The sequence below is a fragment of the Stenotrophomonas sp. AS012628 genome (genome assembly GCF_010608305.1).
GTDB classification, from domain to species: Bacteria; Pseudomonadota; Gammaproteobacteria; order Xanthomonadales; family Xanthomonadaceae; genus Stenotrophomonas; species Stenotrophomonas geniculata.
On the sequence record NZ_VMBJ01000036.1, the window covers coordinates 1 to 50360 of the forward strand.

General features: G+C 64.6%; 41 protein-coding genes. 22 read left to right on the forward strand and 19 right to left on the reverse strand.

All coding sequences use genetic code 11. From position 1 onward, the window contains the following. The first annotated feature begins 223 nt into the window (after positions 1–223). Both G5A07_RS15300 and maiA read left to right on the forward strand, forming a co-directional pair. Positions 224–1213 carry a fumarylacetoacetate hydrolase family protein gene (locus G5A07_RS15300; protein WP_043398812.1) on the forward strand — a complete coding sequence of 330 codons (990 nt, stop codon included), beginning with the start codon at positions 224–226 and terminating at the stop codon, positions 1211–1213. Positions 1214–1227: 14 nt separating this feature from the next. After that, complete coding sequence (gene maiA, locus G5A07_RS15305; RefSeq protein WP_191863548.1) at positions 1228–1911, forward strand: maleylacetoacetate isomerase; 684 nt, start codon at positions 1228–1230, stop codon at positions 1909–1911. Between the two features lie 33 nt (positions 1912–1944). Here the strand turns inward: maiA and G5A07_RS15310 are convergent, their stop codons facing one another. From G5A07_RS15310 to G5A07_RS15320, 3 genes are read right to left on the reverse strand one after another with little or no spacing between them, the layout of a single operon-like run. Beyond that, positions 1945–3441, reverse strand: coding sequence for a UdgX family uracil-DNA binding protein (locus tag G5A07_RS15310; protein WP_191863549.1), 1497 nt, complete (start codon positions 3439–3441; stop codon positions 1945–1947). Further along, positions 3422–4705, reverse strand: coding sequence for a putative DNA modification/repair radical SAM protein (locus G5A07_RS15315; RefSeq protein ID WP_191863550.1), 1284 nt, complete (start codon positions 4703–4705; stop codon positions 3422–3424). The genes G5A07_RS15310 and G5A07_RS15315 overlap by 20 nt, the downstream gene beginning before the upstream one ends. Positions 4706–4763: 58 nt before the next feature. Beyond that, positions 4764–5891 carry a PilT/PilU family type 4a pilus ATPase gene (locus G5A07_RS15320; protein WP_043398800.1) on the reverse strand — a complete coding sequence of 376 codons (1128 nt, stop codon included), beginning with the start codon at positions 5889–5891 and terminating at the stop codon, positions 4764–4766. A gap of 121 nt (positions 5892–6012) precedes the next feature. Between G5A07_RS15320 and G5A07_RS15325 the strand changes: the two genes are divergently transcribed. The 12 genes from G5A07_RS15325 to G5A07_RS15380 all read left to right on the forward strand — a co-directional run bounded on the left by G5A07_RS15325 (position 6013) and on the right by G5A07_RS15380 (position 21215). After that, a complete protein-coding gene (locus tag G5A07_RS15325; RefSeq protein ID WP_010480631.1) occupies positions 6013–6378 on the forward strand; it encodes a DUF4398 domain-containing protein in 366 nt (121 codons plus the stop codon). Next, the gene (locus G5A07_RS15330; RefSeq protein ID WP_191863551.1) at positions 6375–7259 is read left to right on the forward strand and encodes a hypothetical protein; all 885 of its coding nucleotides are present in this window, start codon (positions 6375–6377) and stop codon (positions 7257–7259) included. The genes G5A07_RS15325 and G5A07_RS15330 overlap by 4 nt, the downstream gene beginning before the upstream one ends. Before the next feature lie 324 nt (positions 7260–7583). After that, a complete protein-coding gene (locus G5A07_RS15335) occupies positions 7584–7820 on the forward strand; it encodes a YdcH family protein (RefSeq protein ID WP_005407964.1) in 237 nt (78 codons plus the stop codon). A 300-nt stretch (positions 7821–8120) separates the two neighbouring features. Further along, positions 8121–9491: a pyridoxal-phosphate dependent enzyme gene (locus tag G5A07_RS15340; protein ID WP_019338009.1), complete on the forward strand. Its 1371-nt coding sequence runs from the start codon at positions 8121–8123 to the stop codon at positions 9489–9491. A 123-nt stretch (positions 9492–9614) separates the two neighbouring features. Further along, positions 9615–10787 carry a cystathionine gamma-synthase gene (locus tag G5A07_RS15345; protein ID WP_191863552.1) on the forward strand — a complete coding sequence of 391 codons (1173 nt, stop codon included), beginning with the start codon at positions 9615–9617 and terminating at the stop codon, positions 10785–10787. A gap of 28 nt (positions 10788–10815) precedes the next feature. Then, entirely contained in the window at positions 10816–11598 is a 783-nt protein-coding gene (locus G5A07_RS15350; protein WP_191863553.1) for an ABC transporter permease, read from the forward strand. A gap of 15 nt (positions 11599–11613) precedes the next feature. Further along, positions 11614–12219, forward strand: a complete 606-nt coding sequence (locus G5A07_RS15355) for an acyltransferase (RefSeq protein WP_191863554.1) — start codon at positions 11614–11616, stop codon at positions 12217–12219. Next, positions 12203–13450 (forward strand): glycosyltransferase, encoded by a 1248-nt coding sequence (locus G5A07_RS15360; protein WP_191863555.1) that lies wholly within the window; start codon positions 12203–12205, stop codon positions 13448–13450. The genes G5A07_RS15355 and G5A07_RS15360 overlap by 17 nt, the downstream gene beginning before the upstream one ends. Beyond that, complete coding sequence (locus tag G5A07_RS15365) at positions 13450–14742, forward strand: ABC transporter ATP-binding protein (RefSeq protein WP_191863556.1); 1293 nt, start codon at positions 13450–13452, stop codon at positions 14740–14742. Before G5A07_RS15360 ends, G5A07_RS15365 begins: the two co-directional genes overlap by 1 nt. Continuing rightward, the gene (locus G5A07_RS15370; protein WP_191863557.1) at positions 14742–18230 is read left to right on the forward strand and encodes a polysaccharide pyruvyl transferase family protein; all 3489 of its coding nucleotides are present in this window, start codon (positions 14742–14744) and stop codon (positions 18228–18230) included. The genes G5A07_RS15365 and G5A07_RS15370 overlap by 1 nt, the downstream gene beginning before the upstream one ends. 17 nt (positions 18231–18247) lie before the next feature. Continuing rightward, entirely contained in the window at positions 18248–19492 is a 1245-nt protein-coding gene (locus tag G5A07_RS15375; protein WP_191863558.1) for a glycosyltransferase, read from the forward strand. Positions 19493–19724: 232 nt separating this feature from the next. Next, positions 19725–21215 carry a glucosyltransferase domain-containing protein gene (locus G5A07_RS15380; protein ID WP_191863559.1) on the forward strand — a complete coding sequence of 497 codons (1491 nt, stop codon included), beginning with the start codon at positions 19725–19727 and terminating at the stop codon, positions 21213–21215. A 210-nt stretch (positions 21216–21425) separates the two neighbouring features. On the opposite strand, the gene G5A07_RS15385 is transcribed toward G5A07_RS15380, so the two are convergent. The 6 genes from G5A07_RS15385 to G5A07_RS15410 form a co-directional block, all read right to left on the reverse strand. Next, positions 21426–22397: an NAD(P)-dependent oxidoreductase gene (locus tag G5A07_RS15385; protein WP_191863560.1), complete on the reverse strand. Its 972-nt coding sequence runs from the start codon at positions 22395–22397 to the stop codon at positions 21426–21428. A 3-nt stretch (positions 22398–22400) separates the two neighbouring features. Next, on the reverse strand, positions 22401–22778 hold the full coding sequence (locus tag G5A07_RS15390; RefSeq protein WP_014035892.1) for an SMR family transporter: 378 nt from the start codon (positions 22776–22778) through the stop codon (positions 22401–22403). A gap of 29 nt (positions 22779–22807) precedes the next feature. Then, on the reverse strand, positions 22808–24214 hold the full coding sequence (locus tag G5A07_RS15395; protein WP_191863574.1) for a UbiA family prenyltransferase: 1407 nt from the start codon (positions 24212–24214) through the stop codon (positions 22808–22810). Positions 24215–24320: 106 nt separating this feature from the next. Beyond that, positions 24321–26993: a sulfatase-like hydrolase/transferase gene (locus tag G5A07_RS15400; protein WP_191863561.1), complete on the reverse strand. Its 2673-nt coding sequence runs from the start codon at positions 26991–26993 to the stop codon at positions 24321–24323. A gap of 147 nt (positions 26994–27140) precedes the next feature. Then, positions 27141–28079, reverse strand: a complete 939-nt coding sequence (locus tag G5A07_RS15405) for an electron transfer flavoprotein subunit alpha/FixB family protein (protein ID WP_191863562.1) — start codon at positions 28077–28079, stop codon at positions 27141–27143. Next, the gene (locus G5A07_RS15410) at positions 28079–28825 is read right to left on the reverse strand and encodes an electron transfer flavoprotein subunit beta/FixA family protein (RefSeq protein ID WP_032127985.1); all 747 of its coding nucleotides are present in this window, start codon (positions 28823–28825) and stop codon (positions 28079–28081) included. The genes G5A07_RS15405 and G5A07_RS15410 overlap by 1 nt, the downstream gene beginning before the upstream one ends. Before the next feature lie 259 nt (positions 28826–29084). On the opposite strand from G5A07_RS15410, the gene rfbB reads away from it, so the two are divergent. From rfbB to rfbD, 4 genes are read left to right on the forward strand one after another with little or no spacing between them, the layout of a single operon-like run. Continuing rightward, on the forward strand, positions 29085–30140 hold the full coding sequence (gene rfbB / locus G5A07_RS15415; protein WP_191863563.1) for a dTDP-glucose 4,6-dehydratase: 1056 nt from the start codon (positions 29085–29087) through the stop codon (positions 30138–30140). A 14-nt stretch (positions 30141–30154) separates the two neighbouring features. Next, positions 30155–31042 carry a glucose-1-phosphate thymidylyltransferase RfbA gene (gene rfbA / locus G5A07_RS15420; RefSeq protein WP_191863564.1) on the forward strand — a complete coding sequence of 296 codons (888 nt, stop codon included), beginning with the start codon at positions 30155–30157 and terminating at the stop codon, positions 31040–31042. Next, positions 31039–31596, forward strand: a complete 558-nt coding sequence (rfbC, locus tag G5A07_RS15425; RefSeq protein ID WP_191863565.1) for a dTDP-4-dehydrorhamnose 3,5-epimerase — start codon at positions 31039–31041, stop codon at positions 31594–31596. The genes rfbA and rfbC overlap by 4 nt, the downstream gene beginning before the upstream one ends. Then, positions 31593–32486, forward strand: coding sequence for a dTDP-4-dehydrorhamnose reductase (gene rfbD, locus G5A07_RS15430; RefSeq protein WP_191863566.1), 894 nt, complete (start codon positions 31593–31595; stop codon positions 32484–32486). The genes rfbC and rfbD overlap by 4 nt, the downstream gene beginning before the upstream one ends. 81 nt (positions 32487–32567) lie before the next feature. On the opposite strand, the gene G5A07_RS15435 is transcribed toward rfbD, so the two are convergent. From G5A07_RS15435 to G5A07_RS15445, 3 genes are all read right to left on the reverse strand, one after another. Continuing rightward, the gene (locus tag G5A07_RS15435; RefSeq protein WP_191863567.1) at positions 32568–33971 is read right to left on the reverse strand and encodes a mannose-1-phosphate guanylyltransferase/mannose-6-phosphate isomerase; all 1404 of its coding nucleotides are present in this window, start codon (positions 33969–33971) and stop codon (positions 32568–32570) included. 12 nt (positions 33972–33983) lie between these two features. Continuing rightward, positions 33984–35330 carry a phosphomannomutase gene (locus tag G5A07_RS15440; RefSeq protein WP_191863568.1) on the reverse strand — a complete coding sequence of 449 codons (1347 nt, stop codon included), beginning with the start codon at positions 35328–35330 and terminating at the stop codon, positions 33984–33986. Positions 35331–35427: 97 nt separating this feature from the next. Then, positions 35428–38745 carry a DEAD/DEAH box helicase gene (locus G5A07_RS15445; RefSeq protein WP_191863575.1) on the reverse strand — a complete coding sequence of 1106 codons (3318 nt, stop codon included), beginning with the start codon at positions 38743–38745 and terminating at the stop codon, positions 35428–35430. 158 nt (positions 38746–38903) lie between these two features. On the opposite strand from G5A07_RS15445, the gene G5A07_RS15450 reads away from it, so the two are divergent. Together G5A07_RS15450 and G5A07_RS15455 are read left to right on the forward strand one after the other, a co-directional pair. Beyond that, positions 38904–39635, forward strand: a complete 732-nt coding sequence (locus tag G5A07_RS15450; RefSeq protein WP_191863569.1) for a CoA transferase subunit A — start codon at positions 38904–38906, stop codon at positions 39633–39635. A gap of 1 nt (position 39636) precedes the next feature. Beyond that, positions 39637–40266, forward strand: a complete 630-nt coding sequence (locus G5A07_RS15455; protein WP_191863570.1) for a CoA transferase subunit B — start codon at positions 39637–39639, stop codon at positions 40264–40266. Between the two features lie 30 nt (positions 40267–40296). Here the strand turns inward: G5A07_RS15455 and G5A07_RS15460 are convergent, their stop codons facing one another. Next, the gene (locus tag G5A07_RS15460) at positions 40297–42189 is read right to left on the reverse strand and encodes a glycoside hydrolase family 99-like domain-containing protein (protein WP_191863571.1); all 1893 of its coding nucleotides are present in this window, start codon (positions 42187–42189) and stop codon (positions 40297–40299) included. Positions 42190–42307: 118 nt separating this feature from the next. On the opposite strand from G5A07_RS15460, the gene G5A07_RS15465 reads away from it, so the two are divergent. Then, positions 42308–42895, forward strand: coding sequence for an alpha-ketoglutarate-dependent dioxygenase AlkB (locus G5A07_RS15465; RefSeq protein ID WP_191863572.1), 588 nt, complete (start codon positions 42308–42310; stop codon positions 42893–42895). 3 nt (positions 42896–42898) lie between these two features. On the opposite strand, the gene G5A07_RS15470 is transcribed toward G5A07_RS15465, so the two are convergent. The 4 genes from G5A07_RS15470 to G5A07_RS15485 are packed head-to-tail and all read right to left on the reverse strand — an operon-like array spanning position 42899 to position 46417. Further along, positions 42899–43540: an ABC-type transport auxiliary lipoprotein family protein gene (locus G5A07_RS15470; protein ID WP_049455356.1), complete on the reverse strand. Its 642-nt coding sequence runs from the start codon at positions 43538–43540 to the stop codon at positions 42899–42901. Next, a complete protein-coding gene (locus G5A07_RS15475) occupies positions 43537–44463 on the reverse strand; it encodes an MlaD family protein (protein ID WP_010480691.1) in 927 nt (308 codons plus the stop codon). The genes G5A07_RS15470 and G5A07_RS15475 overlap by 4 nt, the downstream gene beginning before the upstream one ends. 3 nt (positions 44464–44466) lie before the next feature. Beyond that, positions 44467–45294 carry an ABC transporter ATP-binding protein gene (locus G5A07_RS15480; protein ID WP_010480693.1) on the reverse strand — a complete coding sequence of 276 codons (828 nt, stop codon included), beginning with the start codon at positions 45292–45294 and terminating at the stop codon, positions 44467–44469. Between the two features lies 1 nt (position 45295). Beyond that, on the reverse strand, positions 45296–46417 hold the full coding sequence (locus G5A07_RS15485) for an ABC transporter permease (RefSeq protein WP_191863573.1): 1122 nt from the start codon (positions 46415–46417) through the stop codon (positions 45296–45298). A 92-nt stretch (positions 46418–46509) separates the two neighbouring features. On the opposite strand from G5A07_RS15485, the gene G5A07_RS15490 reads away from it, so the two are divergent. Beyond that, positions 46510–47769 (forward strand): threonine/serine exporter family protein, encoded by a 1260-nt coding sequence (locus G5A07_RS15490; protein ID WP_010480697.1) that lies wholly within the window; start codon positions 46510–46512, stop codon positions 47767–47769. Positions 47770–47849: 80 nt separating this feature from the next. Here the strand turns inward: G5A07_RS15490 and G5A07_RS15495 are convergent, their stop codons facing one another. Both G5A07_RS15495 and G5A07_RS15500 read right to left on the reverse strand, forming a co-directional pair. After that, positions 47850–48233 (reverse strand): H-NS histone family protein, encoded by a 384-nt coding sequence (locus tag G5A07_RS15495; protein ID WP_049398421.1) that lies wholly within the window; start codon positions 48231–48233, stop codon positions 47850–47852. Positions 48234–48455: 222 nt separating this feature from the next. Then, positions 48456–50159, reverse strand: a complete 1704-nt coding sequence (locus tag G5A07_RS15500; RefSeq protein WP_099560170.1) for a proline--tRNA ligase — start codon at positions 50157–50159, stop codon at positions 48456–48458. Between the last annotated feature and the right edge of the window lie 201 nt (positions 50160–50360).

A 50360-nucleotide genomic window follows, 5' to 3' on the forward strand; every position in this document is an offset into this window, starting at 1 on the left:
GGTTTACGGCGTGTCCTGCCCACCCACACCGCCCCACCCAACTCACAGGAAACCAGAGCCGCTTTGGCATTTGACGTAGCCCTGGCTTGACGCAGGTGCAGGGCTGCAAGCCCTGCCGACCCCCCACTACGGTAGGGTGGACCGATGCCGCGCTGCAGCTTGGCGCCGCCGCAGATTTGATTACACTTGAAACTTGTTTGCCCACGACTCCGGACACCCACCCATGAAGCTTGGTTCTTTGAAGGAAGGCGGCCGCGACGGCACCCTGATCGTCGTCTCGCGCGACCTGCGCCACGGCGTGCGCGCCACCGGCATTGCCGCCACCCTGCAGCAGGCCCTGGAAGACTGGAGCCACATCGCACCGCGCCTGAACGCCCTGTATGAATCGCTCAACGCCGGCGACGCCGATGGCGTGTTCGACCTTGACCCGCAGGCACTGGCCGCGCCGATGCCGCGCGCCTATGAGTTCGTCGATGGCAGCGCGTACCTGCCGCACGTCGAACGCGTGCGCCGTGCCCGTGGCGCCGAGGTGCCGGAGAGCTTCTACACCGATCCGCTGATGTACCAGGCCACCAGTGCCGGCTTCCACGGCCCGCGCGATGCGGTCAAGGTGGTCAGCGAGGACTACGGCATCGACCTGGAAGCGGAGATCGTGGTGATCACCGACGACGTGCCGATGGCCGCCACCCCGGAGCAGGCGGCGGGCCATATCCAGCTGGTCGGCCTGGTCAACGATGTCTCGCTGCGCAACCTGATCCCGGGCGAGCTGGCCAAGGGCTTCGGCTTCCTGCAGTCCAAGCCGCGTTCGGCGCTGTCGCCGGTGTTCGTCACCCCGGATGAGCTGGGTGCGGCCTGGCAGGACAGCAAGGTGCACCTGCCGCTGCTGACCCACATCAACGGTAAGTGGTTCGGTGCGCCGGAAGCGGGCGTGGACATGCAGTTCAACTTCGCCGAGCTGGTCGCGCATGCGGCCAAGACCCGTCCGCTGGGCGCCGGCACCATCGTCGGCTCGGGCACCATCGCCAACGAAGACACCAGCAAGGGTGCATCGTGCTTCGCCGAGCAGCGCGTGGTGGAAACCCTGCGCGACGGCAAGCCGAGCACACCGTTCATGTCCTTCGGCGACGTGGTCCGCATCGAGATGCTTGATGCCGCGGGCAACAGCATCTTCGGCGCGATCGAGCAGCGCATCGAACAGGCGGCCAAGCCCTGAGCATGGAGGCGGCGATGGAGATCCTGGTTGACGACGGCCCGGTCGACGACGGCATCGTGCTGTACACCTACTGGCGATCCAGCGCCGCCTACCGCGTGCGCATCGGCCTGGAGCTGAAGGGCCTGGCCTGGGAGGCGCGGCCGGTGCACCTGGTGCGCGAGGGTGGCGAGCAGCACCTGGACGCCTATCGCACGCTCAATCCGCAGCAGCTGGTGCCGACGCTGCTGCAAGACGGTCAAGTGCTGACCCAGTCACTGGCGATCGTGGAATATCTGGATGAGCGCTTCCCGCAGGTACCGCTGCTGCCGGCCGACGCCGCCGGCCGCGCGCGGGTGCGGGCGCTGGCCCAGCTGGTGGCCTGCGATATCCATCCGATCAACAACCTGCGGGTGATGCAGTACCTGGAGCGCGACCTGCAGCTGCCGGCCGACGCCCGCGCGCAGTGGACCCTGCACTGGATGGCCGAAGGCTTCCAGGCCATGGAAACGCTGCTGGCCAACAGCGGTGACACAGGCACGTTCTGCCACGGCGATCGTCCGGGCCTGGCCGACCTCTGCCTGATGCCGCAGCTCTACAACGCACACCGCTTCGGCTTGGACCTGACGCCGTACCCGACCCTGCGCCGCATCGAAGCGGCCTGCCAGGCGCTGGACGCCTTCGACCGCGCCCGCCCGGAAAACCAGCCCGACGCCGCCTGACGGGCCGCTTCGCTCGCCGGGCGCGGCCCGGCGCTACCGGTCCCCGGCCCGTGGTAGCGCCGGGCCATGCCCGGCGGATGCCCCATCCCCTCGCAACATCTGCCGAAGGTCTTCCCGGAACAGCCGATAGCCGGCCTCGCGGCGTGCATCGTCGGTCTGCCGCAACACCCACGCCGGGTGCACCGTGGCGTAGCCGCGCGTGCCATCTTCGAGGGTGTGCCAGCGTCCGCGGTCGCGTGAGAGGTCGAAGTCACGACCGAATACCGAGGCTGCCGCGGTTGCGCCGAGGCAGACGATGACCTGCGGCCGCACCCGCGCGATCTCGCCCATCAGCCATGGCCGGCAGGCCTGGATGTGGCGGCTTTCCGGACGCTTGTGCAGCCGGATCTTGCCGCGGCGCTCATGGTGGAAGTGCTTCACCGCATTGGTCAGGTACAGCGTGGCGCGATCGATTCCCAGCTCGGCCAGGGCACGATCCAGCAGCTGGCCGGCCGGGCCGGCGAATGGCTGGCCGCGCAGATCCTCGACGTCGCCCGGCTGCTCGCCGACCACCATGATCGGGGCATCGGCCGGGCCTTCACCGAACACCCCCTGCGTGGCCGCTTCCCACAGCGGGCACTGGCGGCAGGCCAGCGCCTGTTGGCGCAGTGTCTGCAATCCCTTGGCGTCGGCGGCGGGCATTGGCGCCAGCGCCCGCGCAGGTATCTTCCGTTGCGGTGCCTGCGCGGGCCGGTCATGCATTTCCTGCACGCGATCGCCCGCATCGCGCACCAGGCGCGGCAGCAGCTGCGCCTCGGGCAGGTGGCGCCAGTACTTGGCCGGCATCTCCTGCATCATCATCCGGGTATTGAGCCGCGCCGGATTGAAGATGCTGGCGTAATAGGTCTGCCACAGCGCCTCCCGTGCATCCTCTGCCGGGGCGTCCTCGCGCCGTGCGCCGGGGCCGAAGGCCAGCGCTTGTCCATCCCATGCCACGCTGCGTGACGGCGTCAGGATGGCCCAGTGCATGCCGGTGAAGCGGCGCGCGAAAAACGGCGCCACCCGATCGACGATGTGGTGCTGTGGCTCGAACCACGCGATGAACGCCTCGGGCTGGCCGGGCACCTCGCGGAAGCGCACGAACGCCTTCATCTTGTGGGTATCGCGGCGAACGGCCTGGGCGAGCGCGGTTGCGCGCAGCACGTCGGCATCGGCGGGATTCGACAGCACCGAGCGCTCGCCATGGGTGATGCGCCACAGCAGCCGGTACAACAGGGCCATGCGCTGCATATCGCGATGACACAGGCAGGTGGCCGCCAGTTCAAGGAAGTCGCGCGGTACGTTCGGCACGCCGGCGTCGGCCAGCACGGGCGCGGAGCTGACCGACGGCGCATCCAGCAGTGATGCGTCGCTGCCCTCCAGCCAGTCCAGCTGTTCCGGTGCGATGCCGCGCAACAGGGCATCGCGGGCACCGTTGCGCCAGGCCTCCAGCGACCACGGCGGCTCCACCCGCAGCGACCAGCGCTGTGCGTCAGGCTGGCGGTGGGGCATCGAACAGCGATCCCTGACGGGGCGGTGGGGCCAATTGGGCGCGCAGCGCCGCCGGATCGTCCAGCGCCCTGCGCGGGTGGTGGTCGGCCAGCAGCACGAATGGCAGCAGTTTGCTCATCGGCGCCTTCAGGCGTGCCACATCGGCAACCCGCAGGCGACCGTGGCGGCGCGCCATCAGCACCCGCTTCACATTGCGCACGCCCAGCCCGGGTACGCGCAGCAGCATTTCCTTCGGCGCTCGGTTGAGATCCACGGGGAAGCGTTCTGGGTGGCGGATCGCCCAGGCCATCTTCGGGTCGATGTCCAGATCGAGCATGCCGGCCTGGGTGGTATCGGTGATTTCATCCACGCCATAGCCGTAGAAGCGCAGCATCCAGTCGGCCTGGTACAGGCGGTGCTCGCGCTGCAGGGGTGGCGGCTGCAGCGGCAGCTGGCGGCTGGCATCCGGAATCGGGCTGAAGGCGGAGTAGTACACCCGGCGCATCCGGTAGTTGCCGTACAGGCTGTCGGCGCTTGCCAGGATCTGCTGGTCGTTGGCGCCGTCCGCGCCGACGATCATCTGCGTGCTCTGCCCGGCCGGTGCGAAGCGGGGAGGGCGCGGACGCGCGCTGCGGGTGGACACCGGCGCGACCACCGCTGGCGCCTTGCGCGCTTCCTTGGCTTCCTCGATGCGCCAGCGCAGCTCGCCCATCGCACCGCGGATGGACTGTACGGTCTTCTCCGGTGCCAGCGCGCTCAGCCCGGCTTCGGTGGGCAGCTCCACGTTGATCGACAGCCGGTCGGCGTAACGCCCGGCGCTGGCCAGCAGTTCCGGCGACGCTTCGGGAATGGTCTTGAGGTGGATGTAACCGGCGTAGCGGTGTTCCTCGCGCAGTTGCCGCGCTACTTCCACCATCTGCTCCATGGTGTAGTCCGCATTGCGGATGATGCCGCTGGAAAGGAACAGGCCCTCGATGTAGTTGCGCTTGTAGAAGTCCAGCGTCAGCGCGACCACCTCGTCCACGCTGAAGCGCGCGCGGGGCACATTGCTGGACACGCGGTTCACGCAGTACGCGCAGTCGTAGACGCAGAAGTTGGTCAGCAGGATCTTCAGCAACGAAACGCAACGGCCATCCGGCGTATAGCTGTGGCAGATGCCCATGCCTTCGGTGCTGCCGATGCCGCCGCTGGCGCGTGAGTCGCGCTTGCCCGAGCCGCTGGAGGCGCAGGAGGCATCGTATTTGGCGGCGTCAGCCAGGATGGCAAGCTTGCGGATGGTTTCCATTGCGGAAACCTACGGATCGGCGGTCTCATTGGATGAGACCGCCCCTGAACCCTTCAGGTCAGAACCCGTGGGTGATGCTCGGCGCGCCGGCCGAGAAATCCGCGTACGGGTCGTGTTCGCCGCTGCTGCCTTCGGACAGGCGGAACTTCAGCGCCAGGCCATCGCGCGAGTCGGCCGCGCGCAGGGCCTCCTCCTGCTCGATGGTGCCAGCCTTGGCCAACCGGAACAGGCACTGGTCGAAACTCTCCATGCCTTCCTCCAGCGAGCCTTCCATCGCAGCCTTGATCTCGTGCACCTGGCCGCGGCGCAGCAGGTCGCGGATCATCGGCGTGTTGATCAGCACCTCGGTGGCCGGCAGGCGACGGCCTTCCTTGTTCTTCACCAGGCGCTGGCTGATCACCGCACGCAGGTTCAGCGCCAGGTTCATCAGCACGTTCTTGTGCGCGCTTTCCGGGAAGAAGTTGAGGATGCGCTCGATGGTCTGGTCGGCGTTGTTGGAATGCAGGGTGGCCAGGCACAGGTGGCCGGTCTCGGCGAAGGCGATGGCCGCCTCCATCGTCTCCGCGTCCAGGATCTCGCCGATCAGGATCACGTCCGGCGCTTCACGCATCGCGTTCTTCAGCGCGTTGTGGAAGGCATGGGTATCCAGCCCGACCTCGCGCTGGTTGACGATCGACATCTTGTGCTTGTGCAGGTACTCGATCGGGTCCTCGATGGTGAGGATGTGACCGGTGGTGGTGCTGTTGCGGTGGTCGATCATCGACGCCAGCGAGGTGGACTTGCCGGAGCCGGTGGACCCCACCACCAGCACCAGCCCGCGCGGGGTCATGATGACGTCCTTCAGCACCTGCGGCAGGTTCAGCTCCTCGATGCTCGGGATGCGGCTGCGGATGGCGCGGATGACCATGCCGACCTCGCCCCGCTGCTTGAACACGTTGACGCGGAAGCGCCCGGCATCGGGCAGGGCGATGGCCATGTTGAGCTCCAGCTCGCGCTCGAACTGCGGCACCTGGCCTTCGTCCATCAGCGAGTAGGCGATCTTCTTGACCATGCCCGGCGGCAGGCCGGTGTTGCCCAGCGGATAAAGCTTCCCCTCGATCTTGATGTAGACCGGTGCTCCGGTGGTCAGGAACATGTCCGAAGCGTTCTTTTCGGTCATCAGCTTCAGGAAGTAGCCGATATCCATTGCGAATTTTCCCCAACGAAACGGCCGACGCCCGTTGCCAGCACGGTGTCGGCTTGACGACAATGGCCGTGAACCGACAACCGGTACGGCCTCCCCAATGAAACGACTTAGCTTCGCACGAATGCGCCATGGCCTGTATGTGATGGCGTTTGCATTCGCACTGTCTGCCCCCGCCTGGGCGCAGGATGGCGCACTGGAACTGGCCCAGGCCCGGCAGGCGGTCGACAAGGCCACCCAGGCTGACGCCGACCAGTACGCCCCGGACCTGATCGGGCTGGCCCGGCAGGGGCTGGAGCAGGCCCAGCGTGCTGCCGGCGACCGCCGCGAGCGCAAGAACGCCCCGGCGATCGCCCTGCGCGCCGCCGCCGATGCCGACCTGGCCCGCGTCCGCAGCGAGGAAGCCACCGTGACCGCCCAGCTGCAGCTGCGCCGCAACGAGGTCAACCAGCTGCAACGCCAGCTGTCGACCGGGGAGGACCGCCGGTGAAGCCGATGACTGCCGCAACCCTGGCCGCGCTGCTGGCGCTGCCGCCCCTGGCCGTGGCCGCCGACAACCCGATGGTGGCGCAGCTGAGCCAGCGTCTGATGGCCATCCAGGCCAATCCCGACACCGCTGAGCTGGGCGCCTTCGAGCGCATGCAGGCTCAGCAGGCCATTGCCACCCTGGACAAGGCCAAGCGCCGCGACCAGGAGCTGGCCACCTACCTGGCCGAGCGCCGGGTGGAGATTGCCGAGACCGCCGTGCGTACCGCACTGGCCGCGCGCGAGGTCGACCGTCTGGAGCGGACCCGCAGCGACCTGCTGATCGAGGCCAGCCGCCGCGACGCCGCCCGCGCCCGCCAGGAAGCCGAGCAGCTGCGCATGCAGGCGCAGATGCAGGCGGAGGAGGCCGAGCGCCTGCGCCAGGCCGCCGAGGCCGAAACCCTGGCCCGCCAGGACGCCGAGAACGCCCTGACCAGCGTGGCCGGCAAGCAGCAGCAGCGCCTCAGCGCCGCCCAGCAGAACGCCGCCAAGCTGGCCCGCGAGGAAGCCGAGCTGGTGTCCGGTCAGAAACTGCCGGGCTCGAAGTTCGATGGCCGCGGCGAGGTCTTCACCTTCCGTGGCGATGCGTTTGCCGCCGGCGCCTCCAGCCTGTCCGGCGGGGCCCGCAACCAGGCCAAGGCGTTGGCCGAATACCTGAACATCGGCAAGAAGGGCCGCCTGCGCATCGAGGCCTATGACAACGCGAATGGCGTAGGCCAGAAGCGTGCCGAAGCGCTGCGCGATGCCCTGGTCGCGGCCGGTGTCGCCAGCAACCGGATCCAGCTCGCCGGCAAGAAGGCGGCCTCCACCCAGGCGCGCTCGGCCGAGGTCATCATCGCCCCGTAATTGCTTGATATCGTTTGTTTTTCGTTGTGATGAGCATTCAGCCTGAACCCCGCCCCGGCGGGGTTCGGTCTTTTTGCCGCAGGGGTCTTGTACCCCGCCTTGAGCAGGCGTAGGGTCAATCGTCCGGGACGCAATGCCGCGGACCGGACGATGGGAGGGCCGGGCCGATGCAAACAGGGCGCGAACCGCAGCGAATCGACGTGCGCAGGCCAGTGCCGCAGGTCGTTGCAGGCGTCCAGGTGGCCATCGACCGGCGCTCCTCCATGAACAACGCCCCGTGCCTTGCGGCCGGGGCGTTCGTGTATCTGTCGAAGGAGGTCCATCATGTTTGAAGATCAGCCCCAGAGCGAGATCGACGCCCGTCGCGCGCGTGATCCGGAGTTCAGGGCACTCCATGACCAGCACCGCAAGTTGAACAAGAAGTGCATGGACGCGGAGTTGGGTGTACTCCCGATCGATGATGTCACCCTGGGTCGCATGAAGCGCGAAAAGCTGCTGGCCAAGCAACGACTTCTGCGAATGTACGAAACACCGCTCCCAACGACGTCCCCCACGCTTTGACGCACCCCGTCACGCCCGGAACGGCGTGACCCGGCCATCGATGGCCCCGCCGGGCGCTTCTGCCCCGGCATCGCGGCACCGCCGATGAGGCGGCCGCGCCAAGGCACCACAAGCGGTGGTGCCTTGGCCGGCAGGCACAACTCACCGATGCGGGCGGTACCGGTCTCCTCGTCGATCCGGGGCCGTCCGCATCTCTTTTTTACGGCGGGCACGCCGCTGCCGCAGCGACCTGACTTTCATCGCCATCCGTCGGATAATCACCGGTCCGGCCCTGCGTGGCGCGAACCGAAAGTCCTCCGAATGCCCATCCATTCTTCCGTCCTCGAACTCATCGGCCAGACCCCGATCGTCAAGGCCCAGCGCCTGGACACCGGCGTCTGCGAGCTCTACCTGAAGCTGGAGAGCGCCAACCCGGGCGGATCGATCAAGGATCGCATCGGCCTGTCGATGATCGAAGCGGCGGAGAAGCGCGGCGACCTGAAGCCTGGCGCGACCCTGGTCGAGGGCACCGCTGGCAACACCGGCCTGGGCTTGGCCCTGGTGGCCCAGCAGAAGGGCTATAAGCTCATTCTGGTCGTTCCCGACAAGATGAGTCGGGAAAAGATCTTCAACCTGAAGGCGATGGGCGCTGAAGTGCGTCTGACCCGCTCGGACGTGGCCAAGGGCCACCCTGAGTACTATCAGGATCTGGCCAAGACCATTGCCGAGCAGACCCCGGGCGCGTACTTCATCAACCAGTTCGGCAACCCGGACAATCCGGCCGCGCATGAATTCGGTACCGGCCCGGAGATCCTCGAGCAGATGGGCGGCGACCTCGATGCCATCGTGTTCGGCTGTGGCAGCTCCGGCACCATGACCGGCCTGTCGCGCGCCTTCGCCAAGCTGTCGCCGAAGACCGAGCTGGTGCTGGCCGACCCGGTTGGCTCGATCCTGGCCGAGTACATCAACGACGGCAATCTGAATGACAAGTCGGGCAGCTGGCTGGTGGAGGGCATCGGCGAGGACTTCCTGCCGTCGATCTCCGACTTCAGCCGCGTCAAGAAGGCCTATGCCATCAGCGACGCCGAGAGCTTCCACACCGCGCGCGAACTACTGGGCAAGGAAGGCATCCTGGGTGGCTCATCCACCGGCACCCTGCTGGCCGCGGCACTGAAGTACTGCAAGGAGCAGACCACGCCGAAGAGGGTGCTGGTACTGGTCTGCGATACCGGCAACAAGTACCTGTCGAAGATGTACAACGACTACTGGATGCTGGACAACGGCTTCCTGCAGCGCCCGCAGCATGGCGACCTGCGCGACCTGATCCTGCGCCCGTACGGCCAGCGCGACACTGTCGTGATCGGACCGAACGACCTGCTGACCACCGCCTACCAGCGCATGAAGCTGTACGACGTGTCGCAGCTGCCGGTGATGGACGGCGACCAGCTGGTCGGCATCGTCGACGAAAGCGACGTGCTGCTGCATGTGTATGGCGATGAGGCACGTTTCCGCGACACCGTCGCCACCGCCATGGTCAGCAAGCTGGACCGGCTGGACGTGAAGTCGCCGATCGAGGCGCTGTTGCCGGTGTTCGACCGCGGCCAGGTGGCGATCGTGATGGACGGCGACACTTTCCTGGGCCTGATCACCCGTATCGACCTGCTGAACTATCTGCGCCGCCGCGTGCAGTAAGCCGCTGATCGCTGCAGATCACCACTGAATTCCGGTTTATTTGCGTCAAAGCTCGTTAAGGCTGCGCTGATAGACTCCCGATCCTTTGACGGCGCCGCACGTCGGCGCCATTCAGGAAACGACATGTCCAACTCCTCTTCGCCCGACCGCGCGCTGGCCCTGGCTACCCTGGCCATTCACGGCGGTCAGTCGCCCGACCCCAGCACCGGCGCGGTGATGCCACCGATCTACGCCACCTCGACCTATGCGCAGTCCAGCCCGGGCGAGCACCAGGGCTTCGAGTACTCGCGTACCCACAACCCGACCCGCTTCGCCTATGAGCGGTGCGTGGCGTCGCTGGAAGGCGGTACCCGTGGTTTCGCCTTCGCTTCGGGCATGGCGGCCAGCTCGACCGTGATCGAACTGCTGGACGCCGGCAGCCACGTGGTGGCGATGGACGACATCTACGGCGGCAGCTTCCGCCTGTTCGAGCGTGTGCGTCGCCGCACCGCCGGGCTGGACTTCAGCTTCGTCGACCTGACCGATCTGGCGGCGTTTGAAGCCTCCATCACGCCGAAGACGAAGATGGTCTGGATCGAGACCCCGACCAACCCGATGCTGAAGATCGTCGACATCGCCGCGGTTGCCGCCATCGCCAAGCGCCATGGCCTGATCGTGGTGGTCGACAACACCTTCGCCTCGCCGATGCTGCAGCGTCCGCTGGAGCTGGGCGCGGACCTGGTGCTGCATTCGGCCACCAAGTACCTCAACGGCCACTCGGACATGGTCGGCGGCATGGTGGTGGTCGGCGACAACGCCGAACTGGCCGAGCAGATGGCCTTCCTGCAGAACTCGGTGGGGGGCGTGCAGGGCCCGTTCGACAGCTTCCTGGCCCTGCGTGGCCTGAAGACCCTGCCGCTGCGCATGAAGGCGCACTGCGCCAACGCGCTGGCCCTGGCCCAGTGGCTGGAAAAGCATCCGACGGTGGAAAAGGTGATCTACCCGGGCCTGCCGTCGCACCCGCAGCATGAGCTGGCGACCCGCCAGATGGGCGGCTACGGCGGCATCGTCTCGATCGTGCTCAAGGGCGGTTTCGAGGCGGCCAAGCGCTTCTGCGAGAAGACCGAGCTGTTCACCCTGGCCGAGTCGCTGGGTGGCGTGGAAAGCCTGGTCAACCACCCGGCGGTGATGACGCACGCTTCGATTCCCGTGGCACGCCGCGAACAGCTGGGCATCAGTGATGCGCTGGTAAGGCTGAGCGTGGGCGTGGAGGATCTGGGGGATCTGCAGGTGGATCTGGGAAGGGCGCTTCAGTGACCGACGGATTGTCCATGGTGCCTGCCGCATGAGTGCCTCGAATCTGGCTGGTCTCATCTTTCAGCTCACCCGGCGTGAAGTCAGCGGGCGCTACAAGGGCTCGGTACTCGGCTTGTTCTGGTCCTTCGTCAATCCGTTGTTGATGCTCAGCGTGTACACGCTGTTCTTTTCGGTGATCCTGAAAGTGCGCTGGGGAGATCAGCCGCAGCGGCAATCGGATTTTGCAATCCTGCTGTTCGTCGGCCTCATCCTCCACGGTTTCATCGCCGAATGCATCAACCGTGCGCCCGGTTTGATCACGGGAAACGTCAATTACGTCAAGAAGGTCGTGTTCCCGATCGGCATTCTGCCGATCGTTTCCTGCTCATCGGCGCTGTTCCATTGGTTCATCAGCCTAAGCGTACTGGCACTTGCCCTGGTGTTCGTTGGGAACGGCGTTCCAGCCACTTTTCCGCTGATTCTCGTAGTGATGGTGCCCTTGGTGCTGTACGCATTGGGCATCAGCTGGATATTGGCGTCTGTTGGTGTCTACCTGAGGGACGTTAACCAGGTGGTGGGTGTGTTTTCGCAGATTCTGCTGTTCATTTCGCCTGTGTTTTTCCCCGTCACCAAGATTCCTGAGTACATTCGTCCGCTTTTCCTGGCCAATCCGCTCACGACCATAATTGAACAGGCGCGGGCTGTCGCCGTATTTGGGCAATTGCCGGACTGGTGGCAACTGGCAGGGCAGTTCGCAGTGTCTGCAGTCGTCTGCGTGCTGGGAATGGTCTGGTTCCGCCGTACCAAGTGCGGGTTCGCTGATGTCCTTTGAGAAGGAGGCTGCACGATGAATCGCCTGAAGCAATGGCTTCTTCGCCAGCGTTTCTTCTATGTGCTGATGGGGTTGAAGTACTACCTCGGCAACAATGTCATTGCCCGCTTTCCGATCGAATGTGTCCGCCGGTTCTATCTGACCCGCGTGCTCAAGGTGGCAATCGGCAAGGACACGCACGTCAGCATGCGCTGGTTCGTCACCGGCTATCCGGTGCGCGCGCACGTCAGCATCGGTGACAACTGCGTGATCAACCGGGAGGTGTATCTGGATGGTCGGGTAGGCGTGGTTATTGGAAACAATGTCAATGTTTCTTTCCAGACCTGCATCCTCAGCTTGCACCATGATCACAATGCACCGACCTTTCCCGCGATTGGCGGTGTGGTCACCATCCAGGACCATGCCTGGATCGGTGCCCGCGCCACATTGCTGCCGGGCGTGACCATCGGCGAAGGTGCGGTGGTCGCCGCTGGCGCGGTCGTCGCGCGTGACGTGGCGCCTTATGAGGTGGTGGGGGGCGTACCCGCCAGAAAGATCGGTGAACGCAACCCGGATATCCAGTACCTCACCAGGTTCTCACCGTATTTTGATTCGGACATCTTCGATGAAACCGCAGGTTAAGAAACAAGTTCTCGTGTTCATGCTGGCGCCTTCGCTGCCAGCGGTGACAGGAGGCGACATCTATGCGGTGAACGCCGTACTGCCGTTCGCCGAAGAGATCGACTACCACCTGTTCTGCTACGTGGGCGGCGAGGCGGACCGGCGCAAGGTCGAGCAGCATCGCGCGCTCTACGACAAAGTGTTCCGCTCGGTCCACCTCGAGCCTCGTCCGAAGATGCCGTTCGAGCTGCCCAAGGTGCAGCGTGCCCTGTCGATGGCGCGGCAGGCATTGCAGGGTCTGCCTTTCATCGATGCCAGCTATTACAGCCGCAGCGCCGTTGCGGCTGCACGTCGCATTGTCCGCGAGCAGGGCATCGATGCGATCGAGGTCAACTCGACCCATCTGGCGTTCTTCCGCCGGTTCCTGCCGCAGGTGCCGGGTATCCTGCTAAGCCACAACATCGAAGCTGACATTTTCCCGTTCTGGATGCCGGCAGGCCTGAGCGGATGGAAGCTGCGTTTCATGGAATGGGTTGCCGGCCGAAGCCGGCAAGCCGCGAAGGCTGTCGAGATCGAGAATGCCTTCGGGTTCTCGGCGATGACCTTCATCTCTCGCCATGACATGTCACGGGTTACCGACAAGGTCCCACGCTACCTCATGCCGCTGCACTTTCCGTTGGGTACAACGCGTTTTGAAGACAAGCCGGATGATGTCTTCCACGTATTGTGGATGGGCGGCTTTGGCTGGTACCCGAATGCGGAGGCGGTGACGTGGTTTGCCGAGAAGATCCATCCGCTGCTGGCAGACCAGTTGCAGGAGCGGAAGATTGTTCTGCATTTCTGCGGCGGCAATCCTCCGGAGGCGCTGCAGGCATTGCATGATGGCCGCAACGTTCTCGTGCATGGCTTCGTCGACGACCTGCAATCGCTGCTGGACAAAGCGCATCTGCTGATGGTGCCACTGCTGTCCGGCGGCGGCATCCGCGTCAAGATCGTCGAGGCGATGTCTGCCGGTATTCCCGTACTCAGCACCAGCAAGGGGTGCGAGGGCATCGGCGCGACCGACGGCGTGAATATCCTGGTGCGTGATGATGCCGAAGGGTTTGCCCTTACATTGCTGGAATGCGCGCAGGATCGAACGCGACTGGCGGCTCTGTCGGCGGCCGGGCAGGATCTCATGGCGCGCGAGTATTCACAGCAAGCGAGCCTGGACGCCAAGCGAGCCGCCTATCGGCATGCGGGGGTGATGTGATGCAGGCAGCAGATACGCCGTTGGCCGTTGCGCCGGTGGTTTCGGTGCGCGGTGTCGGCAAGGTCTTCCGTATTTTCGACCGTCCGGCGCAGCGTCTGTTGCAGCCGGCGGCAAACCGGCTCCGGCGTCTGGTGGGCATGCAGCCGCAGCCGGTGCGCGTGTTTCATGCGTTGGACGACGTCAACTTCGACATCGCTCCGGGCGAAACTGTTGGGATCATCGGTCGCAATGGCAGTGGCAAGTCGACGCTGCTGCAGATTCTCGTCGGCACGCTGCAGGCAAATACCGGTAGCGTGACCGTCAATGGGCGCGTCTCGGCGCTGCTGGAACTGGGCGCTGGCTTCAACCCCGAATTCAGCGGGCGCGACAACGTCTACCTGGCAGGCGCCATCATCGGCCTGGGCTCGGCGGACATGACCCGCCTCATGCCTGAAATCGAGAATTTCGCCGATATTGGTGAGTTCATCGACCAGCCTGTCAAAACCTACTCCTCGGGCATGTTCGTACGGCTTGCGTTTGCCGTGGCAATCCACGTGTCGCCTGATATCCTGGTCGTGGATGAAGCGTTGGCAGTGGGCGATACCGCCTTCCAGACCAAGTGCCTCACCCGCATCCGCAGGATGCAGTCCGAGGGCGTCAGCATCATCCTGGTAACCCATTCCACCAATACCCTGCTGGAATACTGCGACCGGGGCATCTACCTGCGCCGCGGACGGGTCGTGCTGGATGGACCGTGCCGCGAGGTTGTCAAGAAGTATGCCGACGACCTGGTGGACGAAGAAGGCGGAGCCGTGATCTATGCGGACGAGGCCCTTGCCAGCTTGCAGAATGATGGTCTGCCTGCAGACGCTGCGGCATTGCCGGCAAGTGAAATCACCGGCGTGGAGATTCTCGACCTGGAGGGGCAGCCAAGGACGACGTTCGGCCATGGCGAACAAGTGCTGGTGAAGGTCGCCATCCATGTGCGCCGGCGTATCGAGCAGCCCTGCTATGGGATTCAGTTGAAGAGCGTGGATGATATCGCCCTGTGGGCTGGCACCACCCAGAACATGAGCCTTTCGCCGCTGCCAACGGAACCGGGCGATTATGTTTTCGATTGGCAGTTGACGTTGAATGTCACCGGCAACCGCTATGTACTGGCACTGGGTATCGGTGACCTCGACACGGGCGAGTATCACCGTCATTCCCGCGTGCCCTACGCGGGCCACGTGGATGTGCTGCCTCAGCCCCATTCCGGCCATGGCTGGCTTGCTCCCGCCCCTCGCTTCACCGCACCAGTGAGAACTGCATGATGACGCACTCCAAGCCAGTATTCAGGGCCCTGGTCGTGGGTTTCTATGGGGCACCCAACGTGGGCGACGAGGTGTTGCTGGACCTGCTGGTCCGCCGCATCCGCGAACTGGGCGGCGAGCCGGTGGTTGCCAGCATCGATCCCTCGTTGACCCGCCGCATGCATGGTGTGGATGCCGTGCAGTTTGCCAATGTCGGGGATGTCGCCCGTGCACTGATGCATTGCGACGTACTGGTGATGGGGGGTGGCGGCATCTTCCAGGACCATCATCCCTTCAACCTCGATGCCGTGTATCTCCCTTATGCGAACGACATTTCCGGCTATGCGCGGCCGATGCTGCTCGCGCGGCAACTGGGAGTGCCGACGATCGTGTGGGGGCAGGGGGTTGGGCCGCTGAGTTCAGAGGGCGCACGCACCCTGGTGCGAGAGTTGTTCCAGCATGCAGACGCCGTATCCGTGCGGGATGAATCGTCCAAGGCACTGCTGCGCCAGATCGGCGTGGATCGGGATATCCTCGTTGCCGCCGATCCGGGATGGTTGTTCCGCCGCTATCATCCATTGCCGGCGCAACAGGCCGCGCATGGCGCAGGACAGTCGCAGAACAAGGTACTGGCGGTGGTGGTGCGTGAATGGGACAGGGGGCAGTGGAAAACGTCCCTGGCGGAGGCATTGCGCACCGCAGTTCCTGCAGGGTGGCGCATTCAATGGGTGGCGTTCCAGGCCCATACCGAAGGCAGTGGCGCTACGTCCGACCTGCCCTTGATCGAATCGCTGCGTCAGCAGCTACCGGGACGCAGCAATGATGAACTGATCGCACCGGCAACAACGGAGGCGACCTGGCAGGCAATCACCAGCGCTGACGCGGTGCTGTCCATGCGCCTGCATGCCAGTATCCTTGCCCTGCTGGCGGGCAAACCTACTGCGGGCCTTGAGTACGACGACAAGCTGTCGCATGCCCATGTGATGGCTGGAATGCCGGCGATTCTGAGGCTCTCGACCGACGATGGCCCGGAGCGCTTCGTGCAGGCGATCCAGTCGCTGGTCGCCGAAGCCTGGCGGCCGGATCCGCAGGTGGTGGACAGCCTGGAAGCGTCCGCCAGCGCGCACCTGCGGCTGCTCGACGACTGCTCCTCCCTGCCGCCGGCGCCCCTTCGCTTCGACGCAACCTCCACAGATTGGTTGTCACTGTGGCTGCAACAGGCACTGATCGAGCTTGGACAGACCCGGCAGCAGAGCCAACGTGCCCACGATCTACTACTGTTCCGGGACCATCAGCTTGCCGAACAGGTGACGGAGAACGCAAACCTGACGCAGCAACTTGTCGAGAAGCAAACGAAGATGAATGAAGACATGGTCCGCTTGGATGCGGCTCAAGGCCAGCTGCAGGAAGGTGCGCAGGCATTGCAGCAGATGAAGCAGGAAAGTGCGCAGCTGCTGCAGCAGTTCCAGCAGCAGTTGGCAGGCAAGCAGGCCTATATCGATGACAAGGAGGTCTACATTGCGATCCTGCAGCAGCAAATCGAGCAGATACAGGCCGAGCTGGCGCGCAGCCGTCAGGAAACCGCAGATGCGCTGAATCTGTGGCGTCGCCTGCGCAGGTTCCTGCAGTTGCTTCGTCGTGACCTGGTGCGCTTGCTGGCCGCCCCCTTCAAGTTGGCTTCGGTCTGGAGGCGGCATGGGTTGAAGGTTGCACTGCAACAGATCCCGCGGCGCATGAAGACGCTGGGTGTTCCTCAGGCCGTTGCCACGCAACAGATGGTGGAGCCTCCGCCGTCGATGGTGCGAGCGGTTCGCCGCGAGCGCCTGCTGGTGATTGCCGGCACATTGACTACCGACGGTTGGCCCAACCGGGCGATGCAGTTCGCGAAGGCGGGTGATCGTGCCGGCTTCTTCGCGCGCATCACCGCAGTGGATGGAAGTGCCTGGCCGGACGATGGCAGCGGCCTGCCTGTGCGTCTTGGGGTGGATGCCCACACATGGTTGCAGGAAGTGCGTGCCGTGGACACCCGTGTGCTGGTCGCTGACGCCTCGGCGGCGACGTTGGCCCTGGTCCGTTCGGCACGCGAGCGCGGCGCCGAAGTGATCGTCGATCTTGATGCGCTTGGCACGGATTCTCTTTCCGCCGAACTGCGGGCCCTCACTGATCGCGTTGTCATCGGGACCCCGGAGCAGAAGGTCGATGGCGTGCCATCGCTCCTGCTGGACGTGGCCGGGGACAACGAGATCTTCGATTCCTATCGCAGCCATGTGCTGCCGCAGGCCTATGAGCCTGGCCGGCAACATGTCCTGTTCGTTGTTCTCGGTGGCGATGGTGACGCCTGGCTGCGTGCCGCGCTGAAGGCTTCCCCCAGCCTTGTGTTCCATGTCACCGGCATGAAGGTGGAAGGCCACGACGCGCGGCGGGTACATGCCCTCGACTGGTCATGGCAACCGCAGCAGATGGCCCCGCTGATCGCCGGTGCGCATGCGGTGGTCATCGTCGGTGGTGCCGAAGACAGCCAGCGGCTTGCCGACCTGTCTATGGCAGCGCTGCTGCTGGAGAAACCGGTGTTTGTCGATGCGTTGCCGTCCTTCGCGATGTCGCCCAACCTACGCCGGGTGGAGATCGGGCAGCTCACTGCGCAGTTGGCCGAAGCCGCTGCCGTGGAGGACTATGCGTTCATCGCCCGCCACACCTGGCTGGGCCACGTCGAGCAATTGATGCAGCCGGAGTATCCGGCTTCGGTAAGCGTGGTAGTGCTGATCTACAACAACCGTCGCATCATCGAGCGTTGCGTCAGTACGTTGCTTGAGCATGCGGGTGAGTGGCTGCAGGAGATTGTGGTTGTCGACAACCAGTCCAGCGACGGTGGCGCCGAACTGGTCGAATCGCTATATGCAGGGCACGCCAAGGTGAAGCTTGTGCGCAACAGCGAGAATGGGTGCTCCTCGGGCCGCAACCTGGGCGTCAAGCATTCCACCGGTACCTACATTGCGTTCTTCGACTCGGACCAGTGGCTGACCTCTCCTTCCTGCTTCAGCGAAGCCGTGAATATCCTGGCGGCCAACCCCGGGGTCGGTACCCTTGGCTGGAATGCAGGCTGGTTCGATGCCACGCGGGATGATCTTGGCGGGCCCATCTCCGACTATCTGCCCAATCGCGGCATGAACAATGAGGCCCGCATCAGGGGATACCGCGATGACGTGGGCTTCCTTGGAACCAGCTGCATGTTCATCGCCCGCGAACTGTTCGAGCGTCTGGAGGGGTTTGACGTGTTCTACGATCCCACATGCTTCGAGGACACCGACATCTGCTTCCAGGTGAAGAAGGCCGGTTATTCGGTGGCTTTCCGTGACCTGGCCGGTGTCCGCCACCAGCCGCACCAGACCACCGGTGCCAGCGAAGGCAGCGAGCGCTACAGGAAGCTGTTCAACCGCAATGCAGCCTACTTCCGCGACAAGTGGAAGGGGTATCCGGAGTTCTTCGTGGACCTCAAGTCCTGGCATTGAGCGAGGCAGAGGCGGCAATGGCATGGGGCAAGGTCAAGCGACGGCTGCTGGAAGCCATGCTGATGTTCGGCCCTGGTTTGTACAGTCACTGGTCGAGATCACGGTCCACAGGAGCAATTGCGGGGGTTCCGTCGACAGAGCGCCCGCGTGTGCTCCTCGTGGACCATGATTTTCCCGAGATTGACCGTGATGCAGGATCACGCGCGATCTCATGCTTCGCTGACCTCTTGGTCGACGCCGGTATGGAGGTCGTCTTCTGGGCGGCAACGATTGAGCCCTCCGCGGTTGGTAGAGCTGCCCTTGAAGGGAGAGGCATCACCGCATTGAGTCGACGGGAAACCGGGGCACTGGATGGATGGCTGGCGAAGTTCGGAGGAAGTTTCATCGGGTCGGTGTCAAGCCGGCCACTGATCGCGGCTATGTATCTTCCGGTCATGCGCGCGGCGATTGTCGGTACTCATCTCTATTACGGGCACGACATCCATTATCTGCGGTTGCAGTTGATGCGTACTACATCCAGGGCCACCCTTGCCGATCATTGGCAGTGTTTGTTGATGAGAGTGGTGGAACAGAGGGCGTGGAGAAGTGCCGACGTAGTTCTGTATCCCTCCAAAGATGAGGCTGAAACAGTGAACCGTTATCTTGCTGGTCGCGGCTTGGCCGGGAACGGCGAGATGTTCCCGCTGTGGACCGTGGATGCGGGATCCATGCAGTACACACCCGGCCTGGGTAAAAGATCGGGATTGCTGTTCGTTGGTAGCATGGCGCATGCACCAAACGCAGATGGTCTGGACTGGTTTCTGCACAAGGTGTTTCCCTTGCTTCAACGAGGAGGACAGGCGCCGGTCCTCACCGTGGTGGGCTCCGGTATGGAGAACTACCATGTGCCCAAGCATGCCTCTGGTGCGGTGCGTATTCTCGGTCGCATCGACGATGCTGCATTGGAGCGCTGTTACGCGTCTACGCGCCTGGTCATCGCGCCGTTGCGTTTCGGCGGTGGGGTCAAGGGGAAGGTGATCGAGGCAATAGGGCAGGGTGTTCCAATCATCCTGACAGGTGCGGCCGCGCAGGGCCTAGCTGGAGTCGAGGATATACTGCCGACTACCGATGACCCGTCAAGGTATGCTGCTGCCATCCAGGAGCTGGATCAGGACGACCAGGCTTGGTCAGCCGCGTCTACCAAAGCACGCCTGTTCTTAGCGGAACAATATGACCATCGTCAGTTCGTGCAAAAGCTCAGGCGTCTGCTGCTGCATTCCTGATTCGGAGCGAAGTGCTGTGGTGCAAGGGACTATTCATAGGGCAATGTGCCCTGCCGCTCCCTGGATCGGCAGCAGGTAGCCGCGCGGGTCTGTCCACCCACGCCATTTGCTCACAAAGGATTGGCTTCGCCATCATCCAGTCGAGTAGCATTCCGCACGGGACGTCTTCAGGGCAGTCAAAGAGCCGGTTTGGCCCGTTCGCGGCCATCGGTACCTTTGCCTGAATGATGTAATGCCGGTCAAATTCAGTTGGGCGAATCTGGAGTTAGAGGAAGAGATGGATTGGAATAATTTGGCTGGGCGGGTGCGGTCGCAGCTGCACTCGATGTGCACTGATGCCCCGATCCATGGCGGATTCAAGATGGTGGCTGCGCTTCTGTCCATGCTGCTCGTGGCATCCGCTTATAGCCAAGTATCGAATCTGCACGTGTTCGGTCACGATGAAGTTCACTACAACCACTATTTCCAACTGAAGCTGTTGCAGGATGGCCGGTGGCTGAACTATATCTTCAGGAGTGTACTTGTCAGTATTGACGCTTCAGCTTGGTTCGTCGCGTATATCGCCGCACATCTTTTGCTGGTCTATCGCATTGCGCGCCGCGCAGGCCTGTCAGTCCCACTGGCACTGATCATCTCGGCCGTCGTTTCTATCTCTCCGCCAGTAGTGGAACAAAGCATGTGGCCGGCCACTGCGTTCTCGGCAGTTGCAGTCCTGATCCTGGCCGAGGTGGTCACGCGGCGGGTAGAGATAGCACCGGCTATTGTCTATGCGACGCTCGGAATCCTTCTATTCGGGACGATGCAGAGCTACTACTTCATGGTTCCGCTCCTGTTCATCGGCGAGTTCGCGTCCGAACAGCGGAGTGCTCGGGATCGATGGAGGTTGTGGTTGCAACACACGCTCAGCTGGGTGGGGGGGGCAGTACTCGGCGCTTTGGTCATGTCGATGATGCTGCTGGTGCTGGCAGGACATTTCGGCCCGCAGGTGGATGACTGGCGAGCGCCGCATCCGGCCAAGGATCTTCCCTCTCTATGGCAGAACGTGAACTACGTCATTGGATCATTCCAGGCATGTGTATCTGCCCTTGGCAAGGCCTCGAACCTGGATGGTTGGTTGCTGTTGGCAACCGTGCTGCTGCTCATTCCATTCGCCGTTCGCCGGAAGGGTTCAGCCCAGATCCTGTTGACGCTCGCATTGGTCGCTGCGGCCTTCCACGCATTCTCGATTCCGTTGGCGCCAGTGATAACCACGCGCAGCCTGATCGCGCTGGTGCTCGGACTGACGCTGTTCTTCGGTCTTCTTGGAGCTGGTCACTGTGTCTCACGGGCGGTGGTCTTCCTCCTCCTGCTGGCGGGCGGTATTGGATTCCAGGCACAGGCCCGTACGTTCCTCCAGAGCCAAGTGGAAACCACGTCCTTCCTGTTTGAGAAGATCGACACGCTACTGCCATTGCCGGCGGAACGGTATTCAGTACTGGCTGTTTCCGGTCGCATGCCGGTTGGCAAAGAGCCAGGTACCACTTTCAACAACGAATACCTGATGAATTCGGTGGTGGTGGCTACCGGGGCCAGGAGTTTTGTTGATTGCCGGACGCACAAGGCAGAATTGTGCGAGATGGCGGTGGAAGGTGACGCAGTAAATGAAATCGGGCTCGGTGAAGGGCGGCTGAGGCTCTTCCAGGATGCGAAGGGTGGCGCGTTGATCGTCTACAGCGATGGCTGATGGCGCCGCCAGTGATTTCGGCCCGACGTTGATCGCAGCGGCTTCGGTGCGAGGAAGTCATCGCCTTTTCCGTGCTGGGGCAGCATCGTGGTGGATTGCCGCGCCGATCTCTATCCTGCCTCGCCGGACATTTCTCCGGCGAGGCAACTGCGACAGGCATCCGTCTGCGGATACGGAGGCGATCCCAGCCAGGTCCCTCCATGCGATCACTCAGATCTGCTTCCGGTAATGTGCGTACGCTGCAACGAGCATGTCCTCGTCATTGCGTGTGGGATGCCAGTCCAGAAGTTCCTGCGTAGGTGCAATGTCAACCACGTAATTGATGTCGGCGATCTGATACTGCTCCCGATGCAACAATGGCTTGCCGAGCTTTTCCAGCAACGACAGGACCATCTTCAACGGCTTGGCGGGTACTGGCACTACAATCGAGCGCGAGCCAATGCGCTTGATCGTATTGCGCAGCAACTGGCGAACTGGTGGTGCATCGCCTGATCCCAGGCTCAGCGCGACGGCGGGGAATCCCTTCTCGACCGCAGCAAGAATTGCGCTGACGACATCCTCCACTGCGATCATCTGATAACGGTTCCGGCCGCTGCCAATGGTTGGCACGGGAAGGCCAAGGTCCATCAACCGGAACAGCTTGATCAGGATGCCAAAGCGTCCGGGGCCCACAATCATGCGTGGACGGAGGACGGTAATCAGGTAGCCCTCGGTTCTTGCTTGCTCGCACAGCTGTTCTGAAGCCGCCTTGCTGCGCCCATACGGACCCAACGGGTTGCGTCGGTGCGTTGGAGGTACAGGCAGCGATTCCGGTAGCCCGTACACCATGTCCGTGCTGGTATAGATCAAGCGCGGCTGGCGCAGTTTGCGCATCCACTTCAATACATTGGCTGTACCGGTAACGTTGACCTCGGCGAACCAGGCGTCCTGCTCTTTTGCCGGCACGGCGTTATGGAACTGCCTTGCCGCAAGGTGGTGGACGACGTCACCTTCATCCAATGCCACGCGCGACAGCGCCGCAGTATCCAGAATATCCAGTTGGTGATGGACGACCCTCCCTGAGAATTCTGCAGGGAGAGGCAGCAGGTCAACGGTCTGAACCTGCTGGCCCTGTGCAAGGAGGGTCCGGACGAGATGCGATCCGGTGAAGCCCGAGCCACCAATGACAATATGCTTGCTCACGGCTCAACCTCCACGCGCGACGAGCACGACACCAGCACAGATCAGCGCGATCCCAGCCAGCTTCATTACGCTGACCGGTTCACGGAAGAACAGATATGCAGCGCCAACGACAATTACATATCCCACGCTGAGGAAGGGATACGCGAAGCTCACCTGGACTTTGGAGAGGACGTACATCCAGAGCACGATGCTGATCGCATAGCACGACAGTCCGCTGAACACCCACGGATTGAAGACAATGCGGATGGCGCCCTGTGCGAGCTCAAGCACGCCCTGGTTGGTCACCAGCGAAACATTCGGCATGCCTTTGCGAAGGAAAAGCTGCGCACTCGCATTGAGGGCTACGGAGAACAGGATGAGTGGGATGAATTTGAGATACATGCGATCAACTTTGGAATGATGGGGAGGCATTACCAGTGGCGTGTCGCCGCCATTACGATGATCAGCCCGGCGAGGCCGACGGCCTGACTGACGCGGTCGCGCGCTGCGAACACGATGGGATCATCATGCATGTCGCCCCGGTGGGCGACAAACCAGGCACGGCTGATCCAGTACAGCAGCACAGGACAGAGCAGCCAGAGCACTTGGGGCGTGGCGTACAGTCTGAGGCTGTCCGGGCTGTTGATGTAGAGGGCGAAGACCAGAACGCCGATGTAGCCCGCAGCTGTCCCGAATGACTGCACCAGCGGCAGATCGGCTACGGAGTATCCGCGACCGGAGGCTTTCTGCTTTCCCTGCGTTGCAGCCGCGGTTAGTTCGGTATAGCGCTTGAGGAGGGCAAGACTGAGGAAAATGAACATCGAGAACGCCAGCAGCCAGAATGACCGTGGCGAATCGATTGCAAAAGCGCCGCCGATGATCCGCACGGTGTAAAGCGCCGCCAACACCACGACATCGATCATCACGATGCGCTTGAGCGTGAACGAATAGGCCAGGGTCGTGATGAAGTAGATCAGCAGGACCAGCGCGAACGCAGGACTTGTCCACAGCGCCAGGGCGAAACCGGCCAGTGTCAACAGGGGGGTGGCGACCAGGCCATGAAACAGGGGCAAGGTCCCGGCCGCGAATGGTCGCTTCCGCTTCCGTGGGTGCTGCCGGTCTGGTGCCAGATCCAGCAGGTCGTTCAGTAGGTAGACGCCGGATGCGCACAGACCGAATGCAAGGAAGGCGAGCGCCGCGTTTACCACGGCTTCTGGTTCGAACAGGCGGTGCGCGGTAAGCAGTGGAACCAGTACCAGAAGGTTCTTCAGCCACTGGTACAGCCGCAGGGCCTTGATCCAGGGGCGGAGTCCTCCGGGCTGTCCCGGCAGGTGATCGATCAACCGGGTTTGCGCGCTGGCTTGGTTTGCCAGCGATTCGGAGGCGTTGACGACGATGGCACCTGCGGCGTGCTTCCAGACCGGCAGGTCAACGCGGTGGTTGCCAAGGTAGTCGAAACCCCGTTCCCCATAGCGCTCGACGAGGGCTTCAGCCTTGGTGTGCCCGGCAAGATTGCGGGCACCATCGCTGGCGATGACCTCGTCAAAAACGCCGAGATGATCGGCGATCGGCTGGACCAGCAGCCGGTCCGAAGCGGTGCACAGGACGCGCGGACGCTGCTGTGTCGCGCGCAGCATGGCCACCACCCGTTCATCGTATGGCAGCGTTTCAACCGACAAGGTCACTCGGGAAGCGAGCTGGCGCTTCACATAGGCCTTGCCGCGCAGCAGCCAGAACGGTACCAGCAAAGCAAACAGCGGGTTGTGCGCCAGCAGGGCCAACAGTGATTCGTACAGCAGGTCGCTACGCAGCAGCGTCCCATCCAGATCGACGCACAGGGCCGCTCCCGGCGTCAACTCACCGGATCCGGCCGGTCCGTCATTGTGATGCGACATGTGCCGCAGTTCCCCTCAGCCAATAGTGCGGGGAGTATACGAGGGGGCGTTACATTGCGACAGATTCGGGTACCGCCCCGGGGGCGTGAAGGCAGTGCGCCCCTGGACAGGCTGGAGCGGCCGGTTGAGCCGTCGCAGCAGGGGCCAAGTGCAGACGGTGCAGGGTAATCAGCTCGCAGCCCGCAGCAGCGCAGGTCGTTTGCCCTGGCACCAGCGTCAAGGTGAGCTGCCCGCCTGCGGCGCTGGACAGGCGTGCCAGGTCGATGGCGTATTCACGCGTCCCTGCCTCGATCTGAAGCAAGCCGAGCGGGGCGTCATTGCCCATAACCGTGATCTGGCGAGGTGACTGCGCTGACAGTGAAAGGACTGCTTGCAGTCGGGCGGGCTCGGACGGCAGGCGCAGGCGGAGCGAGGCGGCTGCGTCGCGAATGCTCCGGCCTTGGGGCGATTGCCCATGCCAGCCACAGGAAATGAACCGATTGCCGGCATCGGCGCTGAAATCCACCGACGATCCCACGGGCAGTGCCTCGTAGGCGGGCAACAGGGTATAGCCATCCAGTCGCACCGCAGCGTCGGGTGATACGCCGACACGGACTTCGGCCAGAGGCAGGTCGTCAGGGAATACATACCTGGCTTCCAGCATCGTCCCGTCAAGTTCGTCGGCCGTGTCCAGAAGCGCATGGCGATCGTAGGTCTGTGCCCCGTAACTGGCAACGATGTCCACCCAGGCACCGTTGGCGGGGTGGGCCACGCCCTGCAGGCTGAGGGTGTAGTTGCCTGCGCACAGATCCTGGTAGGCGCCATAGGCCAAGGCCCCTTCGGCACCCTGCGAGAACAGCTTGCCATCCATCGCCTCTCCGACGATCGTATTGCTCGCATCGAAGTGGTTGCGGATGATGAAATCGTTGCGTAGCTGGGATGCCGGGGGCGCTTCGCGTGCAGCCCGCAGCAGTTCCGGCACCCGCGCGCCTGCCTTGAGCGATTGTTGTGACACTACGCGAGCCGTTCCGTCAGCGCTCCCCCAGAGGCACCACTCATCGGCGGGCTGTCGCTCATCGAACGCAAAGCAGCGATCAATGTAGAGGACCTGCTGGGAATCCCCTCCGGCCAGAAGGTGGCCAGAGCGGATGCCGTTCGTGCCCAGCTGGGCAATTCGGCCGCGGTCGTCGGCAGCGATGGCCAAGGGCGGAGTCAGGGTCTGCTTACCCAACTGGATGACGCCATCCACCAACTGCAGATGATCGTCGATCCGGCCCAGTTCCCATAGCGTGCTGGAATAGGCCATGAAACCAGGCAGACGGTCCTCGCTGGCATCTGGTTCCCGGACACTCAATGAAGTGCCTGCGCCTTTCACGGAAAGCTGTGAGCGGCCAAATCCGAGTGCCACTCCCCCCTGCAGGGCATCAAGCAGTGAGGCGCCCGTATCGAGGGTGGTTGCGGGTCGATCAACCCGCCTCGCGCGCAGGTCGCTGCCGAACATGAGAAGAAGGTTGCTGCGATCAGCATCGCGCAGCAGGTCGGCAATGTCGTTGGGCAGAGCCAGATGGTCCGATGCAACAACAACGATTGTATTGCGAGCGTAGGGACTGGTACGGATGCGGCGCACGAAATCAGCAACCAGTCGGTCCGAGCAATGGATTGCGTCGAGCATCGGCCTGCGCTGGCCAAGTCCCTCATAGGCGACATCGAGGCAGGCATGGGGAATGTGCCCGCTTGGATGATGTGTATCCAGAGTCAGGCCGACGAGTGCAAAAGGCGTGGTCCGTTGCGAGAGCGCAGCGAAGCGGTCCCAGAGCGCGTCCAACAGGACATCATCGTGGACGCCCCATGGCGAGAAGTGGTTGTCGCCCAGCTTCAGGCTCTTGAAATAAGAGCGATCGCGTACCGTGCCGAAGCCGTGGCTGGCGAGGAACTGTCCCTTTCCAGCGAAATCAGAAGCAGCGCCTCCGATGAACTCCACGTCGTATCCCCGCTCGCGCAGGTGGTCGGTCAGGCAGTACGCACCAGGCAGGAAGCGGCCGATGCTTGCATAGCCGTTGGCATCCTGACTGAGGGAAAGGGGGACGCCGCACAGAGAACTGACCATGCCGGCGATCGTCCACGTGCCGCCTTCGCGCGAGTCCACGTGCAGGAAATCCACGGCCTCGCTGCGCAGCTTGTTCAACTCTGGCGTCAGTCCGGGGAATCGCGACTCATCGAGGTAGGTGCGCTCGAGGCTTTCGGCGTAGAGAATCACCACGTTGCGATGATTCCCGAGGGGGCCGTCGGGACGTACGTACTGGTCCCCTTGTGCCGGCGCAAGACGTGCCTGCCGATCCTGGCGTACCAGTGTCGCGACGTCGTAGACGATCGGATTGAAAATCAGCGTCGCCAGCAGAGAAGCCGCGAACAGAGGACCGGCGGGTGCCCACCTTCGTGCCGAATGCAGGCGGGGCATGAAAGCGAGGACCAGGCATGCCACCAGTGCTGCCGAAAGCAGGACGATGGGCAAGCTGAAATCAGTGACTCCTGCGCCGCGCATGCCTGCGCGCAGATGATAGATCACGGCGTAATCGATGCCATTGCCACTGAGTGCATCAATGAAAAGCCAGACCGCCAGCAGCGCTCCGCAGAGTGCAGTGACCAGCAGTTTCCACCGCCGTCCATGTGTGCAATGTCGCGCAAGCAACGCGAGCATTCCGATCCATGCCGCAAAAAGCAGGCATTTCATCGCCATCTGCATTCTCTCCCTCCGGTTGGAGCGATGGGAGGGGAAATGCTACAGAATCAAGACAGCACAAAAGGCGTGTTGCCATACGCCGACATATTTTGACGAATGACAGGGTGGGCAATGTTCGCCCACCCTGCGGGTTGTTACGCGGATTTCGACTTACAGCGCCTTTTCCAGCTCTGGCAGGATCGCAAACAGATCCCCCACCAGTCCGATATCCGCAATCTCGAAGATCGGCGCATCGCCGTCCTTGTTGATCGCGACAATCGTGCCGGCATCCTTGATGCCGGTCAGATGCTGGATGGCACCACTGATGCCCACCGCCACATACAGTTCCGGCGCGATGATCTTGCCGGTCTGGCCGACCTGCAGGTCGCTGGGCACGTAGCCGGCGTCAACGGCGGCGCGCGAGGCACCGACGGCGGCACCGAGCTTGTCGGCCAGCTGGAAGATGACCTTGAAGTTCTCTTCCGAACCGACGCCGCGGCCACCGGAGACCACGCGCTTGGCGCTCTGCAGGTCCGGACGGTCGCTGGCACCGGCGGCCAGGCCGACGAAGCGGGTGTGGGTCGGCAGGGCAGCGTCAACGCTGGCCGCTTCGATGGCGGCGCTGCCGCCCTGGGCGGCTTCCGGCCACGAGGCGGCACGCACGGTGGCGACCACGATCTGGTCGGCCGGTGCTTCCACGGTGATGATCGCGTTGCCGGCGTAGATCGGGCGCTTGAAGGTGTGGCTGCCTTCGACGCTCATCAGGTCGGAGACCTGGTTGACGCCGAGCAGGGCCGCCACGCACGGCATCAGGTCCTTGCCGAAGGTGGTCGACGGGCCGAACACATGGGTGTAGCCCTTGGCCAGCTGTGCGATCTGCGGCGCCAGCACCTGGGCGATGGCCTGAGCGTTGGCAGCATTGGCCACGGTCAGTACCTTGGCGACGCCGGCGATCTTCGCGGCTTCAGCGGCAACGGCGCCCGGGTCGGCGGCCAGCACCAGCACGTCGATGCTGGCACCGCTGATGGCGGCGGCGGCACTGACGGTCTTGGCGGTAGCGGCGTTGAGCTTGCCGTCGTGGTGCTCGGCGATGACGAGAATCTTGCTCATTACAGCAGCCCCTTCTGCTTGAGTGCGGCAACCAGTTCGGCCGCGTCCTTGACCATCACACCCTTGCTGCGCTTGGACGGCGCGGCGTACTGGGTGGTCTTGAAGGTATCGGCGGCTTCAACGCCGAGGTCGGCCAGCTGCAGGGTCTCCAGCGGCTTGGCCTTGGCCTTCATGATGTCCGGCAGCTTGATGAAGCGCGGTTCGTTCAGGCGCAGGTCGGTGGTGACCACGGCCGGCAGATCGACTTCCAGCGTTTCCAGGCCGGCGTCGACTTCGCGCGTCACCGTGGCCTTGCCGTCGGCAATGTCCAGCTTGCTGGCGAAGGTCGCCTGCGGGCGGCCCCACAGCGTGGCCAGCATCTGGCCGGTCTGGTTGGCGTCGTCGTCAATGGCCTGCTTGCCGAGGATCACCAGGTCCGGCTGTTCCTTCTCGATCAGCTTGAGCAGGGTGCGCGAAGCGGTCAGCGGCTGGATGGCCTGGTCGGTGACGACGTGGATGGCACGGTTTGCGCCCATGGCCAGGCCATTGCGCAGGTGTGCCTGGGCGTCGGCCGGAGCAATGGTGGCGACCACGACTTCGCTGGCGATGCCCTTGTCGCGCAAGCGCAGGGCTTCTTCCAGGGCGATTTCATCGAAGGGGTTGGGGGACAGCTTGACGCCGTCGGTGACCACGCCGGAACCGTCCGGCTTGACCTGAATGCGGACGTTGTAGTCCACCACGCGCTTGTACGCGACGAGGATTTTCATCTGGTACGGGGTCCTTCACTAAACAGAGAGAACATCCGGTCCTGCAACAGCAACCGGTTCGGGGGTGGGAACCCGATTCTAGCTGGCTTGGGGTAACCATGCGAATGCGTATGGTTACGCTGCAGTGCAGCAATAATGCACCTCCGCGAGCGCGTGTTCACGTCACGCAGGCGGTCGTGAAGGCCATCGGGATGTATCCTGTCCAGCTGAATCAGGTTGCTGCTGCGACCCACATGATTGATCAACAGGAAATCAGGTAGTGCCCACATGGCTTGTCACCGGCGGCGCCGGATTCATTGGCGGTAACTTTGTTCTCGAGGCCGTCGCGCGCGGCGTCAAGGTCATCAACCTCGATGTGCTGACCTACGCCGGCAACCTGAAGACCCTGTCCAGCCTGGACGGCAACCCCAACCACCTGTTCGTGCAGGGCGATATCGGCGACCAGGCCCTGGTCGCGAACCTGCTGGCCGAACACCGGCCGGATGCCGTGGTGAACTTCGCCGCCGAGAGCCACGTCGACCGCTCCATCGACGGCCCCGGCGCCTTCATCCAGACCAACGTGGTGGGCACCCTGGGCCTGCTGGAAGCGGTCCGTGACTACTGGAAGGCGCTGCCGGCCGAACAGGGCGCGGCCTTCCGCTTCCTGCACGTGTCCACCGACGAGGTGTACGGCACCCTGGGCGAGACCGGCAAGTTCAGCGAAACCACCCCGTACGCCCCGAATTCGCCGTACTCGGCGTCGAAGGCCGCTTCGGACCACCTGGTCCGTGCCTTCCACCACACCTACGGGCTGCCGGTGCTGACCACCAACTGCTCCAACAACTACGGCCCGTACCACTTCCCCGAGAAGCTGATCCCGCTGGTGATCGCCAAGGCGCTGGCTGGCGAGCCGCTGCCGGTGTACGGCGATGGCAAGCAGGTGCGCGACTGGCTGTTCGTGTCCGACCACTGCGAAGCGATCCGCACCGTGCTGGCCAAGGGCCAGGTCGGCGAGACCTACAACGTCGGCGGCAACTCGGAAAAGCAGAACATCGAAGTGGTGCAGGCGATCTGCGCACTGCTGGACCAGCGCCGCCCGCGTGCGGATGGCCAGCCGCGCAGCAGCCAGATCACCTATGTCAACGATCGCCCCGGCCATGACCGTCGCTATGCGATCGATGCGTCCAAGCTGAAGAACGACCTGGGCTGGGAACCGGCCTACACCTTTGAGCAGGGCATCACCTTTACCGTCGACTGGTACCTGGACAACCAGGAATGGGTCAACGGCGTGCTGGATGGTAGTTACCGCCTGCAGCGCATTGGCACTGCCGCCTGAGGCCGGGAGAGAACATGACGCAACGCAAGGGCATCATCCTGGCCGGTGGCTCCGGCACCCGGCTGTATCCGATCACCAAGGGCGTCAGCAAGCAGCTGCTGCCGGTGTACGACAAGCCGATGATCTACTACCCGCTCAGCGTGCTGATGCTGGCGGGTATCCGCGAAGTGTTGATCATCAATACCCCGCACGAACAGGCGCTGTTCCAGCAGCTGCTGGGCGACGGTTCGCAATGGGGCATGGACATCCAGTACGCGGTGCAGCCGAGTCCGGATGGCCTGGCCCAGGCCTACCTGATCGGCCGCGACTTCGTCGCCGGCAAGCCGAGCTGCCTGGTGCTGGGTGACAACATCTTCCACGGCCACGGCCTGCGCGAGGTGCTCAAGCGTGCAGACGAACGCGTGCACGGCTCGACCGTGTTCGGCTACTGGGTGAATGATCCGGAACGGTATGGCGTGGCCGAGTTCGACCAGAGCGGCAAGGTCATCGATCTGGTGGAGAAACCGGAAAAGCCGCGCTCCAACTATGCGGTGACCGGCCTGTATTTCTATGACGGCAAGGCCAGCGATTACGCGGCCGAACTGAAGCCGTCGCCGCGTGGTGAGCTGGAGATCACGGATCTCAACAAGCGCTATCTGGCCGAGGGCAACCTGCACTTGGAAGCGCTCGGCCGTGGCTATGCGTGGCTGGATACCGGTACCCACCAGTCGCTGTTGGAAGCCTCCAATTTCATCGAGACCATCCAGACCCGTCAGGGCCTGCAGGTCTGCTGTCCCGAGGAAATCGCGTTCGGCAAGGGCTGGATCAACGCTGGACAATTGGAAGCACTGGCCGCGCCGTTGATCAAGAACAGCTACGGTGAATACCTGCATAAACTCGCCGTGCGTGGAGTCGTTCCATGAAAGTGATTGAAACCAGGTTGCCCGGCTGCGTGGTGATCGAGCCGGCGGTGTTCGGCGATGCCCGCGGTTATTTCTTTGAAACCTGGAATGCCGAGCGTTTCGCCGCGCTGGGCCTGCCGGATCGCTTCGTGCAGAGCAACGTGTCCACCTCGGCGCAGGGCGTGCTGCGTGGCCTGCACTATCAGTGGCCGCGCCCGCAGGGCAAGCTGGTCAGCGTGCTCGAGGGCGAGGTCTACGACGTGGCCGTAGACATTCGTCGCGGTTCGCCGACGTTTGGCCAGTGGGAAGCGGTGGTGCTGAGCGCGGAAAACAAGAAGCAGTTCTGGATTCCGGAAGGCTTCGCCCACGGCTTTGCCGTACTGTCCGAGCGCGCGGTGTTCAGCTATCTGTGCACCGAGGTCTACCTGAAGGACTTCGACGCCGGCGTGCGCTGGAACGATGCCGACATTGCGGTGGACTGGCCGGTCAGCGCACCGACTTTGTCGGCCAAGGACGAGAACGCACCGTTCCTGAAGGACATTGCTGAAGATCGCCTGCCGATGTGCGTGCCATGACCGTTCTGGTCTTCGGCGGCAACGGCCAGGTCGGCCGGGAGCTGCTGCGCGCGCTGGCGCCACTGGGCAAGGTAGTCGCGACTACCCGCAGCGGGCAACTACCCGACGGAAGCGCCTGCGAGGTGGCTGATTTCGGTCAGGCCGACAGCCTGCCGGCATTGCTGGATCGCCTGCAGCCATCGGTGGTGGTCAACGCGGCCGCGTACACGGCAGTCGATCGCGCCGAGCAGGAGGTCGAGGCGGCCTTCGCCGCCAACGCGCAGGCGCCGGGCGTGATCGCGCGCTGGTGTGCGGCGCATGGCGTGCCGTTCGTGCATTACTCCACCGACTACGTGTTCGACGGCCAAGGCAGTGCGCCCTACCGCGAAGACGAGCCGACCGCGCCGCTGGGCGTCTATGGCACCAGCAAGCGCGATGGTGAGGATGCAGTGCGTTTGGCCGGTGGCCGCCACCTGGTCTTCCGCACGGCCTGGGTGTATGCCTCGCATGGCGCCAATTTCCTGCGCACCATGCTGCGCGTGGGAGCAGAACGCGATGCGTTGCGGGTGGTGGCCGACCAGATCGGCACGCCGACGCCGGCAGCGCTGATTGCCGATGTCACTGCGCAGGTGCTGCAGCATCCGGGCCACTTGTCCGGAACCTGGCATCTGACGGCCAGTGGCCAGACCAGCTGGCATGGGTTTGCCGAGGCGATCTTCGCCGAAGCGCTGGCTGCCGGCGTGCTGGCGAAGGTGCCGGCCGTCGAGGCGATTCCCAGTTCCGAGTATCCGACGCCGGCCAAGCGCCCGGCCTGGTCGGTGCTGGACAACCGCAAGCTGCAGCAGGATTTCCGCATCGTACTGCCGAGCTGGCAGGACGGCCTGAAGCGGGTGATGGCGGAGATTGCCTGACCGGGTAGGCGACCACCGTTGGTGGTCGCCTGCATCCACAGTGTGCCGACCAACGGTCGGCACTCGCTGCAGGGCGTCGGCTCAACTGCGCCCGTACGTGTCCTCGAAGCGCACGATGTCATCCTCGCCCAGGTAGCTGCCCGACTGTACTTCGATCAGTTCCAGCGGCAGTTTTCCGGGGTTGCGCAGGCGGTGGGTCACGCCCAGCGGGATGTAGGTGCTCTGGTTCTCGCTGAGCAGGATCACTTCGTCGCCGCGGGTCACTTCTGCGGTGCCGCTGACCACGATCCAGTGCTCGGCGCGATGGTGATGCATCTGCAGGCTGAGCGTGCCGCCGGGCTTGACCGTGATGCGCTTGACCTGGAAACGCTCGCCGTTATCGATTGAATCGTAGGCGCCCCACGGGCGGTAGACCTTGCGATGCCAGCTGGCCTCGCTGCGGCCTTCGGCTTTCAGCTGCGCCACCACGGTCTTGACCTCCTGCATGCGGTCGGCCTTGCCGACCAGCACTGCATCGTCCGTCTCGACCACGATCACATCGTCCAGGCCGACCAGTGCCACCAGGCGCTGTGCATAGGCATAGGTGTTGCGGCAGTCGATGGCGATCACATCGCCCTGGTGGGCGTTGCCATCGCCGTCCTGCTGCGAGACATCGCGCAGGGCTGTCCACGAGCCGACATCGTTCCAGCCTGCGTCCAGCGGAATCACGACTGCATCGGCGGTTTTTTCCATCACGGCATAGTCGATGGAATCGGAGGGAACGGTGGCGAACGCCTCCTTGTCGAGACGGGTGAAATCCGAATCGCGACGGGCCTGCTGCAAGGCCTGGCGGCTGCCGGCCAGCATGTCGGGCTGGAAGCGTTCCAGTTCCTGCAGGTAGCGCGAGGCCTTGAACAGGAACATGCCGCTGTTCCAGTAGTACTGGCCGCTGCTGACGTAACCGGTGGCGGTTTCAAGGTCGGGCTTTTCGACAAAACGCTCCACCGCACGCAGGCCCTGCCCATTGGCGGCCTTGATATAGCCGTAGCCGGTTTCCGGACCGGTCGGCACGATGCCGAAGGTCACCAGCTTGCCGGCCTCGGCAGCGCTGGCTGCAGCCTGCACGACTGCGCGGAACGCGGCCTCATCGGTGATTACATGGTCCGAGGGCAGCACCAGCAGCAGCGCATCGGCGCCGTCGCGGGTGGCCTCCAGCGCTGCGACCGCGATGGCCGGTGCGGTGTTGCGGCCAACCGGTTCCAGGATGATGGCAGCCGGCTCGGCGCCGACCTGCTGCAGCTGCTCGGCAGCGACGAAGCGGTGCTCCTCGTTGGCGATCACCAGCGGGCCATACGCGGCGATGGGAGCGACGCGCTGCCAGGTGGCCTGCAGCATCGTCAGCTCGCTGGCCAAAGGCAGGAACTGCTTGGGGTAGGACTCGCGCGACAGCGGCCACAGGCGGGTGCCGGAGCCACCGGACAGAATGACGGGCTGGATGATACTCATGGTCGTCCTTGGTTATTGCTGAAGGAGATGGGAAATTTCATCAGTACGGGCCTGCATCAGCGCTGCGTCGCCGCGGGCTTCAACGTTCAGGCGCAGCAGCGGTTCGGTGTTGGAACTGCGCAGGTTGAAGCGCCAGGCGCCGAAGTCGGCACTGATGCCGTCAGTGTGATCCAGTACCGGCGCTTGCGCCGCGAAGTGCGCCATGACGCGGGCCACAGCGGCCTTGGCATCGGCCACCTTGAAATTGATCTCGCCACTGCATGGGTAGGCCGCCATGCGGTCTTCGACCCAGTCGGCCAGCGAGCGGCCACTCTCGGAGATAAGCTGTGCGATCAGCAGCCACGGAATCATGCCGGAGTCGGCATAGGCGAATTCACGGAAGTAGTGGTGGGCGCTCATCTCGCCGCCGTACACCGCATCCTCGGCACGCATCTTTTCCTTGATGAAGGCGTGGCCGCTCTTGCACAGCACCGGTACGCCGCCGGATTGCTCCACCATCTCCACGGTGTTCCAGACCAGGCGCGGGTCATGCACGATCTTGCCACCGGGATTGCGCGCGAGGATGGCCTTGGCCAGCAGTCCGACCAGGTAGTAGCCCTCGATGAAGCGGCCGGTATGGTCGAAGAAGAAGCAGCGATCGAAGTCACCGTCCCAGGCGATGCCGAAGTCCGCGCCATGTTCACGCACCGCATCGGCGGTGGCGGCGCGGTTTTCCGGCAGCAGCGGGTTGGGAATGCCGTTGGGGAAACTGCCATCGGGTTCGTGGCAGATGCGGATGAACTCGAACGGCAGGTGCGGGGCCAGCAGGTCGACGATGGCGCCCGCGCCGCCGTTGCCGGCATTCACCACCAGCTTCAGCGGCGTGAGCTTGCTGGCATCGACGTAGCTGAGCAGGTGCTGGATGTAGGCGCTCTTGTCATGCTGGGCGGTCTGCCCGGCGCGCGGCGGCTGGGCCTCGGACGTATCGGCGGCGACCGCATCGGAGATCGCGAACAGGCCGGTATCGGAGCTGATCGGGCGGGCGTTCTCCTTGACCAGCTTCATCCCGTTGTAGTCCATCGGGTTGTGGCTGGCGGTCACCATCACGCCGCCGGCCGCGCCGAGGTGATCGGTCTGGAAGTAGACCTCTTCGGTACCGCACAGGCCGATGTCGATCACCTCACGACCGGTACCACGCAGGCCTGCGGCCAGCGCATCCTGCAGCGCCGGGCTGGTCAGGCGCACATCGTGGCCGAGGACCACCGGGCCGGGGGCGAGCTGCGCGGCCAGGGCGACGCCGATGCGGCGGGCCAGGCCTTCGTTCAGTTCTTCCGGCACACGGCCGCGGATATCGTAGGCCTTGAAGGCGGGCAGGGGCATCGATCAGGTCCTTTTTGGGCTCAGCCCTCAATTGTAGTCCCAGTCGGGTATGGGAATCGTTTCCATCGGGAAACGCCACCTGACTGGCGCTCGTGGGTCAGGCCCGCGTCAACCGTTTGCCCGCCTTACGGGAACGTTTGCCGGGCAGGCCCGGCAACGGCGCCAGCAGTGCCTGCACGTCTTCCTCGCTGAAGCGTGGCCCCGTAGCGCCGCCGCCTTCGAGAATCGAGTCGGCCAGCGTGGCCTTGCGTTCCTGCAGCTCGGCGATCCGTTCTTCGATGCTGCCTGCAGCGATCAGCCGGTAAACGAACACCGGCTGCTGCTGGCCGATGCGATGGGCGCGGTCGCTGGCCTGGTTTTCGGCCGCCGGGTTCCACCAGGGGTCGAAGTGGATGACGGTGTCGGCGGCGGTCAGGTTCAACCCGACGCCACCTGCCTTCAGGCTGATCAGGAACACCGGTGCCTCGCCCTGCATGAAGCGCTGCACCGGCGTGGCCCGGTCCTGGGTGTCGCCGGTCAGGGTCACATAGGCCAGCCCGAGCTCATCCAGCGCCTGCGCGATCAGTGCCAGCATGCCGGTGAACTGCGAGAACACCAGGATCCGCCGGCCTTCCTCGACCATCGACGGCAGCATCTCGCGCAGCAGCTCCAGCTTGGCCGAGCCGGCATTGCGTGCCGGGGCGTCGCCCGGCAGCAGGCGCGGATCGCAGCAGACCTGGCGCAGCTTCAGCAAGGCATCCAGCACCACGATATGGCTGCGCGCCAGCCCGCTGCCGCTGATGGCCTCGCGCACCTGCTTTTCCATCGCCGCGCGGACGGTTTCATAGAGATCACGCTGCCCGCCCTCCATGTCCACCGCGCGGGTAATGAGGGTCTTGGGCGGAAGCTCTGACGCGACCTGGTCCTTGCGACGGCGCAGGATGAAGGGACGCAGACGCTGCGCCAGCAACGTGGCGCGACGGTGGTCGCTGCCGCGCTCGATCGGATGGCGCCAATGCTGGTTGAACTGCTTCTCGCTGCCGAGCAGGCCGGGCAGCAGGAAGTCGAACTGCGTCCACAGCTCGCCCAGATGGTTTTCCAGTGGCGTGCCGGTCAGGCACAGGCGATGGCGGGCCTGCAACGTGCGCAGGGTGATGGCCGCACGTGACTTCGGATTCTTCACCTGCTGGGCTTCATCCAGAATCAGCAGATGGTAGGCATGTGCCTGCAGCGCCTGCTCGTCGCGCCACAGCAGGGGGTATGTGGTCAGTACAAGATCGTGCTCGGGGATCGCCTCGAACAGCGTTTCACGTGCCGGTCCATGCAGGGTCAGCACGCGCAGGCCAGGGGTGAAGCGTGTGGCTTCGCTCTGCCAGTTGTGCAGCAGCGAGGTCGGCACCACCAGCAGCGCCGGCCGGTCCAGGCGGCCACTTTCCTTCTCGACCAGCAGATGCGTCAGCGTCTGCAGGGTCTTGCCCAGCCCCATGTCATCGGCCAGCACCCCGCCCAGCCCCTGCTGGCGCAGGTACTGCAGCCACGACAGGCCCTCCAGCTGATAGGGACGCAGCGTTGCCACCAGCCCCGCCGGTGGCGGCACTTCGCCCAGTGCGGGTGCCTGCATCAGCCGCTGCACCAGCGCCTGGGTATCCTTGCGGCCCCGGAACTGCAGGCGCGCCGTGTCCTGCAGTGCTTGCAGGCGGCCACGATCAAGCGCTGACAAGCGCAGCGGCGCGCCACGCTGGGCGAACAGATCCGCCAACAGGGCCATGATCGGCTTCAGTCGCGCGGCCCGCAGTGCCAGGCGGGTGTTTTCGCCTGCCATCAACAGGATGTTCTCGTCGTCGCCAATGGCGTCCAGCTGGCCACGCATCCAGCGGGGATCGGACTGCAGCACCTGCTGCAGCAGCGGAACCATCGACACGTTGCGGCCTTCCACCTGGATGTCCAGGCCCAGGTTGAACCAGCCCGCATCCGCTGGGTCGGCCTGGATGTCCAGTCCGATCTCATCCACCCGGGTGATGCGATGGCGGAAGTCGTCGTCCGTCTCCACCTTCCAGCCCAGGGCTTCCAGGCGCGGCACGTCGTCCAGCAGGAACCGTGTCCAGTCATGGGTGCGCAGCTGGAACTGCGGGCCTGCGCCGTCCAATGCCGCCCGTGGTTCCACGTCGCGATGCAGTCCCACCGTGCGCAGCTCGGCCTCGCGCCGTGACTCCTCAACCAGGTCGCGGGGCAGCAGGGCGAGCTGGCCCTCCGGATTGTGTGCGAACAGGCTCGGATCATCCAGGAACCGCACGTGCTCGTCGTATTCGAAGGCCACGGTCGCGATATCGGCCCATTGCGAAGGGTCGCGGGGGCCGAGCCACGGCGGACGGAACTCGACCGTGTGCAGGCGCAGGACGGGCGTCATCGCGCTGATCTGCAGGGTGGGCAGTGTGTCGCTTGCGCCTGGGCGTGGCAGCGCCGGGTCGATCTGTTGCAGCAGTTGCGCCACGATTGGTTCCTCATCGGGGAGCAGGTGGGGAAGGGCGAGGAACGCGTCCGCGTCCTCCGGCTTGACGTCCAGCAGGAGAAGCCCGACTTCACCGGAGACCGGATCCAGGTAACCGGCACTGGATCCCAGTACGAGGCCTTCCGCATCGCCCTCCACGCTCAGTGCCGGCGCCAGCAGCAACCTGCCGTGAGTCGTCTCTGCGCTCCATCCCAACGTACCGCGACGTGGTGTGCCGGGCCTGGCCGGTACGCGATCATGCATGCCACATGACACCCAGCCATGCTCGCTGGACACGATCGACTGCAGGATCGTGCTGATGTCGAACCGTTCCGGCGGTTTCACGGACTGATGCAGGGCCCACAGCTGCGCCACCGCGGCCAAGTCGGCCTGCGTCAGGTAGCCGGGTGGTTCCAGCAACAGCTGGGGGGTGATTTCCTGCCATTTGCCGAACTCGATCGTGCCGTCGAGGGCGTACTTGACGCGACGGAGCAGGATGGAAGGCCGGTGATTGAACGTGGACAGCTCGAAGATGATGCCGTTTCTACGTGACCGGGGAGGCTGGGCTCTGGCGGCCTGCCAGCGTGACAGCTGTTCCAGCAGTTCGCGGCGTGGTGACTGGACCGGATCGTGCTCCAACGCTGGATCGTCATCGCCCAGGTCTGCCGCGTCCAGCATATGCGCGACCAGCACGGCCGCGACGTGCTTGCAGTGATGGCCGACAGGGCACGAGCATTCACTACGCAGGCGGCTGCGGGGATGGCGCAGACTGGCTTCCAGATCGATTTCCACCCGGTAGGGGCATCTGGCCGAGCCTTTCACTTCGGCGATGAGCATTCCACTGGTCAGATGCATGTTGCGGACACCGGACAGGCAACGTTCGCTCTTTTCCAGTGTCCACGCGTCCATCCAGCGGAGCAGGTCTTCTTCGGTGTAGGTATGGGCCATCAACGAGGGTGGGGCGGGCACGGGGCCGGCCATTGGCAGGAGACCCCGGCATTCTACGGAACCCCGTGCGATGCCCGTGCAATGCTGCGGCGCATCCAGGCCCTTCGCCGCCCTCCAGCTAGAATGCGGTCATCCTCAACGTGCAGGGTAGTACAGCAATGCAGCAATCGACTTCCACCGGCAAGCGCAGCAAGCGCTTCGCCAGTGCGGCGGAGGCCCTGCAAGGGGTGGTCGCCGATGGCCAGACGCTGGCCGTGGGCGGCTTCGGCCTGTGTGGCATTCCCGAGGCACTGATCGCCGCGCTGCGCGACAGCGGGGCCAGGGGCCTGACCGTGATCTCCAACAACGCCGGTGTCGATGGCTTCGGCCTCGGCCAGCTGCTGGAGACGCGTCAGATCAGGAAGATGATTTCGTCCTACGTCGGCGAGAACAAGGAATTCGAGCGGCAGTTCCTGGCCGGCGAACTGGAACTGGAATTCAACCCGCAGGGCACCCTGGCCGAGCGCCTGCGTGCTGGCGGCGCGGGCATCCCGGCGTTCTTCACTGCCACCGGCTACGGCACCGTGGTGGCCGAAGGCAAGGAAACCCGCGAGTTCGATGGCAAGCACTACGTGATGGAAACCGCGCTGCGCGCCGACGTGGCGCTGGTCAAGGCGTGGAAGGCCGACGAAGCGGGCAATCTGGTGTTCCGCAAGACCGCGCGCAACTTCAACCCTGCCTGCGCGATGGCCGGCAAGGTCTGCATCGTGGAAGTGGAGGAGGTGGTGCCGGTCGGCGCGATTGATCCGGACCAGGTGCACCTGCCGGGCATCTACGTACACCGCATCGTGCACAACCCGCATCCTGAAAAGCGTATCGAACAGCGCACCATCCGCGCGGAGGGCAACTGACATGGCGTGGACTCGCGATGAGATGGCGGCACGTGCCGCCCGCGAACTGACCGATGGTGCGTACGTGAACCTGGGCATCGGCCTGCCGACCCTGGTTGCCAACCACATCCCCGAAGGGGTGGACGTGTGGCTGCAGTCGGAAAACGGCCTGCTCGGCATCGGTCCGTTCCCGACCGACGCCGAAGTGGACGCCGACCTGATCAATGCCGGCAAGCAGACCGTCACCGCGCGTGCCGGTGCCAGCTATTTCGGCAGCCACGACAGCTTCGCGATGATCCGCGGTGGCCATGTGAACCTGGCTATCCTCGGCGCCATGCAGGTCACCGACAAGGGTGACCTGGCCAACTGGATGGTGCCCGGCAAGATGGTCAAGGGCATGGGCGGTGCGATGGACCTGGTGGCCGGCGTGCAGCGCGTGGTGGTGCTGATGGAGCACACCGCCAAGAACGGCGAGCACAAGATCCTGACCGAATGCACGCTGCCGCTGACCGGCGTTGGCGTGGTCGACCGCATCATCACCGACCTCGCTGTGTTCGACGTCACCGATTCCGGTCTGCAGCTGGTGGAGGCGGCACCGGGTGTCAGTGAAGAAGAGCTGAAGGAAAAGACCGGCGTTTCGTTCTGTAGCTGAAGTCAGCGTTGTTGCCGCACAGCGCCAGCCTCAGGGCTGGCGTTGTGGCCAAGTGACGATGTAGCCTGCGTTGGCAACAAGATCCGGCAACAACTGCATGACCGAGTCAAATGCACTGTCGTTGTCCAGCTCAGTGGGATAGCAGTGCGCATCCAGTAGTGATCGCAGCGCCGCCGCCCGCAACCACATCGTGTCTGCTGCCTGTGGCGTTGGCGCGCGCGTCAGCCCAAGCCGGGCTGCCCAGCGCAGATGACTGCGCGAAACGACGATTGCCTCCCGGGTGGATGTCGCGAGCATGCCCAGCGCAGGTTTCTCGCTGAACTGTTGAAGCGCGGCATCGATAGCGCCCGCCCCGGGTAGCTGCTGCCCTGCGTCGCGGCTTCCGCGCAGGTCCAGCCAACAGGCCAGCAACGATGGATCTGGACCGTAGGTTTCCAGAACCTGCAGGATGCTGGGCAATGCATTGCCAGCATGGCCGATGATATCGACAGCAGCGTCCTGCGGGCGTAGGGCGGTTGGAATGAACACGTGATAGCTCACCCCCAGGTCGCGCGCGGCCTCACAAGCGGTGGTGATCAACTCGGGATCATCAATGAGAACCAGCAGGCAAACCTGCAGGGGTGAGGCGAGCGGAACCGGGGACAGCGCTTGGCGCGTCGCGTCGAGCCAGGCATGACCCAGCCGTGCATCCGGTTCCAGCACGGCGCCTTCGGCCCATTCGTTCCATGCGTTGATGAAGACCATGCGCTGGCGCGCAGGCGCCGGCGCCAGGCGTTCATGGATCGTGGTATGCAGCCAGTCCCGGTAGCCGCGTGGGGATGCATGCAGGTAGACGCGGCCACGGCCGGAGCGGCGCGCTTCGTTGTCCCAGCCCGGGTTCACGCCCGGATAGAGCGGGTAGTCCGGCAGCGGGCGGGCTGCGATTTCTGCAGCCAGTTCGCGCCAGTCGCGTACATCGCCATTGAAGGACGGATTGAGCAGCCATTGTTGCGCCGACAGCGAACGCGGGTTGCTCATGTTCGGCGGAAATTCGACAGCGGCATCGAAGCCGATATCGCGGGGATCCGGGCGCTCGAAACCCTGCACGTACGCCAGGTGGATCTCGCCGACGCCATTGTCGCGGCACCAGCGGCGCCAGCGTTCGGCGGTCGCCCGCGCGTCGGGCAGCAGGTGCGGGCGATAGACCAGCAGCATTGGCCGGCCCTCGACCTTCAATGCGCGGCGGTCGCGCAGGTAGGGCGCGACATGTGCGATGAAGGCCAGATCATCCTCGGCGCTGTGCTGCTGGCCGATCAGGATGTCCTCGTCGCGGCCGTCCCAGCGTCGTGCCCAGTTCTCGTTGGCCCAGCACAGGCAGAACGGCAATTCGATGCTGTCATCTGCCAGCCATTGGCGCAGCGGATCCTCCATCAGGGTGCGGCCGCTGAACCAGTAGTAGTAGAAGCAGAACGCGCCGATGCCGTACTCAGCTGCGAGGCGCGCCTGGTCCCGCATCACCTGAGGATTGCGCAGGTCGTAGAAGCCCAGGTCTGCCGGCAGGCGGGGCTGGATGTGGCCCTCGAACTGCGGCAGCGCGCGGGTTACGTTGCGCCATTCGGTAAACCCCTTGCCCCACCAGGCGTCATTCTCGGGGAAGGTGTGGAACTGCGGCAGGTAGAACGCGACCAGCGTTGCCGGCAAAGGAGACGGCAAGGTCGCCTCACGCCATGGCACGTGGCCGATCGCCCGCTCGTCGGCACGCCAGCGCAGCTGGGCGCTGGCGCGCGTGCCCCCCTCGTCCTGCTGGCCCTTGGGTGGCGGCGGTACCCAGTTGCCGTGCCGCGCCAACAGCCGCGTGCGTAACCGGTCACGCTGCGCCTGTGGCAGCGGCAAGGCCCGGAACACGGCGCGCAGCAACGGAAACAGCGACTGGCGCACGCTCATCGGGCTGGGCTCCACGAAAGGCGGCAATCGGACGGCATCGGCATGTGGGAAACGGTCATGGCGCCATTTTCGGTGCTGGCTGCCATGACGGCAAACACCGGCGTGCTAGCGTGTGGCCATGCTGTTCCCCCACGACCTGCCCGATGCCGACGTCCAGCACCTGCCGGGCTGGCTGGCCGCGGCCGATGCCGACCGGCTCCTGTCCGCCCTCCAGGCCGAAGTCCGCTGGGAGGTCCATCGCATCCGCATGTTCGGCAACTGGGTGGATTCGCCGCGGCTGAGCTGCTGGATCGGCGATCCGCTGGCGCGCTACCGCTATTCCGGTGCTGAATTCGTGCCGCACCCCTGGCCACCCGCGTTGCAGGCCATGCGCGGGCGCCTGCAGGCGGAGGGCATCGGCCGCTTCAACAGCGTGCTGCTGAACCGCTATCGCGGCGGTGGCGACTACATGGGCTGGCACAGCGATGACGAGCCAGAGCTGGGGCCGACCCCGGTGATTGCTTCGCTGAGCCTGGGCGCGGCGCGCCGCTTCCTGCTGCGCCGGCGCGATGACCCGGCGCGGAAGGCCGAGTACCTGCTCGGCCATGGCGATCTGCTGGTGATGGCGGGGCAGACACAGCGGTTCTACCAGCACGCGCTGCCGAAGATGGCACGGGTGCAGGGCGAACGGATCAACCTGACGTTCCGCTGGATTACGCCACGCTGACGGTCAGCGCGCGACGGTCGGCTGGTCGGCCTGTCCGCTTGTCAGCGTCCAGCCCACCATCTCCTGTGCCAGCTGCTGCAGGCCGCGCTCGAACGCAGCGGCAACCGCCGGCACGTCGGTACTGCCGACCGGCTGCGCCTGGCGGAAGGTACGGTCGGCGACCACGCGCTGGTCGGCCACATGGATCAGCTTGGCGTTGACCTCGATCACCACGGTCGGCGTGGCCTGGCCCAGGTAGTCCGATTCAAAGCGGCGCACGTCGGTGGACAGCTTGTAGTCGGCACGGATGCCGGCACTGCTGCGCGCCACGCCACGGATGCGGCCGGAGTCCTCAAAGCCACGCAGCAGGGTGTCCTCGATCATGTCGGTGGCCGGCTGTGCCCAGCTGGCCCCCTTGTAGATCTCCATCTGCGACGGCGTCGGCCGCACGTTGATACGCGGGCTGTCGACCATGCGCGCGGCGCTGGGCTTGGCCAGCACCAGCTGCCAGCCCACCTGTGGCCACGCCGGGTCGGCCTTCACCTGCACGGACGGCGAGTACAGCGTCACTGCGGTTTTCTCGCTGCTGCCAAGGATGGAGCAGCCGCCCAGCAGGGTGACCATCGAAGCGGCCAGCAGCAGGCGCGGAAGGGCGGTCGGGCTCATTTGGGTTCGAACTCCTTCGGTGCGTCGCGGCCCAGCAGGTAGCGCGCGGGGTTGTTCTCGAGGCGGTCGCTGACCCGGCGCAGATCGCGGATCAGGCCGCGCAGTTCGGTCAGCGTCGGGCCGAGCTGGCCGAGGCCATCGTTGGCGAAGCTGTTGATCGCGGCACGGTTCTCGCCAAGGATCGAGTCGGCGTTGCCAGCGGCCGAATCAAGCTTGGCCAGGGTGGCGTCGAGCTTGTCGATGATGCCCGGCAGCTGCTGCACCAGGTTCTTGTCCAGGCGCTCGATGGTGCCATTGGTGGTCTTCAGCGTGGTGTCCAGGCTGCGGGCGGCATCGCGCGCGCTGAGCAGCAGCGCCTGCGTGCCCTGGTCGCGGTCGGCCAGGCCGCCGCTGATCGTTTCCAGGTTGGCCAGCGTCGCGTTGATCGAGGCCACGTTGCGGTCGCTGAGGATCTGGTCCATGCGCTCGACGATGCGGTTGGCAACGTCGGTGATGTTCTGCAGCGCCGACGGCGTGGTTGGAATGATCGGCGCCGGGTCCTTGTTGACCGTGGTCAGTGCCGGCGACTGCGGCGTACCACCGCTGAGCTGGATGATCGACGGGCCGGTCAGGCTGGTGATCGCCAGCTTTGCACGGGTATCGGTCTTGACCGGGGTGGTCGAGTTCAGGCGGATGCGTGCGACCACCTGGCGCGGGTCGTCCGGCACCAGGTTCAGTTCGATGATCGAACCCACCGCGATGCCGTTGTACTGCACCGGGCTGCCCACCGACAGGCCGGTTACTGCCTCGCGGAACACCACGCGGTATTCCTGCCAGGTACGGTCGGAGGAGTACTTGGCCGCCCACAGGCCGAAGGCCAGCAGGGCCAGGCCGGTGATCAGGGTGAACGCGCCGATCAGCACGTAGTTGGCTTTGGTTTCCATGGCTCAGGCACTCTCGATCTGTTCGCCGCGCGCGGCACGCGCACGCGGTCCGTGGAAGTATTCCTGGATCCACGGATGATCCAGTTTCTCGATGTCCGGCAGTGGCGCGTTGGCCACCACTTTGCGGTCGGCGATCACTGCCACCCGGTCGCAGATCGCATACAGCGTGTCCAGGTCGTGGGTGATCAGGAACACGGTCAACCCCAGTGCTTCCTGCAGGGTCTTGATCAGGCGGTCGAAGGCGGCCGCGCCGATCGGGTCGAGTCCGGCGGTCGGTTCATCCAGGAACAGCAGCGGCGGGTCCAGTGCCAACGCGCGGGCCAGCCCGGCGCGCTTGCGCATGCCGCCGGACAGCTGCGAGGGCAGTTTGTTGATCGCATCGGCGGGCAGGCCGGCCAGCTTCACCTTCAGCAGCGCCAGTTCGTAGTGCCAGCGCTCGGGCAGTTCGCGGTGGTGCTCCTTCAACGGTACCTGCACGTTCTCGCCTACGGTCAGCGACGAGAACAACGCACCGTCCTGGAACAGCACGCCGGTGTTGCGCTCGATGTGCAGGCGGCTCTCGGCATCGTCGGCACGCGCGTCGCGGCCCAGCACCTCGATCCGGCCTTCGTCGGGCGTGCGCAGGCCGAGGATCGAGCGCATCAGTACCGACTTGCCGGTACCGGAGCCGCCCACCACGCCGAGAATTTCGCCGCGGCGCACGTCCAGGTCCAGGTCCTCGTGCACGGTCTGGCTGCCGAAGCGGTTGACCAGCCCGCGCACGCGGATGGCCAGGTCGTGGCCATCGTCGTCCTGCATGGGAATGTCGTCGGGCGTCGGATGCGTGCTCATGTCACCAGTCCATGTGCATGAACCACAACGCCGCGAAGGCGTCGATGATGATCACCAGCGAGATGGTCTGCACCACGCTGGAGGTGGTGCGTTCGCCCACCGACTGCGCCGTGCCTTCCACCTTCAGGCCTTCCAGGCAGCCGATCAGGCCGATCACCAGCGCGAACACCGGCGCCTTCGACAGGCCGACCAGCATGTGCCGCACTTCCATCGTCTCGTGCATGCGTGCGATGTACATCTGCGGCGGGATGTCGAGGTCGAACGCACCGACGGTGATGCCGCCAGCCAGGCCGGCGACCATCGCAATGAAGGTCAGCAGCGGCAGGGTGACCAGCAGCGCCAGCAGCCGTGGCAGCACCAGCAGGTCGATCGGATCCAGGCCCAGGGTGCGCATCGCATCGATTTCCTCGCGCGCTTTCATCGCACCGATCTGTGCGGTGAAGGCGCTGGCGGTGCGGCCGGCCAGCACGATGGCGGTCAGCAGCACCGCGAACTCGCGCAGGAAGGCGATGTTGACCAGCTCGACCACGTAGATCTCGGCGCCGAAGTCGCGAAGGATGGTCGAGCCGAGGAAGGCGATCACCGCGCCCACCAGGTAGGACAGCAGCGCCACCAGCGGTACCGCGTCCAGCCCGACCTGCTCCATCTGGTGCACGGTGGCGGTCAGGCGGAAGCGACGGGGTTCCTTGACCAGGCGAGCTCCCTTGACCAGGTTCTCGCCGAGGAAACTGCACAGCGCCTTGATGTTGTGGCCGGTGGCATGGACGCTGACACCCAGCCGTTCCAGCGCCGCCAGCACGCCGAAGTCGCGCTTGGGCTTGGGCCGGTCGTCGGCCACTTCCTCGATGGTGCACACCAGCGCCTGGTGATCCGGGCGGAACTTCAGTGCGTCCTCGCCGAGGTCGGCGCGATGGGCTACGCGCAGCACCTGCAGCACGCCGGCCGAATCCATTTTCTCGATGGCGGTGGCATCGATGCCGGTCAGCGTGTCGGGAACGCCGCGCAGGACTTCGGCCGCGGCCAGCGCGGTCTTCAAGGTCCAGGTGCCGGACAGGCGGATCACGCCCGGGTCATGGGCATCCTGTTGGAGCTGGGGGGCGTGGTTCGGGGTCACTTGGGCCATTCGGGTCGCAGCATAACCGTTCTGTATTGGGCTTCGCGTCGAACTCGGATGAATTTCTCCGGTAAGGCCCAGCCTAGGTAATACTACGGCGCATGTCCGCAGACGCTCACACGATCCCCACGCCCCAGGCCAGCTACGCACAGCGCGTGGCCTTCGTTTCCGAGATCGCCGGACGCCTGCACAGCTATGGCACAACGGCCCAGCGCCTGGAAACAGCGGTGGTGGCACTGGCCCGCCAGCTCGATCTGGATTGTGAACCGTGGTCGAATCCCACCGGTATCATCCTCAGCTTCAGCGACCCGGCGCAGGCGATCGGCTCCAGTGACATCACCCGCGTGATCCGCTTGGCGCCCGGCGAGAACGACCTGCACAAGCTCAGCGTCGCCGACCATATCGCCGAGGAAGTGGCCAATGGGCGGATGAGCATCGCCCAGGGCCACACCGCATTGCGCCAGCTGGACAAGGATCCGGGCCGGCGCGGCAAGCTGCGCACCATCCTTTCGTTCACCCTCGGCGCGGCCGGCGTGGCCGGCATGTGGAAGCTGCCGTGGCTGGACATCGCCACCGCCGGTGTCATCGGCCTGATGATCGGCCTGCTCGGCATGGTCACCGACCGTCGCCCGGCCACCCGCGAAGCCGCCGAGGCACTGGCCGCGCTGCTGGCCGGCCTGGTCGCCACGCTGGTCGCGTCCTTCATCGGCGCGCTCAACCTCAACACAGTGATCATCGCCTCGCTGGTGGTGCTGCTGCCGGGCATGTCGCTGACCAATGCGGTCAATGAACTGGCCAGCCAGCACTGGGTGTCGGGGACCGCGCGCTTCGCCGGTGCGCTGACCACCATCATGAAACTCAGTGTGGGCGCGATGATCGCGGTGACCCTGGCCGACGTGCTCGGCCTCGACCCGGTGATCCGCGCGGCGCGGCCGCAGGGGCCCTGGGTGGAGTGGGGCTCGCTGCTGACCGCGGCGTTCGCCTTCGCGATGCTGTTCAAGGCCAACCGCCGCGATTACCCGTGGGTGATCGCCGCCTCGGTGGCCGGCTATGCGATCTCCAAGTTCGGTGGCCACGCCTGGGGCGCGCCTGCCGGCATCTTCCTGTCGGCGATGCTGCTGACCGCCGGTGGCAATCTGTTCGGCCGTCTCGTTGGCCGCCCGGGTGCGATCATCCGCCTGCCTGGCATCATCATGATGGTGCCAGGCAGCACCAGCCTGCGCGGCGTGCTGACCCTGGTCCAGCAGCAGGACGTGGGTGCCGGCCAGAGCGTGTTCCTCACCGTGCTCAACGTGGTGATGGCGCTGGTGGCGGGCCTGCTGTTCGGCAACCTGCTGATGCCCGCTCGCAAAACCCTGTAGGTGTGGACCGTTGGTCCACACACCGAAGAATGAACAACGCCGGCTTTCGCCGGCGTTGTTCATTGCATTCCAATCCGGCCTCAGGCCTTCTTGATCAGGAAATCTTCCGGCTTCTTGTTGCCCTTGGCGGTCAGCTCGGCCATCCAGCGCGGCTGCTTGCCACGACCGGTCCAGGTTTCCTTGGGATTGGCCGGGTTGCGGTACTTCGGAGCAACCTTGCCCAGCTTGCGGCCAGCGGTCTTCGACGGTGCCTTGGCGGCCTTGGCCACCTTGCGCGCGCGCGGGGCCGGGGCGTCGCCGAACAGTTCCTCGATGGTGTAACCCTCGGTCTTGGCCAGCTTGGTCAGCTGTGCCCGGACCTTGGTGATCGGCCGGCGCTTGGCGACGATGGTCTGCTGTTTCTTGGCGGTACGGATCAGGGCGCCCAGCTCGCGTGCCGACAGGCCGGTCAGGTCAATGCTCATTTACGGTTACTCCGGAAACTAATAAGTGGACGGGACGAGCCAGTCCATGGCGTCGCGGGACAGAATAAAGATGAATTAATCCCAGCACAAATGCAGGCGGGTCATGGCCTGGCAGCATCCCGGCTGCATTGCGTCTATTTTGACCGGATTATGTCCGCTGCAATATTGCTCAAATGGGCGTCAGCTAGAAAAAGACCGGGGCATGCCCCGGTCTTTTCCTGATCAGTCCTGCAGACGCTGCAGCAGGGTGGCCTTGTCCAGGCTTTCCGCTTCGCTGGCGCGGCGCGAGCGGTACTCGTAGGTACCGGCGGCCAGGCCACGTTCGCTGACCACCACGCGGTGCGGGATGCCGATCAGTTCCATGTCGGCGAACATCGCGCCCGGGCGCAGGCCACGGTCGTCCAGCGCGGCATCGAGGCCGGCGTCGCGAAGTTCCTGCAGCAGGTTGGACGCTGCATCGGCGACGGCAGCGTCGCCCTTCGGGTTGATCACGCACACCACCACCTGCCACGGCGCCATCGCGTCCGGCCAGATGATGCCGGCATCGTCATGGTTCTGTTCGATCGCGGCAGCCACAACGCGCGAGATACCGATGCCATAGCAGCCCATCGCCATCACCGCCGCCTTGCCGTTCTCGTCCAGCACCGTGGCATCCAGCGCTTCGGCGTACTTGCGGCCCAGCTGGAACACGTGGCCGACTTCGATGCCACGGGCGATCTTCAGTTCGCCACCGTCCAGCGCGCGGTCACCGGCACGCACGTTGCGGATGTCGGCCACTTCCGGTTCCGGCAGGTCGCGGCCCCAGTTGACGCCGGCCAGGTGGAAACCGGCTTCGTTGGCGCCGACGACGAAGTCGGACATCGCCGCCACTTCGCGATCAGCCACCACGCGGATGGCCTTGGCCGGGGCGACCGGGCCGAGGAAGCCCGGCACGCTGCCCAGGTACTCGGCGATTTCCGCCTCGCTGGCAAAGCGCTGTTCGTCCAGGCCGGCAACCTTGGCCAGCTTGATCTCGTTGACCTCATGGTCGCCGCGCACCAGCACCAGCACGAACTGCTGTGCCTTGCCTTCGCCCGCGATCAGCGCCACCGACTTCACCGTGCGCTGCAGGGCGATGCCGAGCAGTGCCGCGACGTCCTCACAGGTCTTCTGGGTGGGGGTGTCGACCTTGCGCATGGCTTCGCTGGCGGCGGCACGCGGTGCCGGATCGGCGGCGATCGCCGCTTCCATGTTGGCCGCGTAGTCCGAACCGGTGGAGAACACCAGCGCGTCCTCGCCGGAATCGGCGATCACGTGGAATTCCTGCGACGCATCGCCGCCGATCGCACCGGAGTCGGCCTGCACCATGCGGAAGTCCAGGCCGAGGCGGGTGAAGATGCGGCTATAGGCCGACTTCATGTTCTCGTATTCGCGCACCAGGCACTCATCGTGCAGGTGGAACGAATAGGCGTCCTTCATCAGGAACTCGCGCGAACGCATCACGCCGAAGCGCGGACGGATCTCGTCGCGGAACTTGGTCTGCACCTGGTAGAAATTGACCGGCAGCTGCTTGTAGCTGGACAGCTCGCTGCGCGCGAAGTCGCAGGCGGCTTCTTCGGCGGTCGGGCTGTAGCAGAACACCTGGTCCTTGCGGTCCTTGATCTTCAGCAGCTGCGGGCCGAACTTCTGCCAGCGGCCGGTCTGCTCCCATAGTTCCTTCGGCTGGATGGTCGGGATCTGGAATTCCACGGCACCGGCGCGGTCCATTTCCTCGCGCACGATGCGCTCGACCTTGCGCAGCACGCGCAGGCCCAGCGGCGACCAGGTGTACAGGCCCGATGCCAGCTTGCGGATCATGCCCGCGCGCAGCATCAGCCGGTGGCTGGTGAGCTCGGCGTCGCTGGGGGTTTCCTTGGTGGTGTGCAGGTGGAACTGGGAGAGGCGCATCGTCGGCTTCGGATAACGGCAGAGACGCCTATTCTGCCAGCCCGGCCGGGGGGAGGGGTATCGGCAGGGCTGCGCCCTGCACCCGCCTCAAGCAACGTCAACTGCAACTTCCGAAGCGACGGCAAAGGCGAGTTTACTGGGGGATGGCGGGGTGGGCTCGGTGGCAGGGGACGCCGTAAACCCCGCTCCGCGGTCCGGCCC

Bases quoted from the DNA above. Each gene is read 5' to 3' on its own strand.
- G5A07_RS15300 (WP_043398812.1), top strand. From the start codon at position 224: ATGAAGCTTGGTTCTTTGAAGGAAGGCGGCCGCGACGGCACCCTGATC.
- maiA (WP_191863548.1), top strand. From the start codon at position 1,228: ATGGAGATCCTGGTTGACGACGGCCCGGTCGACGACGGCATCGTGCTG.
- G5A07_RS15310 (WP_191863549.1), bottom strand. From the start codon at position 3,441: ATGCCCCACCGCCAGCCTGACGCACAGCGCTGGTCGCTGCGGGTGGAG.
- G5A07_RS15315 (WP_191863550.1), bottom strand. From the start codon at position 4,705: ATGGAAACCATCCGCAAGCTTGCCATCCTGGCTGACGCCGCCAAATAC.
- G5A07_RS15320 (WP_043398800.1), bottom strand. From the start codon at position 5,891: ATGGATATCGGCTACTTCCTGAAGCTGATGACCGAAAAGAACGCTTCG.
- G5A07_RS15325 (WP_010480631.1), top strand. From the start codon at position 6,013: ATGCGCCATGGCCTGTATGTGATGGCGTTTGCATTCGCACTGTCTGCC.
- G5A07_RS15335 (WP_005407964.1), top strand. From the start codon at position 7,584: ATGTTTGAAGATCAGCCCCAGAGCGAGATCGACGCCCGTCGCGCGCGT.
- G5A07_RS15340 (WP_019338009.1), top strand. From the start codon at position 8,121: ATGCCCATCCATTCTTCCGTCCTCGAACTCATCGGCCAGACCCCGATC.
- G5A07_RS15345 (WP_191863552.1), top strand. From the start codon at position 9,615: ATGTCCAACTCCTCTTCGCCCGACCGCGCGCTGGCCCTGGCTACCCTG.
- G5A07_RS15350 (WP_191863553.1), top strand. From the start codon at position 10,816: ATGAGTGCCTCGAATCTGGCTGGTCTCATCTTTCAGCTCACCCGGCGT.
- G5A07_RS15355 (WP_191863554.1), top strand. From the start codon at position 11,614: ATGAATCGCCTGAAGCAATGGCTTCTTCGCCAGCGTTTCTTCTATGTG.
- G5A07_RS15360 (WP_191863555.1), top strand. From the start codon at position 12,203: ATGAAACCGCAGGTTAAGAAACAAGTTCTCGTGTTCATGCTGGCGCCT.
- G5A07_RS15365 (WP_191863556.1), top strand. From the start codon at position 13,450: ATGCAGGCAGCAGATACGCCGTTGGCCGTTGCGCCGGTGGTTTCGGTG.
- G5A07_RS15370 (WP_191863557.1), top strand. From the start codon at position 14,742: ATGACGCACTCCAAGCCAGTATTCAGGGCCCTGGTCGTGGGTTTCTAT.
- G5A07_RS15375 (WP_191863558.1), top strand. From the start codon at position 18,248: ATGGCATGGGGCAAGGTCAAGCGACGGCTGCTGGAAGCCATGCTGATG.
- G5A07_RS15380 (WP_191863559.1), top strand. From the start codon at position 19,725: ATGCCGGTCAAATTCAGTTGGGCGAATCTGGAGTTAGAGGAAGAGATG.
- G5A07_RS15390 (WP_014035892.1), bottom strand. From the start codon at position 22,778: ATGTATCTCAAATTCATCCCACTCATCCTGTTCTCCGTAGCCCTCAAT.
- G5A07_RS15400 (WP_191863561.1), bottom strand. From the start codon at position 26,993: ATGCAGATGGCGATGAAATGCCTGCTTTTTGCGGCATGGATCGGAATG.
- G5A07_RS15405 (WP_191863562.1), bottom strand. From the start codon at position 28,079: ATGAGCAAGATTCTCGTCATCGCCGAGCACCACGACGGCAAGCTCAAC.
- G5A07_RS15410 (WP_032127985.1), bottom strand. From the start codon at position 28,825: ATGAAAATCCTCGTCGCGTACAAGCGCGTGGTGGACTACAACGTCCGC.
- rfbA (WP_191863564.1), top strand. From the start codon at position 30,155: ATGACGCAACGCAAGGGCATCATCCTGGCCGGTGGCTCCGGCACCCGG.
- rfbC (WP_191863565.1), top strand. From the start codon at position 31,039: ATGAAAGTGATTGAAACCAGGTTGCCCGGCTGCGTGGTGATCGAGCCG.
- rfbD (WP_191863566.1), top strand. From the start codon at position 31,593: ATGACCGTTCTGGTCTTCGGCGGCAACGGCCAGGTCGGCCGGGAGCTG.
- G5A07_RS15435 (WP_191863567.1), bottom strand. From the start codon at position 33,971: ATGAGTATCATCCAGCCCGTCATTCTGTCCGGTGGCTCCGGCACCCGC.
- G5A07_RS15440 (WP_191863568.1), bottom strand. From the start codon at position 35,330: ATGCCCCTGCCCGCCTTCAAGGCCTACGATATCCGCGGCCGTGTGCCG.
- G5A07_RS15445 (WP_191863575.1), bottom strand. From the start codon at position 38,745: ATGGCCCATACCTACACCGAAGAAGACCTGCTCCGCTGGATGGACGCG.
- G5A07_RS15450 (WP_191863569.1), top strand. From the start codon at position 38,904: ATGCAGCAATCGACTTCCACCGGCAAGCGCAGCAAGCGCTTCGCCAGT.
- G5A07_RS15455 (WP_191863570.1), top strand. From the start codon at position 39,637: ATGGCGTGGACTCGCGATGAGATGGCGGCACGTGCCGCCCGCGAACTG.
- G5A07_RS15460 (WP_191863571.1), bottom strand. From the start codon at position 42,189: ATGAGCGTGCGCCAGTCGCTGTTTCCGTTGCTGCGCGCCGTGTTCCGG.
- G5A07_RS15465 (WP_191863572.1), top strand. From the start codon at position 42,308: ATGCTGTTCCCCCACGACCTGCCCGATGCCGACGTCCAGCACCTGCCG.
- G5A07_RS15470 (WP_049455356.1), bottom strand. From the start codon at position 43,540: ATGAGCCCGACCGCCCTTCCGCGCCTGCTGCTGGCCGCTTCGATGGTC.
- G5A07_RS15475 (WP_010480691.1), bottom strand. From the start codon at position 44,463: ATGGAAACCAAAGCCAACTACGTGCTGATCGGCGCGTTCACCCTGATC.
- G5A07_RS15480 (WP_010480693.1), bottom strand. From the start codon at position 45,294: ATGAGCACGCATCCGACGCCCGACGACATTCCCATGCAGGACGACGAT.
- G5A07_RS15485 (WP_191863573.1), bottom strand. From the start codon at position 46,417: ATGGCCCAAGTGACCCCGAACCACGCCCCCCAGCTCCAACAGGATGCC.
- G5A07_RS15490 (WP_010480697.1), top strand. From the start codon at position 46,510: ATGTCCGCAGACGCTCACACGATCCCCACGCCCCAGGCCAGCTACGCA.
- G5A07_RS15495 (WP_049398421.1), bottom strand. From the start codon at position 48,233: ATGAGCATTGACCTGACCGGCCTGTCGGCACGCGAGCTGGGCGCCCTG.
- G5A07_RS15500 (WP_099560170.1), bottom strand. From the start codon at position 50,159: ATGCGCCTCTCCCAGTTCCACCTGCACACCACCAAGGAAACCCCCAGC.